We start from the raw sequence: 48,452 nt of genomic DNA on the forward strand, positions 1-48,452 counted from the left end.
CGTACGAGCACAAGCCGTGGATCGACGTCATGTGGAAGCATCGGGTCCGGCTGAGCCTGTCAGGGTCACAACACAACTACGAACGGTCGTGTCCGGTGAACAACGACGACGAATGCGTCCGGGGCGGGATGACCGCATTCCAGGTGTCCACCGGGGGTATCGATCTCCGCCCCTTCACCAGCAGCCCGTCCTACATCGAGAAGCGGTTCAGCGACACCCACGGGTTCCTCCGGCTGACACTCCGGGACGACGGGTCCTTCGACTGGAAGTTCGTTCCAACCTCCGGGCCGAGCAGGGACTCGGGTACGCGTTCCGCACCATAAGAGACTGTCTCGGCGCCGACGTCGCCCGCCGACTCCGCTAGGCCCGTGCGGCGAAGGTGCCGCCGGTCGCCAGTCTCATCAGGTCGGTGTCGAAGGCGACCTCCGGAGCGGCCGTTGCGGGGCGGGCGCTCCCGGCGAAGGTGTGCTGGTACTGGCCCCAGGCGTCGTCGGTGATCGCGGACCTGATGCCGGTAGTGACCATTGCCGCAAGTTCCGTCGCCGCACGTTCGATCCGGGTGGTGAGCGCCCTGTCTCCCCAGTCCTCCGGTGCCGCGAAGAGCGAGGTGGGCGTGGTGAGCGTGCGCATGAACGCAAAGAGCGGCCGCAGCTGATCATCGATCACCAGTGCGTGCCGGGCACTGCCGCCGGTTGCCGCGAGGACCACGGGCACGGCGATGAGGAGATCGTTGTCGAGGATGTCCATGAAGGCCTTGAACAGCCCGCTGATGCCTGCCTTGTAGATTGGGGTCGTCGCGATGACGGCGGCCGCGGCGGCGAGCCTGTCGATGGCGGCCTGGAGGTCCTCGTCAGGGAAACCGGAAACGATCGCCTGGGCGATGTTGGCGGCGAGGGGGCGCAGCTCGATGATGCTGACCGCAGCCGGGATGCCCTGCCCTTTGAGGCGGTCCAGTGCTTTCTGGGCCAGGCGGTCGGCAAGCATCCGGGAGGAGGAGGTGTCGCTCATGCCTCCGCTGATGACCACGATGCTGCGGGTCGGCTCCGGGTCCGGGCGGGAGTTCTGGGAGGAGGTGGGGTTCACGAGGGGGTCCGTTCGGTGGTGGGCTTGTTCAGGAGGTCAGGATTGATCACTGCGGTGATCTGCCGGCAGAGGTCGCGAAGCTGTTCGAGCTGGGCGTGGCTGAGGGCGCTGGTCATTCTGGCAGCGACGGCCCGCGCGTGCTTCCGCCCCACCCGTCTTTGCGCTTCGGTTCCCGCGTCGGTTAGGAGAATGCGGGCTTCCCGCCGGTCCACGTGGTTCGGACGCTTTTCAACGAGCCCGCGCTCCTCAAGCCGCGTCACGAGTTTCGACATACCCGGCTGGGAGAGCAGGATCCTCCGGCCAAGGTCGCTGATTCCCAGTCCGCCGTCGGCCTTGGACAGGGTGAAGAGGACGTCGTACTCCCGGTTTGAGAGTTCATCCCAGATCTCGTCGGCGGCGAACCGCCGGCCAAGTGCGCTCTCTGCCTGAAGCAGGGCCTCCCAGGACTCATTCGCCAGCCGGATTTCGTTTCTGTCTTCCCGGTTCATCGGATCACCCTTCTAGCCGATCAGCGGATAGCGGGCCGGTGTCGCGGCGTCGCTGTCCTGGTAGGGCGAGGTGCCGGTGACGTTGTCCCCCCGGTTGGGGTTGGGGCGCGGCTGCCGCGGTGCGGCGTCGCCGTACTTTGCCTTCGTGAGGGACTCGTGGGTGGGGGCGTCCGCCGCACCAGGGGAACGCCGTGCGGCCATCTCCTTGCGCAGCACGGGAACAACCTCCGCGCCGAGCAGTTCGAGCTGGTCAAGCACGGCGGCCAGCGGCAGGCCCGAATGGTCCATGACCCAGAGCTGGCGCTGGTAGTCGCCGAACTTCTCCTGAAATTCCAGGGTTTTGTCGATGATCTGCTGGGGGCTTCCGACGCTCAGCGGGGTCTGCTGCGCGTAGTACTCCAACGGGGCTCCGTGCCCGTAGACCGGCGCTTCGTCGAAGTACGGGCGGAACTCGCGCAGGGCGTCCTGGGAGCGCTTGGCGATGTACGCCTGCCCGCCGAGGCCCACGATCGCCTGGGCCCTGGTGCCGTGCCCGTAGTGCTCGAAGCGCTCGCGGTAGAGGTTGACCAGGGGCAGGAAGTGGAAGTTCGGGGCCAGGATGTTGTTCGCGAAGAATCCGTTGCCATAGTAGGCAGCCTGCTCGGCGATCTCCGGCGTGCGGATCGCGCCGTGCCAGACGAAGGGAGGCACGTCGTCCAGGGGCCGGGGACTGGAAGTGAATCCCTGGAGCGGGGTCCGGAAATTGCCTTCCCAGTCGACGACGTCTTCGCGCCACAGCCGGTGCAGCAGGTTGTAGTTCTCCAGCGCCAACGGCAGGCCCTGACGGATGTCCTTGCCGAACCACGGGTAGACCGGGACGGTGTTGCCGCGCCCGAGGGTCAGGTCCAGCCGGCCCTTGGCCAGATGCTGCGCCATCGCGTACTCCTCGGCGATGCGGACGGGATCGTTCGTCGTGATCAGGGTGACCGACGTCGAAAGAATGATCCGCTTGGTCAGGGCTGCGACATGGGCCAGCAGGGTTGTCGGCGAGGAGGAGAAGAACGGCGGGTTGTGGTGCTCGCCGATGGCGAAGACATCGAGGCCGACCTCCTCGGCCTTGACGGCCATCTTCACCGTTGCATCGATGCGTTCCGCCTCGCTGGGCGTGTAGCCCGTCACCGGGTTCCGTGTGATGTCGCTGACCGAGAAAATTCCGAACTGCATCGTAGGTGCCTTTCACTGGAGGAACTACATAACCAGTTATGTATCTTGCCCGTATAACGGTGCATAACCAGTGATGTATTCCTCCGCCCTCAGTGACATGCAGCACCAGGCCCTGCAGCTCCGGCCCACCGTAACGTGATCTTGGTACGGCCGAAATGTCACCGCAATGCAGGTTCGTCATGCTGAAGCCATGAAGCGGACAGTGGATCACCCGTCTACAGGGTGACATCACTGCATTCCAAGGAAGGGTTTTCATTATGCGAGTCGGTCTCATCAGGGCTCTATCCACCACTGACCGTCGGCTGCTCCACGCCCACGGGCGCCTGCTGCACCATGTCTTCGGGTACGAGGTGACCACCCGGTGCATTCCCGACCAGCCGCACGGCGTCCATGACGCGGCATCATATGAAGCGGCGGGTCCCAAGGTCGCTGAGCTGGCCCGTGAGCTGGCAGGAGGGGTCGACGCCCTGATCATCAGCTGCGCTGCGGATCCCGGACTCGAGGAAACCCGCGCCGCCGTCGGGATTCCCGTCATTGGGGCCGGTTCCGCCGCAGCAGCGGCTGCCCTCGCCTACGGCGGCCGCGTCGGCGTGCTGGGACTGAAACACCCGGTGCCCACACCGATTTCCAGCGCCCTGGGGGAGCGGATGATCCTGCCCGCTGGATCCGACGGCGTGGAGACTTCCAACGGCTTCCTGCTGCCCACCGGCATCTTCACCTCCCTGTCAGGAGCGCAGATGCTTGCCGACGCGGGGGCCGACGTCATCCTGCAGGCGAGCACGGGCCTGAGCAGCATCGGCATGGCAGGGGTGCTGCGCCGTAAGCTCGGCCTTCCGGTCATTGACGCCGTGACGGCTGCCGGCTCCATGCTGACCGCAGCCATATCGATGCGAACCCCCCAACCCGTGTAGGAAAGACCCCGGCCGGTACGCCTTCATCCTGCAACCGGACCCGGGCTCCGGCAGAGTCCACTTCAGGGGTCGCGCGGCCCACGGTCGAGTTCTGCCCGCGGGCCGCACCGCGCTAGTCACCGCGTCCGGCCTCGGTGCTGATGCACAGCCGGTTGCCTTGGGAGTCTGTGGCCACTACCCACATGGGTGCATGTTGATGATCGAGGGTTGCACCAGCGTTTGCCAGAGCATCCACAGTCGAGGCGCTTTCGCTGAAGGGGACAGTGACGTCCACGTGAAGACGATTCACGCTGGGAGTAGGGGACTCCTGAAACCAGACGGCCGGACCCCTGCCATAGGGATCGGTCAGGCTTCCGTCCTCCCGCATCTTGTAGCCCAGAGCCGTTCGCCAGACTTCCGAAATGGCTTCCGGAGCATCGGTGTCGATGGCTATCTCCACTGTGCGCAGGAGTTCCGGGAGAGGCGTGACGCCGTGGGCCTGGGCCTGCTTCGATATCTCGCGGGCCAACCTCACGTCACGCGCCGTCACCCTGTCTCCGGCATCGTGCGACGTGAGCGTGATGAACAAGGTGTCATACCGCCAGTCCACATCAGGGTGGTGGTTGGATTCCTGTGCCAGCCCACCGATGGTGGCAAGCAGATCCAATGCAGCAGCGGATGATTTACACCTAATTGCAGTCCGCAAAGCACCCAAACCGTAGCGCCATTCCGGCAGCTCGAGCAGATTTGCGTGGATTTCCTCCTGGTTCAGAACATCTCCTGCTGGCATGGTTTTCTCCTCCGGCTTTCGATCCTCGGATGTCCCGGGTCAGCCTACGTGTACCCAGGGCCTGCGGGACAGATCAGGCTCGGCCTCGCGCAGCACCTCCCGGGTGACGGGTGCGATTTCACCTTCACCCAGGATGAGGAATTTGACGAGATTGACCAGGGGGTTGCCTTCGGTCCAGCGGAAGTAGACATGCGGCATGAGCCCGGTGATGTCCCGGAGGTGGAGCATCACGGCGGCGATGGTGTTGGGCACGTTCGAGCTGTGGACCTGGAGGATGCGGAATCCATGGCGGGTCACCCCGCGAACGTGGAGGTGCGTTTCAAACTCGGACGAGTCATCGACGATGACCTCAATGAACAAGGGATCATCTGACGGGCTGAGGTGGCTAACGGTGCAGGCGTGCTGGAATTTGCGGCGGTAGGCCGCGGCGTTGAGCCGCTGGGGCTCGTGGGCGATCAGCGAGATCTGCCCGGAGTCCTGCGCCGCGACGAAGGACAACGCCCGGTCATCGAGGGTGATCGTGGCGGCACGCAGTTCAAATGCCCGGCGCGCCCTCGAGGCCAAGGACACCACGAGGATTCCGAGGATGAACAGGGCCGCGATGCCGGCGCCGTCCGGCCTTTCCCACACGTTGGTGAGGGTGGTCCAGATCAGGATCACGGAGATGATCCCGAAGCCGAGCGCGGCCGGGTGCTGGGCACGGCGGCGGGCGGACAGCGTGACGGCCACCGATGCCGAGGTGATCAGCACCAGCACCCCGGTCGCGTAGGCGCCGCTCTGGGCCTCGACGTCGGCCTCGAAGGCGAGGGTGACCACGGCGGCGATGAGAGTGAAGACCAGAACCATGGGCCGGACTGCCCGCGACCAGGCCGGGGCCATGCCGTAGCGGGGCAGGTACCGCGGGACGAGGTTGAGCAGCCCGGTCATGGCGGAGGCACCGGCGAACCAGAGAATGGCGATAGTGCTGACGTCGTAGAGGGTGCCGAAGCCCTCGCCGAGGTATTTGTGGGCGAGGTAGGCCAGAGCGCGGCCGCTGGCCTCGCCGCCCTCCTCGAACTCCTCCGCCGGGATGAGCAGGGTCGTCACGAAGCTTGAGGCGATCAGGAAGCCGCTCATGATCACGGCCGCCGAAGTCAGCAGTTTCTGCGCCCCGATGATCCGCCCCTGGGGCCTTTCGTGAGTGTCGCCCGGGGCGCCCTTGATCTGCGGCATGACCACGACGCCGGTCTCGAACCCCGAGAGCCCGAGCGCGAGCCGGGGGAAGACCAGCAGCGCGACGGCGACCACGGCGACGGGGTTGCTGTGCTGGGCGGTGAGGGTGATCCACCAGTTGCCGACGGGTGCGGGATTGGCGGTGATCTCGGCGGCGGCGGTCACGACGACGACGAGGTTCAGGGCGAGGAAGGCGGCGACCAGGGCGACGGCGATACCGATCGCCTCGTGGAACCCACGGAGGAAGACGACGGCGAGGAGCACCAGGAACACCAGGGTCAAGGCCACCTCCTGGCCGTGCAGCCAGGAGGGCGCGAACGGGTTTTCGATCAGGTGGGCGGTGGCGTCGGCGGCGGAGAGAGTGATGGTGATGATGAAGCTGGTGGCGGCGAACCCCAGCAGGGCGAGCACGAACACCTTGCCCTTCCATCTGGGCAGCAGCTTCTCCAGCATCGCGATCGAGCCCTCGCCATTGGGGCTTTCCCTTGCCACCCGCTTGTAGACAGGCAGTGCACCGAACAAGGTGACCGCCACGAGGATGAGTGTGGCGATGGGAGCCAGGGCGCCGGCCGCGGCGGCGGCGATGGCCGGCTGGTACCCGAGGGTTGAGAAGTAATCCACCCCGGTCAGGCACATCACCTTCCACCAGGGCTGCACTGCGGATTTGGGCCGGCGCTGGGGTCGGCGCTGGTTCTCGTCGTCGAGGAGCCAGTGACCGAGCCGGCGGGCCCGGCGGGACTGGATGACGTGCTCTAGGGTTGCGCTCACGGGCTCGAATCTACGCCCGGCCTGATGGGGCAAGCGCGCTTCTTGATGGATCCTTAACACCCTCACTGGGGCTTTCCGGGCTAAGGCCTTCCACGCGAACGGCCGGGCCGCGCGGATCAGGGCTCGAACCGGTATCCCATCCCGCTTTCGGTGATGAAGTAGCGCGGACGGGCCGGGTCGGGTTCGAGCTTGCGCCGCAGCTGGTTCAGGTACACCCGCAGGTACTGCACCTCCCGGGCATAGGCCGGACCCCAGACCTCCAGCAGCAGTTTCTGTTGTGTGACGAGCTGGCCTGGGTTCCGCACCAGCAGCTCGACGAGCCGCCATTCGGTGGGGGTCAGGCGTACCTGTTCGCCGCGGCGCTCGGCCTTCCTGCCCGCAAGGTCCAGCCGGAAGTCGCCGGTGGTGACCACGGGTGTCCCCGGAGCCGCGGCAGAGCGCCGCTCCGCTGCACGCAGGCGCGCCAGCAGCTCTTCGAGGCCGAAGGGTTTGGTCACATAGTCGTCGGCTCCGGCATCCAGTGCCTCGACCTTGTCCTCGGGACCGTGGCGGGCGGACAGCACGATGATCGGCACCTGGGTCCAGGCCCGCAGGCCGGCGATGACCTGCACCCCGTCCATGTCCGGCAGCCCCAGGTCAAGGAGCACCAGGTCGGGGCGGTGCTCGGAGGCGGCCGAAAGGGCGGATGCGCCGTCGACGGCGATCACCGGGTGGTAGCCGTGGGTGCGCAGGTTGATCTGCAGCGCGCGCAGCAGCTGCGGTTCGTCCTCCACTACCAGCACCGTGGTCACAGTCGAACCCCCGTTGAAAGGGGCAGTCGGATGATCATGATCAGACCGCCACCCGGTGCCGGTTCGGCAAGCAGTTCCCCGCCCATCACTTCGGTGAACCCGCGGGCGACCGCCAGGCCCAGTCCCACGCCGGCGGGGCCGGCATCGTCCAGGCGCTGGAAGGGTTGAAACATGCGCACCATCCCGTCGGCGCCGACTCCGGGTCCATGGTCGCGGATGCGCAGTTCGCCCGCCGGGAAGCCCCCGAGGGTGCCGGAAACCGCAGACGTGACCACGATGTCGGTGCTGCCCGCATGCTTCTGCGCGTTCTCGGCGAGATTGGCGATGACCCGTTCGAGCATGCCGAAGTCCGCCTGCACCGGGGGAGCGTTGGGCTCGAGCAGAATCCGCACATTCGCCGACGGCAGCCCCCGCACGGCGGCGCCGACCACGTCCGGCCAGTGCACGGGCCCCAGGTGCGCGGTTGCTGCATCGCCGCTCAGCCGCGACATGTCGAGCAGATTGTCGATCAGCGACGCCAGCCGGTCCGATGAGGCCTCGATGGTGCCAAGCAGCTCGTCCTCTTCCTCAGGGGAAAAGTCGACGCCGGGCTGCCGCAGGCTGGTGACCGCCAGCTTAATCCCGGCAAGCGGTGTTCGCAGGTCATGGGAGACCGCCCGCAGAATCGCGGTGCGCATAACGTTTCCCTCAGCCAGCCGGCGGTTCTCCTCGGCGCTGGCGGACAGCTGCTGACGCTGACGCAACGCCGCCAGCTGGGACCCGAAAGCCACAAGCAGCCGCTGCTCCCGGGACGTCAGAGGCCGGCCGTACAGCACCAGCTTCAATCCACCGGGAACCCGGATTGCAGGATCCCGGTCGCCGGCCGTCCCACGTGCCGGCAGATCCCCTCCCTCGGAAGCCGACGGCGCGCCGTCCACGGCGAGCATCGTCCAGGTGCCGGGCCCGGTAGCGCGGGCGTCGTCCCCCTCATCCCGGACAAACAGCGAGGCTCCTGCCATACCGAAATGGGTGCGTACATGGTGGAGGAAGCCCTGGAGCGTGTCCTCCGCGGCCAGCACGCCCCGGGCAAGTTCACCCAGCGTCGCGGCATCCGCCGACGCGATGGCGGCCTCCCGGGAACGACGGGACGCAAGTCCGACCACCAGGGACACCGAGACCGCAACGGCCACGAAAATCACCAGGGTGAGCAGGTTCTCGGCGTCGGCGATCTCCAGGGAACCGAACGGCTCCGTCGAGAAGTAATTAAGGATCAGGCTGCTCCACAGCGCACCCAGCAGCGCAGGCCACAGCCCGCCGACCAACGCAACCGCCACCACCCCGGCGACCTGCAGCAGGACGTCGGCGGCCAGGAAATCACCGCCCGCGGCGAACGTGCCCCACTCCAAAAGCGGCGGAAGAGCCAATGCCAAAGCAAATCCAACGAGGGTACGCACACGGCCAAGTTCCGGTGCCGCTAATCGAGCCATCCCGTAATCCTCGCAGGTCATCCGCGCTTGGCACCTATCCGAACACCCGAGGAGCAGAGGCCGCACTCCTCCTAAAACTCTTCGCTGTCGGGGGCCCTGGGTTCGGGTTGAACGGTGTCATGCCAGCGCAGGACGCGGAGTGCGCGTAGGGTGTTCCAGCGGCTCGGCCTGCCATCGCCCGCCTCCATCTCGAAGTGGACCAGCCCGGGGTGCGTATTTTCCAGCAGCCAGCTGCCATCGCGCTGCTGCTTGTCGCGGAGCAGCCCGAAGGCCTCGGACAATCTCGGGTCACAGGGACCGCCGACGGCCCGGAAGTAGTCGAGACCGCGCAGAACGTCATAGTGCCACTGCACCGGAAACGAGAACTGCAGCCAGTTCGAGTCGATGACCTGCCCGGTGCTCGCACCACGGTAGAGGCTACGCGCCAGAAGGTATTCCTCGCCACGTCGCCGGGCATCCGCGACCGGCGTCGTTCCACCGGTACGTTCGTACTCCAACAAGCCCTCCAACACGCAGATGGTGGAGTGGAACGAAGATCTGGTGGACCCCCTCTCGGCCTCGCAGTTCCATCCGCCATCATCGAGTTGCTCGGTAATCAGCCGGTTGACGATCCCGTCGACGTTCTCGCCGAAGTACGCTCCGATCGCGACGGTTCCTCCATTGATGCACGGCTCAACCTCGCCGTCGAAGAACGGTTCACCGGCGTACTCCCAGGTGGAGTGCTGTCGCACCCCGCTCAGAGCTGCCCGGACGGCGGGGTGGGTCGGGTCGATGCCGAAGTCACGGAGCAGCTTCAGGGTCGGCTGCGTTGCAGTCCAGGGCTGACCGTCCGGGTCACCAACTATCGGCTGTGGTGGACGCCAGCCGCGGTCTGGATAGTAGGCTCCGCCGGCCCATTGCCCGTTGGACTGGAGGTTGAGGAGCTTTTCCCCCCAGCCGGTCTCGGCCACCCGTGCGCGTTCTGCTGCGACATGGGCCGCAGGTGCGTCGGATAGATCACGGAGCACCTGCCACCGGATCGCTGGATCGGCATCCAGCAGCCAGGTTAGATCGTCGCTCATCGCTCGTCTCCTAATATGTGCTCACGCGTTGTTCGGCCGAGCGGGCCCTGGGCTTTGATCGGGAGAGAACGACACCGGCCAGAATGATCAGGGCACCGAGCGGCTGATGCCAGGTCAGCGACTCGCCTAAAATTACCGCACCTGCGACGACGCCGACTACCGGGGTCAGGTAGGTGACGGAGGAGCCAATGGTCGCTCCCCAGCCCGCGATGATCTGGGTGTTCCAGAGGTAGGCCATGCCTGTGCTCAGGCACCCCAGACCGAGCATGGCCACGGCAATGGGGACGCTAAGGCGAACGGCTCCGGTCGAGAAAACCGGCGCGAGGGCGAGGGTGGTCACGGCGCCGAGGCCCACCTGGACGAACGCCACCGAAGCGGCCGGGAGACGGAGGGGGCTGATGAACTTACGGATCCACACCATCGCGATGCCGTAGCACAGGGTTGCTCCGAGACAGAGCATCTGACCGCGGAGACTCGATGCTGAAGCACCAAGGCTCCACACTCCAACGACGACGGCTGCACCAAGGAAGCCGGTCAGAATGCCGAGGGCAGCCCTGGGCGTCAGCCGTTCTCCCGGAAGGGCAGCGAAAGCGATCAGCCCGGTGATGAGCGGTGTGGTCGCGTTGTAGATGCTGGCGAGACCGGAATCGATTTCGGTCTCTGCCACAGCGAACAGCGTGAAAGGAATGACGCAGAGAAACAGTGAGATGAAGAAGAGGTGCGCCCAGACGGCGAGGCCTTGAGGAAGGCGGTGTCGTCCGGCCCCGACCACGATCGCCAGCGTTATGGCGCCCAGGACCATCCGCCCGAGTACGACCTGCTGAGGGGACATACCTTCCAGCGCGACCTTGATGAACAGGAAGCTCAGACCCCACACCGCAGCCAACAGCACGAACCGCAGCGCAAGGCCTGCGTTACTCACCGGGTTCATGCAGGGGAGCCTACCGGAAGCCATCCAACCCGACTGGCGGGAATCGGACGGGTCAGTAGACGCTTGCGTCGTAGCGGCTGCGCGCCGCCTCGATGCCCGGCAGATGATCCGCCGCCCATTCAAGGATCGTATCGACCGGCGCTCGAAGGGTCTTGCCCAATGCCGTGATGCGGTACTCCACCGCTACGGGCCGGGCGTCGAGAACGACGCGTTCGACGACGCCGTTGCGTTCAAGCCGGCGCAGGGTGCCGGTCAATGATTTCTGCGTGACTGCCGGAATGGCCCGGCGCAACTCATTGAAGCGGCAGGGCCGCTCACACAACTCTCCCAGCACCTGCAGCGACCACTTATCGAGCACCTGATCAAGGAGCTCCCGGTGCGGCGCACTCAGCTCAAAGCGGTCCGTGGAATGGGGATCAGTATCCGGCATGAAACCTAGTCTCGTTGAAGTGTCCAAAACATACCAAGTACCTTAACGATACCAACTACGAGCTGAAGGAGATTTCCATGAGCGTTCGCCTGTCCTCCCCCCAGGGCATGATGCCCTCAACCCCTTACCACCACGTCGCCGTTGCGACCGGCACCCGCCACGTGTACGTTGCGGGCCAGGTTGCTACGAACCAGGACGGAGCACCGCAGACGCCAGGCGACCTCGCCGGACAGGTTGCCTCTGCCCTCCGCAACGTCCACGAAGGCCTGACCAGCACCGGCGCCACCTTCAACGACGTCGTACGCCTCACCTTCTACGTGACAGGCTGGGCCCCTGAAAAAATTGAGGCCTTCATGGCGGGCATCGACTCCGTCGCAGAGGAACTCGCGATGCCGTCGCCGATGCCTCCCGCATCATTGATCGGAGTCGAATCCCTCTTCGAACCCGGTGTTCTCGTCGAGGTCGAAGCCACCGCCATCCTCGACTGACCAGCCGATGTGAACCGCTCTCCGGCGTCGCCGTTGACACCAGTGCCAGGGCGGGTGCAGCTAGCGCATCACCGAGCTGAGGAGCAGGCTCGTCTCGCTGTTCACGACCCCTTCGATCGAGCGGATCTGCCCGAGCACCGCATCGAACCGGGCGAGGCTGTCCGTGCGCAGTTCCGCCACGAGGTCCCACCCGCCGTTGGTGGTGTGCAGGGTGGTGATCTCCGGCAGGCCCCGGAGCTGGCGGATCACCCGGTCGGTGGCCCGCCCCTCAACCGCGATCATCGACACCGCCCGGATGGCCAGCGGATCCATCTCATCACGGACCCGGACGGAAAATCCCACCACGGTGCCTGTCGCGACGAGGCGGTCGAGCCGGCTGTTCACCGTCGCCCGGGCCACGCCGAGGGTCCGTGCGAGGCTTGCCACCGAGGCCCTGCCGTCCTCACGGAGGGCCGAGAGGAGCCGGCGGTCGAGGTCATCGAGAGTTGCCATCTACAGAAGTTACATCGGCGGGCGGCAAAATGCTCAGTGGCCCAGCAAAAAGCCGGCATCCCGCTCATTGAGTGTGCAAATGGACCAGGCCTAAGCTTTTCCCAAGACCACTAAGGAGGCGCTCGTGACGCGTTTTGTCGATGTCCGCAATATGGCCCGCTGGGTGGCCAGCCGGGGGCCCGAAAGCGTGATCGGAGGCCTCGTCGACTACCTCGAGGCAGACTTCCTGCGCTGGGAAAGCTTCGACAAGTCGCCGCGCGTGGCCAGCCACACCCCGTTCGGGGTGATCGAACTGATGCCCACGAGCGACAACGAGACCTACGGCTTCAAGTACGTCAATGGGCACCCCTCCAACCCCGGGCGCGGCTTCCAGACCGTCACCGCCTTCGGCGTGCTGGCTGATGTCTCCAACGGCTATCCGACGTTCCTGACCGAGATGACGGTCCTGACGGCGCTGCGAACCGCAGCCACCTCGGCCCTGGCAGCGAGGGCGCTGGCGAGGCCCGGCGCACGGCGCATGGCCCTGATCGGTGCCGGCAGCCAGGCGGAATTCCAGGCCCTCGCCTTCCGCGGCGCCCTCGGCATCGACGAACTCAGCCTGTGGGACACCGACCCGGCGGCGATCGAGAAGGTGGTCCGCAACCTGACACCCCTGGGTTTCGAAATCACCGTGGCGTCCTCCGCCGCCGAGGCCGTCGTTGGTGCGGACATTGTCACCACCTGCACGGCGGACAAGGCCCGCGCGACCATCCTCACCGACGACATGGTCGAACCCGGCATGCACCTCAATGCCATCGGCGGGGACTGCCCGGGCAAGACGGAGCTGGACCCGGCGATCCTGCGCCGATCCGCCGTCTTCGTCGAGTTCACCCCGCAGACCCGCATCGAAGGCGAGATCCAGCAGCTGCCGGCCGACTTCCCCGTCACCGAACTCTGGCAGGTCCTCACCGGCTCCGCCCGCGGGCGCACCGCACCGCAGGAGGTCACGGTTTTCGATTCGGTCGGGTTCGCGATCGAAGATTTCTCGGCCATGCGCTTCGTCCGCGACGCCGTTGAGGGCACCCGGTTCGTCGAGGACATCGACCTTGTGGCCAATCCCGATGACCCCAAGGACCTCTTCGGGTTCGTCGGATCGTTTTCCCCAATCCTGACCTGACCCGCCGGCGCGGACGGGGCGCACAAGGTGATGGACTCCATGGCCTTTTCCCGGGCCTCGTCCTAGCTGTCGTGCTCCGCCGGCAGATCGTCGGCCAGCATCGATGACGTGTCCGGCAGGGTCCGGGCGTTATAGTCAACGATCTGCCAGCCGCGGTCGGCGTGTTCTTCCAGAACGGTCCAGGCGCAGTTGGCCATGCCGGCGAACATCTCGCGCATGTGGACAGGAGCGTCGAAAAAAGCCATCAGTCCGCTGCGCAGGGCGGCGCCGTGGCCGACCAGTACGCCGGTTCCGCCGCCCCGCAGGGCCAGGGCCGCCTCCCTCATCACGGTCTTCATCCGATCGTTCACTTCCGAGGGCAGCTCGGCACCCGGGACCCGGTAATTCTCCTCGGTGAAGAACTTCCGATGGATCTCCGGGTGCTGCTGACGGAACTCCCCGAAGGTGGTGCCCTGCCGGATGCCGACATCGTATTCGCGTAGCCGTTTGTCATGCACCGTTTCGAGGCCGGTCAGTCGAGCCAGTGCGTCGGCGGTATGCCGGGCACGTTCCAGGTCGCTCGACCAGATGAATTGTGGCTTGAGCGTCGCGAGCAGGTTCGCCGCCCGCCTCGCCTGGCGGCGGCCGGTCGCATCGAGCGGGATGTCTGCGTGGCCCTGCGCCTTCTCAAGCACATTCCATTCGGTCTGGCCATGCCGCCACAACACCAGACGGGGACGTTGGCCGTCGGCCCGTAGCTCCTGCATCAGTTACCCTCACTTCCGCTTGTTTCCAATGGCCACGACCCAGATCCCGAGGTGATCCGGTTCCGGCCGGGCGCTTTGCGGTCCCGGATCCAAAGGGTACTGAGCTATTCCCAAAGGGCCCGCGGAACCGTAGGCTTCGAGCTGATCCTATCGATAGCCGGGACGGGGACCACCGGCGCCCGTGGCGAGAAGGAATTGGCATGCGCGCAGACGTCCAGGATTGGTATTCGACCCATAGCTTTCAGGGCAGCGTGTTCGACCGGTGGGACCTCGTGGCGCGCAAGCAGGGCCAGCGCGTCAGTGTGGTGCTTCCTGCGAAGAACGAGGCAGCAACCATTGGGGCGATCGTCACGGCGCTGCGCGCCGAGTTGATGGAGGAGGTTCCGCTGCTGGATGAGCTCATCGTGATTGATTCGAACTCCAGCGACGATACGTCCGCCGTAGCGGCGAGCGCCGGAGCGCGGGTAGCGCACCAGGACCAGATCCTGCCTGGCGCCGGATGCATTCCAGGCAAGGGCGAAGCGCTGTGGAAGTCCCTGGCCATCGCCTCGGGGGACATCATCGTGTTCATCGACGCTGACCTGCACGGGTTCGACGCGCAGTTCGCCGTCGGCCTGCTCGGCCCGCTGCTGACCGATCCGCAGATCCACTTCGTCAAGAGCTACTACGACCGACCCCTCGATGATGGGCTCCGGCTCATGCCGGCAGGCGGCGGCCGGGTAACGGAGCTCGTGGCGCGCCCCCTGCTGAATCTGTTCTGGCCCCAGCTCGCCGGCGTCGTCCAGCCGTTGGCCGGAGAGTACGCCGCCCGCCGCAGCCTGCTCGAATGCATACCGTTTGTCTCCGGCTACGGCGTAGAGATCGGCATGTTGATCGACGTGCTTGAAACAGTCGGCCTGGGTGGCATGGCCCAGGTGGACCTCGGCGAACGCCGTCACCGCAACTCCACCGATGGCGAGCTGGCCAGGATGGCGATGCAGATCCAGCTCACCGTGCAGTCGCGGCTGCACCGGCGCGGGCTCGCCCCGGCTGCCCCGCCCACCGTGGAGCTGACCCAGTTCCTGCGTGACGGTGAACACTACATCGGTGACAGCACCGTCATCGGGGTATCAGAACGCCCCCCGATGCTTGAGATCGGCCAGCACTCCTTCACCACCGGCAAGTGGGCCTGAGCATGCGGATCCTCATCAACGCCGGACCCTGGCTGCCCGTCCCTCCCTCCGGCTACGGTGGCATTGAGACGGTCATCGCCACCCTGGTCCCCGAACTGCGCCGCGCCGGCCAACATGTCACCCTGGCCACCGTCGGCATCAGCACGATCGAAGCGGACAGCTACCTGCATCCGGTGGCCGAGCCGCAGTTCGCCTCGATCGCCCGGCCCTACAACCAGGTGTCGGGTATCGCGCACGCCCAGATGCAGGGGATCGTGAAGGCCATTTACGACGGCGGCAGCTGGGATCTCGTCCACGATCACCTTGAAGTCGTGGGGCCGGCGGTCTTCGCCGCCATGGGCCGGGCCGCCCCGCCGGTGCTGCAGACCCTGCACTGGGACCTGGCCAAGCACAAGGCGTTCTACGAATCATTCGACGGCCGCGGCCGGGTCCGGTTCGCCGCAGTATCGCAGTCCCAGCTGGACAGGGCACCGGAGGCACTGCGGCGTCAGACCATCGGCGTCGTCCCGTTGGCGGCTCCGCCGGGGCTCGAAATCCACGCGGACAAAGCAGACCACGCCCTGGTGCTGGCCCGCATCACCCGGGACAAGGGACAGGATGCAGCCGTTCGGATCTGTCGGCAGGCGGGCCTGCCGCTGGTGCTCGCCGGGCCGGTCGCCGGCATCAACGATCCTGAGGAGCTGGATCGCCGTCTGGCCGCCGGCGACGCCCAGTTGATGTCCCACCCGGATGTTGCCTACTTCCAGGACGAGGTCCGTCCGCTGCTCGACGGCGACCGGTACCGGTGGATCGGAGGCATCGGCGGCGAGGTGAAGGAACGCGTACTGCGTTCCGCGCGGGTGCTGCTGGCGCCCAACCAATGGGCCGAGCCCGGAGCAACCGGCGTGGTGGAAGCCCTGTCACGGGGCGTTCCCGTCGTCGGCACGCCGCTGGGAGTGCTGCCCTCTCTGGTGCAGCACGGCCGCACCGGCTTCCTTGCCGCCGACGAACAGGAGCTGGCCCGGTTCCTTTCCAAACTGGACAGTATCCGTGCCGAGGACTGTATCGAGGCGGCGTCGGTCTGGACGCCGGAGGCGATGGCTGCCAGCTACCTGCGTCTATACGACCAACTACTTTCGGAGGCCCCATGACCGTGAACGTAGCCCTCATCGGCGCCGGATCAGTGGGGCAGCGCCATGCCTCAAACCTGCGTAAACTCGGCGTCCGGATCGCGAGTGTCACCGACGCTCAGCCGGCTGCGGCCGAAAGGCTGGCCCGCGACGTGGACGCACCGGCGTTCACCGATCCCGATTCGGCGCTGGACCGGGTGGACGTCGACGCGGTCTATGTCTGCGTGCCTCCCTTCGCCCACGGTCCGGGGGAGCGTGCCGCACTCGGCAGGGGCCTGCCGCTGTTCGTTGAGAAGCCGGTCGGCCTGGGCTTGGAAGGAGCTGAGGAAATCGGCCGGCTCGTCGAGGCTGCAGGGGTCGTTACGGGCACCGGCTACCACTGGCGGTGCATGGACGTCATGGAGCACGCACGCGGCCTCCTGGCCGAGGCACCGGCCCTGCTGGCCAGCGGATACTGGCTGGACAAGCGCCCGCCGGTCGCGTGGTGGGGCCGGGTGGACCGATCCGGAGGCCAGGTGGTGGAGCAGCTGACCCACGTCCTGGACACTGCCCGCTTCCTCCTCGGTGAAGTCGTCGAGGTCTACGCCGCCGGAGTCCGGGACGCGCCGGAAGCCGGCCAGCGGGCGGCGGGCGGGGAGCCGGACGACGTCGACGACGCCACGGCGGCCACTCTGCGCTTCGCCTCCGGGGCGGTCGCGACGCTGGCGGCGACCTCCGTGCTCCCCGCCAAGCACCGGGCCGCTTTGCATACCGTGAGCCGCGGCCTGTACCTGGAGGTGTCCGAAGCAGGCCTCAGCAGCTTCGACGGCACGTCCCGAACGGATCTCGCCTGCGCGGAGGACCCGCGCGTGGTGGTGGACCGGGAATTCATCGAAGCCGTCCAAGGTCGGCGGGAAGCCACGCGCACACCCTATGCCGAGGCCCTGCGCAGTCACCGGCTCGGCTTCGCCATCGCCGAATCGGCCCGCGCCGGGCTGCCGGTCACGCTGTCCGAAGACCGGACAGCCGTCGGAGGAGCAGCGCTGTGAGGCGCCGCAACGTCGTCATCCCGGAGGCCGGCCACCTGGACATTGTCGAGGAACACCTGCCCGACGTACCCGAGGGAGGGCTGCTGCTGGAGACCCTGGTCACCGGGCTGTCCGCGGGCACGGAACTGGCCTTCGTGAAGGGGGATCACCCGGGGCTGCGGTCGCGCCTGGATCCCGATCTTGGCCTGTTCCTGCCGGATTCCGCCGACAGCGCCTACCCAATCCGCCGCCTGGGCTACATGGAGGTCGCCCGGGTGGCGGAATCGCGCACCCCCGCCTTCTCGGAGGGGGATATCCTCGCCGCCGCCTACGGTCACGCCACCGCGCACGTCGCGGATCCCCTCAGTGAGCACCTCGTGCTGCTGGAGGACAACCTTGACCCGCTGCTCGGCGTCTTCGTGGCCCACCTCGGGCCGATCTGCGCCAACGGCCTGCTGCATGCCGCAGCCGAGGCAACCGGTGGCCAGGTCCGAAGCCTCGCCGACGGTGTGGACGGACGCCAGGTGCTGGTCACCGGAGCCGGCCCCATCGGGCTTCTGACCGCCTTGTTCGCCCGCTCACTCGGCGCGCGGGAAGTCGCCGTCGCGGACTCGGACCCGCGCCGCCGCCGGCTGGCTGAAGAACTGGGATTCCTCGCCCTGGACCTTGACGACGATCCGGGCAGGCTATTGAAGACGCGGTGGCGCCACGGGCCGGCGGACCGGGGAGCCGACGTCGTGTTCCAGTGCCGCGGACGTGCCGAAGCACTCCATACGGCCCTCCGGGCCGCCCGCCCCCAGGGAACCATCATCGATCTGGCCTTCTATACCAGCGGAGCGGACGCCGTTCGGCTGGGGGAGGAGTTCCATCACAACGGGCTGAACCTGCGCTGCGCGCAGATCGGCCGGGTGCCGCGCGGGCTGGCAGGGTACTGGGACAGGGCACGGCTTTCCGCCGAGACCGTTCGACTGCTTCGCGCCCACGGCGATGTGATCCGCAAGCACCTGGTGACCGACGTCGTACCGTACGAGGACGCACCGCGGCTCATGCATGAAGTATCGCTGCGCGAACGGCACGTACTGACCGCCGTTTTTGCCGTGGCCCCCGCATACCTCTGAGTACGGATCCGCTGTCCCCACAGCTGCCCTTGGGCCCGTGAACCAAAAGGACCGTGTGCTCGGACGGGAAAGGAATTGACGATGAGGCTTCTGCTGACCTCTGGAGGCGTCACTAATGCGTCCATCCGAGGGATGCTGGTGGAGATGCTCGGCAAGCCGATCGAGGAGAGTAAGGCCCTCTTCATCCCCACCGCGCAATGGGCGCATCCCATGTGCTCACCGCAGACGGTGTGGATGACACTGGCCGAACCCGGCCGGCAGGGTCTGCTCGAGCTGGGCTGGAAGTCAGTCGGCGTGCTGGAGCTGACGGCATTACCAAGCATTGCAGAAAGCCGCTGGCTGCCCTGGGTGCTGGAAGCAGACGTTCTCCTGGTGGATGGGGGAGAGGCAACCTACCTCGCGCACTGGATGCGCCAGTCGGGTCTTGCAGATCTGCTGCCGTCCCTCCCGGACACCGTCTGGGTCGGGGTGAGCGCTGGAAGCATGGTGATGACTCCGCGAATCGGCGCGCAATTCTCGGACTGGAACCCCAGCGGGGGCGACGAAGCGCTCGGTGTGGTGGAGTTTTCGATCTTCCCTCACCTGGATTATCCGGGGTGGTCCGCGAACACGTCCGAGAGCGCGCATCGGTGGGCTAGGGATCTTGGGGGACCCGCCTATGCGATCGATGACCAAACGGCGATCTCCGTCGTGGATGGCACTGTGAAAGTCATCTCCGAAGGGCGCTGGCAGCAGTTCAATTCCGAGAGCGGGCAGAGGCGCTGAGCATCATCCGGCGGACAGTGGAGGGTGCGACGTGCGGTAGTTGCTCGAATGCCGGTTCCGCGAACCAGTACCCCTGAAACAGCCGGATACCAACCGCCTTCAGGAACAGGAACTCTGCCTCGGTTTCGACGCCCTCGGCTAGCACCGTAATGCCCAACTCCTCCGCGATGGCTACGATGCCTGTGACCACGGCGCGGCGGGCCGGGCTGGTATCGACCCCCCGGACGAGCAACATGTCGATCTTGATCAGATCCGGCTGGAACTCGACCAGGAGCCCCAGGCCGGCATGACCGGCACCGAAGTCATCGATGGCGGTGGTAAAACCGTGCCTGCGGTATTCGGTGATGATGTTTGTGAGGTGCACGGTGTCCGTGACCTCCTCGTTTTCCGTGAACTCGAACATGATGGACGATGTGGGAAAGCTGCACCGCGCGGCGGCGCGCAGCGTCGCCCGCAGACATGCTGCCGGTTCATAGACCGCGTTCGGCATGAAGTTGATCGACAGCTTGAGATCCTCGCCCGAAGGAAACAGGCGTGATGCCAGCTCGATCGCCTTGACGCGGCAGTCCTGGTCAAAGCGGTAGCGCTGTTCCGGTGAGATTTTCGACAGGATCTCAGACGCACCCTCACCAGACACACCTCGGACCAACGCCTCATAGCCCCATACGCGCTCACTCACCGCGTCATAAATGGGCTGAAAGGCCATGCTGAAATCAAAGCCGGGTTTCAAAGACGCCGCGCAACTTTCGCATGCCATGCAGGTGCTCCCTCCGAGGATTTGTCCACCATAGGACATCTACGACACCAAATCCGGGCAGAGGGCGCCTTCAGGGCCGACTGCGGGCGGCCGCCGGACGTTCCCACTCGATGGAATATCTCCGATTCTTGGAGCCCGAGCGGAAGGAGCTGTCCCTACTCGTCGTGCCCTTCCGATTCTTCGTCAACCTTATGCCGGGCCTCCTGCTGATGCTGCCTCAGTTTCGCCTCGGCGTCCCTGCGGCGGTAGACAATGGCCTTCGCCTGTTCAGCGGTTGGGTGGCGGTGTTCCCGTTCCCAGGCATGATCGTTCACCCCGGTCCGCGGAGGTGGCCCTTCATTACGTGCGCTGTCGTTTTCGCCCATACCATATGGTCCCATGAGGCGCCGGACGGTGTACGGCCAAGGCCCGTCCCAAGCTTCAGAAACCACAGGGAGGACCTCCCGCCCGAGGGATCCTTCATCCCTAAGCAGCGGCGCAGCCGGCTAACCGGTCTGAGCCGCGATGGTGGGATCCAGGGCGTTGAAGGAGGTGTCGATCAGCGTCGAGAGGTCCTCCCGCCCTTCTGATTCCCTCCAGACCGCCAACGCCGCCGCAAAGCACTCCATGGCCGCCGCTACTCGAACCTGAGTGACGATTGGCGCATCCGGTGCGGCAGAGGTTCGTTGCAGTTCGCGGACAATATTCGGCCGCCAGTCGAACTGCTTCTCCCGGAACCGGGCGCTGAGTGCCGGTGTCTCGTAGATCAAATCCAGGAATGCCAGGACTTCGCTTGTGTCCCTAATGAGGAAGTCCACGACCGGATTCAGAGCGCGCCGCAGGGCATGCCAGTCATCGTCTGACCGGGAATCGGAGGCCAAGGCTTCGACGATGGTGTCTCCGATCGGATCGAAGAGGAACAGGACGACGTCTTCCTTGTTCGTGAAGTACCGCAGGAACGTGCTTCGGGACACTCCGGTAGCACCCGCGAGGTCAGCAAAAGTGACCTGGTTGAAGCCGGTTGCGCAGAACTCGTTAAACGCAACTCGTGCGAGCTCTGCTCGGACTGCGTGCCTGCTGATGGCTCGGACACTGACAGGACTGGGAGACATGCGTTAATTCTACCCTGTGTTTCACGAATGAGCTACAGACGCTATAGTGGTACTCAGTGTCAGGTTTGACGCAGGAGTGCCCATGGTGCGGTGTCTCCACCCTTGGCTGCGTGCGGCCCCTTTGAATCGAGATATTTTGACTTACGACAATCTGCCTGGACTTCACATTTCCATCGACGCAGGAATCGCCACGGTGACGCTGGACCATCCGCCCCTGAACCTCATGGATGGTGTCCTGCTGCCCTCGTTGCGCGGATTCCTATACCGCGTGCACGATGATGCCGCTGTCCGGGTCATCGTGTTCCAGTCGGCCGATCCGGAGTTCTTCGTCGCTCATGGGGACATGGGCTATCTGACAGATCCCGAGGCCCTTCCGGCGGCCACCAACGCGGCCATCGCGGCCGCACCGGGCTGGGATGTCCCGGAGGGCCTGAACATCCTCCAGGCTTTGAGCGAGGACGTGCGGAACCTTCCCCAGGTAACGATCGGCAAGCTTGCAGGTTTCGCCCGCGGCGCGGGCAACGAGTTCCTCATGAGCCTCGACATGCGGTTCGCGGCCATCGGCAGATCCGGACAGGCCCAGCCCGAGGTTCAAATGGGCATTCTTCCCGGTGGCGGCGGCACAGTGAATATGACCCGCCTCATTGGCCGTGCCCGAAGCCTGGAACTCATCCTGGGTGCTGAACTTGTCGACGCGGAGCTGGCCGAGCGGTACGGCCTCATCAACCGGGCCCTGCCCGCCGATGAGATCGACGCACACGTTGATGCTCTTGCGCGTCGCATCGCGCGGCTTCGCCCGGAAGTCATTGATGCAGTCAAGACAACCGTCAACGCCATGGCACCGGCAGTGCCATTGGAGACCTATGCGGTGGAAAACACCTCCCTGTACGCGGCATTCGGCGACGAAGTTTTCGAGCTCGCCGACAAGCTCCTTGCCGCCGGCGTCCAGACCCGCGAAGGCGAACTGGATTACGAGCGGATCTCCAACAGCATCTAACTTCGACCGAAGCGCAGGACAGCGAGAGAAAGGCCCTGCCCACAACGGCGGGGCCTTTCTCGCGTTGCTCCGAGTACCCCCGAAGACGACTGTTCGTAGCGCCACGCACGCGCCAGGGGGCCGCCACTCCCTGCTTCTTCCGACACCGGGGTTACCCGACCGGTCCGGCAGGAGGCGTGAAGCACAGCGGAGAGCAGAGGCCAAGGGGGGCCGCTCCAGGGGCATGCAGGTGCAGCGGCTCAGCGCCGCTTCCGCTTTGCCCGCTGCACCTCCTCCCGCTCTGATCTGGCGCGCTCTGCGTAACGCTGGGATTTCCCTCCTCCGACCACTTTTTGGTGCCACTCACGCTGGTACGCCCGGGTGGCTGCGGCATCCTTGCGGCGGGCCAGCGCTGCCATTTCGCGTTGGAGCTTCAGGTAGTTGTTCCAGCGCCGGTCCTCGAGTGTGCCGTCCGTGAGGGCGGCCTGCACGGCGCAGCCGGGTTCCTGCTGATGGGCGCAATCGGAAAACCGGCAGAGGCTTGCGAGTTCCTCCACATCCCCGAACATCTGCTCCATGCCGTCGTCGGCGTCGAAAAGCCCGAATCCGCGGACGCCGGGAGTGTCCATGAGGACAGTGCCGTCCGCCAGTGGTACAAGCTCCCGGGAGGTTGTGGTGTGCTTGCCCCTGAAGTCGCCGGAGCGGACGTCGCCTGTGTGCTGCACGTTGTGGCCAACCAGGGCGTTGATCAGTGTGGATTTACCTGCGCCGGAGGGCCCCAGGAGGACAAGCGTGCTGCGCGGCGGAAGATGTGCCAGCAGGTCCTCGATCCCGTTCCCGTTCTCCGCGGAGGTGGTGACCACGTCGACACCTGCCGCCTGCAGCATGACCTGCCCGACGACGTCATCCGCTACGTGCGCCAGGTCCGCTTTGGTGACAATCACCAGGGGAACGGCGCCTGAGTCCCAGGCGGCGACGAGCGTCCGTTCGAGACGGTTGTGCGTGAGCGGCCGGTCAACCGGAACCACCACGCCGATCACGTCCATGTTGGCAGCCAGGACCTGGGCGGCGGAGGAGTCCTCGAAGGCGCGCTTCCGGCTGAGCTCCGAACGCCGGGGCAGCACTCCAAGAATCTGGCGATCACCTGCGCGGTTGGGTCCTATCCAAACCCAGTCGCCCGTGACCGGCACGCCGGCGTCAAGCGGGTAGGAAAGGTGCAGGAGGTCCACGCCCACCGCGACCAGGACCAGACTGCGGTCAACCCGCACCACACGGCCCGGCTCGCAGGGATTATCCGCGCTGGAATCAAGCGGCGGGTTTTCGTCGAAGGAACGCGCGACGACGGGGTTATAGCCGTAAAGGGTTGGCCCGGTGCGACCTGATCTGGATGCACTAACACTGTTTAGGCCGTGGCCTGAAAAATTATTCACTGGAATACCTCGGGAAAAGTCCCCGAGCACCGGCCACTACCGGGCAAAGGCCCAAGGTGGTGTGGCGTTCCGCGGGCAGTGCCCTACGCGGTACGGAAGCTGGAGACGGGGGCGGTTGTTTTGATGGTTTCAAGGCGCCGGGGGCGCACGGCAATGACAGTCATCAAAAAACACCTCCGCTCTCTGCTGTGGTCCATCGAAATGATGCCGGACCGGTTCCCAACTCTAGCTTCCGCCCGAGGCTTTCGCCATGGCCTTCGCGATCCGGGACCAGAAATTGCAGCGGTATTCATCAGGCCACTGACTCGGGGGGCTTCTGCACCAACTCAGAGGCTCCTTGTTCGTTGCCCTTCGCTTATTCGCTTTCCATCGCGCCGCGTCAACGCGGGCAGTTCGAACAACAGAATGACCGAGGCGTGCTCGCGGGTTGAATAGATCCAGGCGAGCCCGAGCGGGACGCCGATGCCAACCAGCAGCAGCAGCGGCAGAACGTACAACGCCCCGGCAGAGCCGATCGCGTCGGCCAGGGCGAGGGTGATCATGATCGGTCCGAGATGGGCGACGTAGAACACGATCGAGTAGCGTCCGACGAACCCAAGTGCGGTGGTCACCGGTCCGGCGGGAACTCGGGGAAAGAACCAGCACACGACCACGAGCGCCCCCACCACTCCCCACGCGAACTCCCCCTGGTACAGCACCTGCCAACCCGCCACGTTCATTCCACCAATGGTCACCGCGCTCACACCGGCAACAGCCAGGACCCACGGCTTCCCGGTGATTCCCGTGATCCCCTGCGGGTGCTGGGCGTACCAGGCCCCGAGGAAGAAGAACGCTGAGAGAAAGGCCATGGCCTCCGGGCGGCTGCTGTCGGTGAGCAGAAACGACACGCCCCCGGCAGTGCAGGCGATCAGCAGCGGCGGGACGCGTCGCAGCGGATAGGCAAGGGCGTAGAACACGAGGATGAACCAGAGGTACCAGAGGTACGTCGGCGAATTGTGGAAGAGCTGGATCACCGCCGCAGGGCTGAGGTCGCCGCTTGCAGCGAGAATGATCAGCGACCAGAGAACGTACGGCCAGGCCACCTTGGACACCTTGCCGGCGAAGTACTTCCTCCCGGTCTTGGCCACCGACTGCGGCAGCAGGGTCCCGGAGAGGAACATCAGCACGGGCATGCGGAACGGCTCGAGGAAGAGGTTGAACTGGTCGACGCCCGGAGTCGGGCCGACGCTTATGCGAAGGGCCTCGCCCGCATGGAGTACGACGACCAGCAGGATGGCAACCCCACGGCAGCTGTCCAGCCACAATATCCGGGTGTCCGTGGAAGTAGTCATGGCGTCCTCCGCGTCGAGTCTCGTTAGTCGAACCCGTGTACCGCCCCTGGGTTCGCTTAGGTGAGGTTCGCTGTCGGGATGAGTCCGGATGGTTCGACCGGGCTGGTTCTCGATCGGTGATGCCCGGGCATCGGTGGAACCACGCCCGGGCACGGCGCAGGCGTGTCACTATCCTTGCGGATATTGGCATTGGCGCCACTGGAGGCTGGAGATCGTGTGCGTAAAGCTGAGAGGGAACCGCCCGTCCCGGCGCTTTGCAATCCCAGAACCACGATGAGGAACACCCCTATGACTGATCAGATGAAGGCCGTTGTGCTCGCCCGTTTCGGAGGTGCCGATGCTTTCGAGCTGCGCGACGTCCCCGTCCCGAAAGTCGGACCCCGGCAGGTGCGCGTGCGCGTCCATGCGACCGCCCTCAATCCCCTCGATTACCAGGTGCGCCGCGGAGACTACGCAGATTACGTCCCCCTCCCTGCGATCACCGGACACGACATCTCCGGGGTGATTGAGGAAGTCGGCTCCCACGTGACCGAGTTCCGTGTCGGCGATGAGGTCTCCTACACGCCCCAGATCTTCGGCGGCCCCGGCTCCTACGCCGAGCAGCACGTCGCCGACGTCGGCCTCGTCGGCCGGAAGCCGGAAAATCTCACCCACCTGGAAGCGGCCAGCCTGACCCTCGTTGGTGGAACGGTGTGGGAGGCCCTCGTGACGCGGGCTCAGCTTACCGTGGGGGAGACGATCCTCATTCACGGCGGCACGGGCGGTGTCGGCACCATCGCGATCCAGGTTGCGAAGGCGATGGGTGCACGGGTGATCACCACCGCGAAAGCCGGCGACCATGAGTTCGTGCGCTCCCTCGGAGCAGATGCGGTCATTGACTACACCTCCACCGACTACGTGGACGCCGTGGCCGAGCTGACGCGGGGCAAGGGAGTGGACGTTGTCTTCGACACGATCGGCGGAGACACCCTCACGAAAAGCCCGCTGACACTCGCCGACTTCGGCCGCGTCGTCACCATCGTCGACATCGCGCAGCCGCAGAACCTCATCGAGGCATGGGGCAGGAACGCCGCCTATCACTTCGTCTTCACCCGTCAGAACCGCGGCAAGCTGGACGCGCTCACCGGCCTGGTCGAGCGCGGCCTCGTGAAGCCGGTCCTCGGCGCGATTCTTCCGCTGGCGCGGATGGGCGAGGCTCATGAACTCCTGGAGAACAGGCGGTCATACGCACTCCGCGGCAAGGTCGCGATCGACGTTGCAGGCGACACTGTCGCGCTTCCCCCTCGCATCTCCTAGCCGAACGCTCCCGGCACTCGGGCGAGGATCGCCGTGGTCAGCCCCGCCCGGCGAAGGTGGCGCGGTACTCCGAGGGGGACACATCAAGGAGCCGGCGGAAATGCAGTCGGAGGTTCGATCCGGTTCCCAGTCCGACCTGGTCTGCGATGCGGTCGACCGACAGCCTCGTGCTCTCCAGGAGTTCGCGGGCGGTGTCGACCCGCGCCCGGAGGATCCATTGCACCGGCGTGGTGCCGGTCTCTTCGGCGAAGCGGCGCAGGAACGTGCGGGGCGACATCCTGGCGTGTGCGGCCAGTCCGGCGATCGTCAGCTGCTGGTCGAGCCGCGTCAGGGCCCATTCGCGCGTCCCGGCGAGGGACTCACCATGGGCTGCCGAGCTGGTCTTCGGCAGGTACTGGGCCTGACCTCCGGTCCGGTAGGGCGCGGTGACGAGTCCTCGTGCGATCTCGTTCGCCGCGCTCACGCCGAGATCGCGCCGAACGATGTGCAGGCAGAGGTCGAGACCGGCGGCGGCCCCGGCCGAGGTGAGGATTGATCCCTCGTCGACGAAGAGCACGTTCGGTTCGACCGTGATCTGCGGATGCCGCTCCGCGAGCTTCTCCGCCGCATCCCAGTGTGTCGTCGCCCGCAGGCCGTCGAGCAGCCCGGCATCGGCGAGGGCGAACGCGCCGTAGCAGATCGACGCGACGCGTGCCCCGCGGGATGCTGCGCTCCGGAGGGCTTCGCGCACCTCCACCGGTATCGGCCGACCCGCCGGAGCGTACCCCGGGACGATGATCGTATCCGCGTCGGCCAGTGCGTCAAGGCCCCGCGGGACCGCGTAGCCGAATCCGCCGTGGGACGGCACGGTTCCGGCGGTGACCCCGCAGGCCGACACCTCGTAGGGGAACCCCGACTCCGGATGGAACACCTCCGCCGGGATCCCGACGTCCAGCGGGAGTGCTCCGTCGAGTACGAGGACCACCACCTGATGAGGTCGCTGCATTCTTCGACTCCGATCCGGTCGACGCGTGCCGACCGCGTCATCATTTTCGCACGGTGGCCCATGGCCGGGCCGGCGTCGTTGGCCGCCCCCTCAGGGCCTGTATTTGTCCACACGGTCAAGAACGGCTAGTCTTGAGCCCTGAAAGGCACAAACAGAATGGAAACGTCCGACGTGAAAAGCCGTGCAACGAAGACCGCGTTCATCTTTAACTCCTACTACCGGGTGCATCCCGAGGACCGCCAGAAATTTGTGGACGCGGTAGCAGAGCACATCCCGCCCACCGCCCAGATGCCCGGGTGCGTGTACTACGTGTTCGCTGCTGACATCCTCGATCCCAACACATTCCACCTCTCCGAGGGGTGGGAGGATGCGGACACGATCGAGCGCCATCACAGGTCTGATCTGTTCCAAGAGGCCCTCAAGAAGGCCACGACGTCGGTGCGCATCCTCGAGAACCAGGGACAGCGATACGAAATCGCCGCGCAGACCGATGGGCGCCCTCCTCGGCTGAGCTGAGGGCAGCAGTTCCACTCCATGTCCGACGATCAGTAGAGAAGCGGGCAAGGCAGCGGGCCCTGTGTTGTTGGGATGCGTGGAAAGGTTCACGGCCAGGACGACGCTACGATGAAGACCCCGGCACTTGCCTCACGAGAAGGAGCGGATGTGGAAGCCTCACCCGCCCCCGATAACGCGTTCTTCGTGCGATCCGCCGGTACCGGGCAGGAAGGGCTGATCGCCCAGGAGCTCATCGGTTCAGGGGCCGCAGCCCTCGGCGTCGGACTGGTTCTCGCGGCCTTGCTGATCCGGCTGCTCCACGGCTCCATGATGAGAACCACCGCCGTCCTCGCCGGAACCGCACCCGATCTGGTCCTTCGATGGCACGACCGGTTCAACACCGTGCACGAGGCACCCTGGTTGGGTCAGGTGCCGGACGACGGCGTCCGCGACCTTACCGTGTTCTATTCGGCCTCCGACCCCGACCGGTGGCAGTTGCACCGCCCCCACCGGGGAGCCGGCCTGCTGGCTTTGGTCGGTATTGGACTCCTGCTCGCGGGGGTGGCGTCGGCTGTGCTGCCGCTGTAAGGACCGGCGGCGACAGGGACCGCTTCTTCGCCCGGACCTGGGTCAGCGTCGGGGGAGCCGTTCACCGGTCTCGTCGGCGAGGGCCGAGAGGAGGTCGTCCTGGAAGGCCGTGTCGTGAACGGAGGGGTCAGGCTCTTGGCGGTGCTGGTGATACCAGTACCCGCCGCTGGTGTGCGCGTCGGGGTCGTCGCTGGTGGCGAGCCACTCCTGCGTGCGGTGGCCCAGTTCGAGGCTGTCCGGGGCTCCGGCTCCGCCCATCCGGGTGGGCACCCATCCCGGGTCGACGGAGTTGGACAGCACATCCGGGAACAGGCGCGCCATCGCCGCGGCCAGAGTGGTGACGTAGAGCTTGCTGTCGCCGTAGGAGCCGGCCTCCCTGCCTTGCCAGTCGACGCCGCCTACGCGCGGTCGGCCGCCGAAGTGGGACCCGCTGCTGAGGTAGACCAGCCGTCGCGGGAGCGGAAGAAGGGCGGTCAAGAGGTACGGGGCGATGATGTTGACGGGCATGACCTTTCGCCCGCTCCACACGCCGACGTTGTGGATGACGGCGTCCAGCGGTGCCTGTCCGGCCAGTTCGGCGGCGATGCGACGTACGGCGTCGCGATCGGCGAAGTCCCCGATGACGATGCCGGCACCCTGGTCGGTGAGAGGGCGCAGGTGCGCTGCGCGGTCGGCGTTACGGGCGTGCACGATGACGTCGTGCCCCTGGGCGTGCAGGGCTTCGGCGGTGAGGCGGCCCAGTCCGTCAACCGACCCGGTGATGAGAATGCGACTCATGATCAGCCGGCGGCCTTCCTGACCAGAGTGCGGAGCTTCTTTTCAGCTGCTTCGGTGATCTCCAGCACCGCGAATGCGGTGGGCCACAACTCACCGTCATCGAGTGCGGCGTCGTCATTGAAGCCAATCGACCCGTACCGGGATTTGAACTTGGCAGCCGGTTGGAAGAACACGATGACCTTGTCGTCCCTGGCATAGGACGGAAAGCCGTACCAGGTTTTGGGGTGGAGGCCAGGGGCCTCCTCCGACACAATGACGTGCAGTCTTTCCGCGATCCGCCGGTCGGTGCCTTCAAGTCCCTCAATCGCTGAGAGGCAGTCCTCGTATTCTTTTGCGCGCTTGGCGGCGCCCTTCACTCCCTTCATCGCCTTTAGTTCGGCGGCTCGCTGTTTCATGGCATCGCGCTCGGCGCTCGAAAATCCGCTGGTGTCACTCATGATCGGCATCCCTCAATTCCCCATCCAGAGATCACTCCTGCCCGCGGGGGCACGGAGTGCGGCATCACTTACCGTAAGCCCGACGGCGCAGGTGACGACAGCCGCGCCGGATCCAACCATTGCAGACTCCACTCTTACCCTGCAGCAGGCGCGTCATTTGCTGAAAGTGCACTGTGCGACCGTATTCTCGACGGCAGTGCACTTCTTTTAGGGAGGCGCACCGCCGTCGCTTGGCGGGCTGGCGAGGAGCGGTCCTGCCTCAAACTCCTCGGGACGGACGGTCAGGGGCCACTGAACCGCATGATCTCCGTTGTGAGGATTGGCGGGGGGACAAGCAGCGTCGAGATAAGCGTGGAGGACGCGCGCCCGCTTCATGAAGAAGTCCTCGCCATAGCCAAGGATGCGTCTGCAGACATGGCCCCGTTGCTGAGAGAGCTGTCTTCGCCCACTGGGAACGTCATGATGCGGGCCGAAAAGCCCTCAAGCGCCTGGACGTTTGATGCCGAGACCTGGACCACGGCCGCCAAGGAACTCCAGACCCGGTGCGAGCCCTAGGGGACCGTCAGCTAGCCGGATCGGTGCCGGCTTGATCCGTCACCCCACCACGCAGAACTCGTTACCCCCGGGGTCGGCCATGCCGATGCCGTCGGCGCAGCCAACGTCGACGTGAGTAGCCCCCAGTGCCAGCAGGCTCTCGAGTTCGGCGTCGATGGTTGATACGGCGGCTGGCGCGAGGTCGAGATGGAGCCGATTCCTGCCCAGCTTGGGCGCCACAGGCCCGCCACCCCACGTGATCTTGGGGCCGCCGGTGGGCGCCTGAACCGCGGTCTCACCGGCCTGGTCCCATACCAGGTTCCAGGCCAGTGCATCCCGCCAAAAGTAACCGACCTCCGCGAGACCGGCGCCGGCCAGCGAGCTGAAGAACGGGCAGCCGGCGAGGAAGCTGCCCCCCGGCTGCAGGATGCACAGTTCGTTTCCGTCGGGATCGGCAAGGACGACGTGCTCGGCGTCCGGTCCCTGCCCGACATCCAAGTGTTGTGCACCCAACGCCAGCGCTCGGTCCACCGCGGAGGCCTGCTCGATGATGGACGTCGGTTTGAGGTCGGGATGCATCTGGTTGGGACCCCACTTCTCACCGGCACCGGCGACGAATCGGAGACTGAAGCCCACCCCGGGCAGTGCCTTGAGCGAGGGTGCGCCCCGTTGGACCGTGACGTCCCGGCCGAGCAGGCCGCCCCAGAATCCTGCGAGACGCTCAGGATCGGGTGAACTGAAGGTCAGGGCAATCAACTCGCACACCATGGCGGCTATTCTTTCGGTGCGCCAGTGGCGCGTCAATCGAATAGGCGGCCGGCCCAAACCCCGCTGGAATGCTTAGACCTGGGTTTCTCCGCCGTCTGCGAACAGTTCGGTGCCGGTGACGAAGCTCGCCTGATCCGAGGCGAGGAACAGTACGACGTTGGCGATTTCGGCCGGCTGGGCGACGCGGCCGAGTGGCACGTTGCCAGCCATTGCGTCGAGCATGCCCTGTGTTTGGCTCGGGTCGGAGGCGAGTCCGGTGAGGCCGGGCGTCTCAGTGGGTCCCGGGGCGATCGTGTTCACCCGGATGTGGCGGCCGGCGAGCTCGGCCGCCCACGTCCGCGTGAATGAACGCAATGCTGCCTTCGTGGCGGCCTAAACGCCGAACGGAGGGTTCCCCTTGCTTGACGCGTTCGATCCCGTAATGATCACGGAGGCGTGATCCGCGAGCATGGGCAGGGCCTTCTGCACGGTGAAGACTGTGCCCCTGCCGGGCGTACCGGTGCAGTGGTATCAGTTCGCCCTCGGGGAGCGCGAGGGCGGCGTACTCATTGGCGACCTCGCATTAGAGGTGAATGATGCCAAACCGAGTATGGCCGAATTGGGGTTCACCCTCGCGCCCGAGTATCAGGGGAACGGCTATGGCCTTGAGGCAGTGCGGGGTTTGCTCGGCTACGCCTTCGGGACACTGCACCTCCGCCGCCTCACCGCGGTTACCGACGCCCTGAACTATTCCGCGGCCCTGCTTCTCGACCGGGTGGGAATGCGGAGGGAGGCGTATTTCCAGGAGAACATCTTCTTCAAAGGAGCGTGGGGGGAGCGAGTGTGCTTTCGCGATACTGGATCGGGAATGGGCAGCTGGGTGCGGGGTCGAACCGGATCCGCTGATGACCCGATCCGGGCTTGGGACACCTAGCGATCAGCGACGCTAGGGCCTGGGCCCCAGAGTCTGATGCTGGTGTCCGCCTCAGAGGCAAGAGGGCCGTTGAACGTCAGCACCTCGACGACCTGTCCCCACGGAGTCTCGAAGAAAAGATTGGTTAGACCGGCGAGCTCAGGTGGTCCGCCTGGACTCAGGGGGCGGACCACGACACCTTCCTGGCCGCGCAGGTGCGCTCCTGCCGAGGTGGCTAGCGAGGCGCTCGTCGAGAAGCTAGGCAGCACCGGTAAAACGGCCGAGCGACTGGGGGTATCCCGGTAGACGATGTGGTGAACAACGTCCCCGTGTTCACGGTCCCGGGCTGCCTTCACGGCAAGGTACGTCACAGGCCTGAAGGCGAGTCGCCGGCAGCGGCTTAGCTTGGGCGCGCCGCTTATCGTTCTTCCTTCGTGAGTACGGCGAAGACCGCACCGACGACGGTGCCATACACCAGGTGCGCGGACAGATCGTCGCGAAGCGTCCGTGCGTCGTAGGCCCAGATCGGCTTGTACACCTTCGCCAGCGGGAGCACGACATAGCCGAGCAGCCACACCACAGGACCGTACCCAACCGCCCGCACCCACGGGTGTATGGACGCGACACTTGCCACCGCACCGTATTGTCCGCCCCATCCCACACCTGTCGCCCAGTGCATGATGTTGGTCGTAGCGCGGGCCCACCCGGGTGGCGGTTCGTGCCCCGTGGCGACTTTTAGGGCTTTCCGCCCGAGCTGCCCCGGAGCAGAGGCGTTCTCCCAACTCGAGACGTCGCTGGCAAACTCCCAGCGCCAGATCCCGGACTTGCCGCCGCTGCGGCGGTAACGATCATAAAGCACCAAATCCATTGCTGCGGTGCCGAGAGTGCCGGCCAGCAAGCCGACAGCCGCGTTTCTCACCAATCCCATGGTTCTTCCTCCCTCACCGCCTGCACCATGAAGGCCGGGCACCAATCGGGGCAACTCTCGACCGCATCGCCGCTCCGAGAGCCAAGCATGCAGTACGCGACGGCCGCCCGTCGACCGCGGTCGCGAGGTGGCCGCGGACGCGTACGACGTCGTGTGGTCGTCGACGACGGACGTCGCCATGCGACTCCGACTTTATCCCCGGCCGCCCCTCGAACACTAGGCGTAGTTCCGGGCCAGTGCATCACGCAAGAAGTAGCCGGCCTAGGCAGGACCGGCGCCGGCGAGCGAGCTGAAGAACGGGCAGCCGGCGTCATCGCCGCTCATAGGGTTCGCCAGTTTGTTCACTGCTCACGCCATCAAAGTCATGCTTCCTCGGACTGACCCCTTCAGATGTGTGCCGAGGGATTATCCGACGGACTCTTTTGCTGGCGAGCAGATACGACAGTCGCCACTTGGCCGTGCGGCAACGGAGCGTCGACACCATCGCCCGAAAATCGTCGGCTTACAGTCTCCGCTGTTTTGGGATCAAAGGGGACATATGCGAGTGATACAGAGTATTCGAAGCATCATAAACAGGTAGAGAATGGTCCCTTTGATGATTGACGGAAATCCTGCGGGATCCCAGAGTTACCCCATGCAAGTCCGTTTCGATGTTGATGGGGGCCGTGATTAGATTGAGAATTCGGCAAAGAATCGCCGCCATAGCCGTCGCGGCGTTGTTCATCGGCACGTTCTTTGTTCCTCCGGCCTCCGCGGCGCCTCCTCCGATCGTCCCCGGACGACTCGCCTACCCGGCTGGGGGGACGACCGCCGTGGGCGTCGGCATCAACGCCGCCAATCAGAACGCGCAACTCGCCGAGAGGATACCGGCCCAGATTAAACCGGGATGGAAGGCACAGCCGCCGCGCTGCCCGAGCGCTGCGACAAGTGAAGCCAGCTCCATCAGCGTCGCCGGCGCGCGGACCGTTGTGGTGGACAGGCAGTACCAGTGCACCTGGCTTTCGGCCTACAACACATCGACCGGGGCCCTCTTGTGGCGCCACAAGTTCCATTTCGGGCAGATGGCAAGAACCGAAGGGTCGCGGGTGTACTTCAGCCACGACGACCCGAACGGCGGCACCCTCCTGGATGCGTACGATATCGCGACCGGCAAACTGCTTTGGTCTTCGGGTCACTGGTACGGCTTCGATAAGATGTCGGTCGGATCCGGGGTCCTCGTGAATGACCACTTCGTGATCGATGCCAATACGGGCGCCCTGAAGTTCAAACTGCCGGTCTCGCAGAATCATGGGAATACCATGGTCGCCGGCGGCAAGATCTTCAGCAACCAATCCGACTTCGTGGAAGCTTTCTCGCCGACCACCGGCCAGCGGCTCTGGTCATACAAGAAACCCGCGCGCACTGCCGGATCGGGAAACAGCACCCCGGCCCTCCATAACGGGCGTCTTTACCTCTCCAGTCAGTACGGAGTGGGAACGCTGGTGCTTGACCCGGCCACCGGGAAATACATCCGCACCCTGCCGCGCAGCGAGATGGACATTGCCTTTGACGGTCCGATCGGTATTTTCACCCGGAGGGACCATAACGAACCCGATGTGATCTCAGCGGTGCGGCTCGATACCGGAGAGGTCTACTGGTCCAGGAAGCTAGGCATGCTGGACGTTCATCCGTTCAGAATGTACTCCTCCGGGCCTGTTATCGAGAACGGTCTTGTCTGGATTCTTGCCGCTCCCCACGACGGCGTGGGCGGGCACCTGATCGCTCTGGACGAGGTGACCGGCGCCGTGCGCAGCACCACGATACAAACCTGTGCGGCACCCCTGGGCCACATTGCCATCGCCCAGCGCCGCATCTTCACCTCAAGTAACTGCGGTGTGCTCACCTATGTCTCGCGCGAGCTGCTGCCCGATCCTGGCTTCGAACTGGGGACGGGTGGATGGAAGGCATACTCCACCGGAAGCCTGACCCCGGTAACCAGCCCGAAACACGAGGGCGCTAAGGCCCTGCGCGTGACGGCCACCTCCAGCAGTCCGGGGAAAACCGGCCTTGCCCACCACTCCGTCATCACGAACAGCAGACAGGGCAAGCCCTACAGCGCCTCATGCTGGGTGTACTCAACAGGAACGAACCTAAACCTCACCATCCGGTTGCTCGAACAACCCCAGGACTATTCCACCAGGATCCAGCTGGCCTCCAAGACAATAACCAGTCTCCCGGCCAAAAGCTGGACCAAAATCAGCATCACCGGGACGGCGGCGAGATCAGGAGAACGAGTAATCCCTCAAATCTATTCGACGAATCAAACGACGCTTACAGGACATATCGTCTACGACAACTGCTCGGTAACCGGCGGGTAGGGCCGTGTCCGGGTTCCGGCATACCAGCGTCTACGAAGGCATGTCCGAGAGGGTTGATGTCGGACATGCCTTCGTAGACGTCGAAGACGATCACCGATGGCGTGAGGGTCATGGGTTGTCGTTCCCTGCGCTAGTCAGGAGCGCATTGATTGCGTCAGCGATCGAGTGAGGGTGATCTTCAGGTGTGAAGTGCTTCCCTTCTGGGATACGGGCGAGTTCTACCCGAGGTTAGCTGTGAGGCGCCGGCCGTACTCGAGTTTATGGAAGCTATCAACGTCGCCCCACACTACTCGCACAGTCAGTTTCAGCGCGGGGAGGGGTACGCTGAGCGAAGCGCGGGCGGGGAGCTCTACCTCGTGTGTTCGCTTATGTCGGTGGAGGACAACAATGACGATTGCGGATTTTTTAGGAAATTTCGAACTTTCGACCCGCCCTGTCCACCCCGAATCGCGTGCTGCCCTGGCGTCCCGATGGGCCGCACTGCCGGAGCATGTGAAGACACAGAACCAGGTGCTGGGCCGTTGTGCTATCGGGTGTGAAGGTACCCACGGTGTTTTCCCCAAGTGCAATCTCACCTGCAGCCCGTGCTATCACTCAGCAGAAGCTAATCAGGTGCGGGTGGACGGAGACCATACGGTCCGTGAAGTGCAGCGGCAGATGGAATATCTGCGTGCGGTGCGGGGCCCGAGCGCCCATGCCCAACTCATCGGGGGAGAGGTGAGCCTGCTTGCTCCGGAGGACCATGCTGCCGCGTTGACGGTGATGCGCGCCAATGGACGCGAGCCGATGTCGATGACTCACGGGGATTTCGACTATGAGTACCTGTTGGCCGTCGTTCTTGGAGCTGACGGTGAGCCTCGGTTCGACCGGGTGTCCTTCGCGGCGCACTTCGATTCACTGATGCGTGGCCGGCGCGGTGCAGTGCGGCCACGGAATGAATCCGAACTCGACCCATTCCGGTTGAAGTTCGCGCGGATGTTTCAGGACCTGCGTCGTGATCACGGTGTGAGCTCGTATCTCGCTCACAACATGACAGTGACACCGTCGAACTTCGGTGAAGTCGCAGAGGTAACTCGATCTGTGTTGTCCATGCCCTACGACATGCTGTCCTTCCAGCCGGCGGCATACATCGGAGACGGGCGTCGGTGGAAAGAAGACTTCACGGAGGTCGGGATCGACGACGTCTGGCAGAAGATCGAGGAGGGCGCCGGCCAGAAAGTGCCCTGGGAGGGGATCCAGGTCGGGGATCCGCGGTGCAACCGGTACAGCACAGGAGTCTTTGCAGGGGAGAAGTTCTCGGTCCTCGTTGATCCTCAGGACGCTGCCGACATCGCCGCCCGTGACACCCTCCTGGCCCATCATGGCGGGATCGTCTTCATCGGTCAGAACAGGTGGATTCTCGTGGCGAAGATTGTACGGGCCGTCCTTCGCCACCCCGCAGATGTCGGGGTTCTTCTCGGACACGCCCGACGCATGGTGCGCCGCGCCGGCGGGCTGCGCTCACTCTGGGACGCTTGGCGAACCAAGTCCTTGAGCATTAAATCGTTTGTCGTCCATAACTTTATGGATGCCGCTGTTGTGGCACCGGCATGGGACATGATGCAGCAGGGACAGATCAGTGATGAGCCGAAGATACGAGAAGCTCAGGAACGCCTCGGGGCGTGCATGTACACGATGAGCCACCCAGAGACAGGGCAGCTGGTACCGGCGTGCACGCAACACTCGGTATTGGATCCCGCCGCCAACATTGAACTGCGCCGGTTGCTGCCTTTGCGGGTGAAGAGCACCGTGGACTGATCTGTACCAGGGACCCGATCGGGGCCGGGGTGTGCCCGCGTGCTCGGACCGGAGGAATGAATGGGTAGGGGCGTGCCCGTACCGGGACGGGTCGGCACGGGCACGCGGCTCTTTAGAGTCCCGGGGCTGCCGGGATGTCGAGGTCGGTCTCGACGAGGTGGTTGAAGTAGTTGGTGAACAGGTTCAGGGCGATGTGCGCTGAGAGTTCCGTTAGTTCGCTGTCGGTCCACCCCGCATCGAGGCCGGCCTGCCAGGCGGCGTCCTTTACGGCGCCCTTATTGGCGGTGCTCTGGCGTGTCAGCTCGAGCAGGGCTGTGAGCTTGGGATCGAAGTCGATCGAGCCCTTGCGGATGGCAATGGTCTGGTCCTCGCTGAGCCCTGCGGCTTTGGCTCCCATGGTGTGCGCGGACTGGCAGTAGCTGCACTCATCGACGTTTCCGACGACCAGGGCGATCGCTTCCCGGGTGCGGCTGTCGAAGGTGCCGTAATCACCGATGACCTGCTGGAGAGCGACGTAGCTTTGCAGGACGGCAGGTGAGTGTGCCATCGCTCCGTGGATGTTCAGGACCTTCCCGAACTTCTGGGCAAGAGCGCCGAGTTCGGTCTGTACGGCCTCGGGCGCGTTGTCGGTGGTGTGCACAGTGATGCGCGACATAAATACTCCTTCTTAGGGGGGGGTTCCGGGGAAACTGGTGTCAGCGGCCAGCCCTCAGGCCACCTCCGACGCCGGTCCTGAGACCAGTCATGAGACCGATATGAAGTCAGTCATCAGGTCAGTCACGAGGTCATGGTCCGCCTGTGGGGTGCGCCGCGACGGGTAAGTGTGGGGTCAGAAAGTGCTGCGGGAAACCCGTCGAAGCCCGTCGGTGTCGTCGATTGTGATGCGTCCGCGTCCCTGGCGGATGAGTCCGCGCGCAGCGAAGTCGGACATGGTCTTACTGGTGGCTTCCCGTGTGGCACCGAGCAGTCCGGCGAGTTGCTCGTGGGTGAGCTTCACGGACCTGGTGTGCGTGAACCTGCTCACGGGTGCGGCCTCGTCGAGTTTGAGCAGCGTGGAGGCGGTTCTGGCGCTCAAGGGGCGCAACGCCATGTCGGTCAGGCGCTCCTCCAGGCGTGCGACCTGTTCACCAAGGAGCCGGGAAATCTTCACGGCGATTTTCGGGTTCGACAGGAAGTGCTCCTCAACCTGTGCTGCGCTGAGCTGGCAGACGACCGAGTTCTCGATCGCTTCGGCGTAGTTGCCGTACATCCGCTGGCCGACGAGCAGCATCTCGCCGAAGACCGCGCCCGCCTCCAGGATCGCGATCGTGAGGGTCTTGCCGTCCTCGGCCACCCGGAAGATCCTGATCCTGCCTTCCTTAAGGATGAACAGGGCCGTAACGGGTTCACTCTGGCTGAAGACGAGCTCTCCACTGGAGAACAGTTTCGGAGGTGACACCCGGTCCAGAGCAGCCATGTCCTGTGTGGTGAGGTCGGCGAAGATCTCCACAGCGTTGAGGCAGCTGAAGTGCTCCCCGGTCTCGGCCAAGAGCTCTACCTCCCGTTCGTGGGGTGCCCAGCCTTTGGCAGCAGGGCCGGCGGCTGAGAGGACAGTTGTCGAGCAGGCATCGTTCATACGCTGAAGCTTCATCGACGGCGTAGGACCAGTGCTGCCACCAGTCCCAGAATAAGCCCGTAGATCATGTGTCCCATCAGCGATGCCAGGGAGGCCCCGTCGATCATGAAGACGGGCATTCCCATCATGGCCGGCATGATCAGCAGCGGACCGAGGACCCACCACAGCGCACCGTACACCAGCCCGATCAGTGCGCTCTTCACCAACGTCCCGGTCAGCAGACCGGCGACGAGAAGGGTCAGCGCCAGGCCGATGAGGACGGAAATCATCAGGTGCACCAGGATCCCGACGCCGGCCGACGTCGAGCCGACCATGGAGGCGACCATCGGCAGCATGCCCATCATGGCCATGAGGACGCCGAACACGATTCCGCCGCTGAGCCCGCCGATGACACCGGCGAGAACCCGCTTGCTCACCGGTGTCGCCGCAGATCCGGAAGCCGGGGTACCTGCAGCACTGACCGGTGCTTCGTGTGAAGCGCTCATGATGTGGCCTTCCTTGCCCTGGTGATCGTCGAAACCCCTGCCGGTCCGTTAATCACGCTGATCTGCTGGTACCGGTTCTGCTCGCGGTGCTGGTCATGCATCTGACCGCGGTCCTGATCGTGGTTCTGATCGTTGGGGTTCCTCGACGGTAGGCCTGCGCCGCTCAGGGGTTCTGTAATCTGGGACACACTCAGGCACGGGCGTTCCATCCGCGGAGCTGCGCCTCGCCTGACCGACTAAACCGGAGCGAGACAGGGACCGGGAAGCCAACCGGTGAGCTGCCGGCGTTTTACTCTGTCGGGACCGCCCAGGCGCGCTGGTCCTGCAGGCTCAGAGTGATGACCTGACCAGATAGCAGTGGAGGGTGGCCGGGAACATCAACAGTGAGCGTGACCCCTGACGCCTCAGTGTTGCCGAGGTTTAGTGGACCTCCTGCAATCAATGACCTCTCGGAAACCTCCGGGGGAGGGTCGGCGGAGGAACCGTGGCGGGTACCGGTGGGATTTTCGGAGCTGACGAGTACGCGCACCAAGGTCCTCGCGCCGAGCGAGGTCAGACCGGACACGCACCCCTTGATGGTCGGAGGTTCACCACCAGCAGATCCGCTGGTGAGTCTGCTGGTGGGTCCCCTGGCGGGTACGAGGGTGAGGGCTTCCTGGCGGATCATAAGATCCGACGGTCCGTCCGTGGCACCGGTTTGTACGGGCAGGGATCCCAGGACGGAGTGGTGGTGGCCGTCGCTGACCATGCCGGGGACGGTGTTGAGTCCTCCGAGGAGTTCGTTCACGGTGCGGGTCGCCGGCTGATAGTGGACCTGGTGCACGGTGCCGTGCTGCAGGATACGGCCGTCATCAAGGACCGCGATCGTGTCGGCGAGGATCGAAGCTTCCTGCCTGTCATGGGTCACCACCACGATTGTGGGGGCCAGCTGGGCGCGGATGTCGCCGATCAGGTCATACATGGTGTGGCGCAACTGCACATCAAGGGACGCGAAGGGCTCGTCCAGGAGCAGGATGCGGGGGTTGCGGGCCAGGGCGCGGGCGAGGGCGACGCGTTGCTCCTGTCCACCGGAGAGACTGCCGACGGGGCGACGGGCATAGTCGGCCAGGTGTACGAGCTCGAGGTAGTCCATTGCCTCCGCGCGGGCTTCTTTCCGGCGCGTTCCGGCCATGCGCGCTGCGAAGGCGACGTTGTCGATGACATTCAGATGCGGAAAAAGCAGAGCCTTCTGAAAGACCAGCGCCATGCCGCGCCGCTCGACGGGAACCATGGCCAGGTCCTCGCCATCGACGAGGACGTGCCCACCCGAAGGTGCGTCGAGTCCGGCGATGATGCGCAGCAGCGTCGACTTGCCGCTGCCCGATGCTCCCAGCAACGCGACGCATTCAGAGGGCGGGACGGTCAGCGACACGGCGTGCAGAACCTCTGTGGACCCGAAGGATCGGGAGATGCTCCGGGCTTCAAGTTTCGAACTCATAGTCCAGCCTTTCGGGTCAGCGCCCTCACCCATGTTCCGGCCGGTGTTCTGGCAGGTTTTCTGGCTCGCGTCCTGATGGTGGCCGGCAGCGCGACGGCAGCCAGGATGAGCACCGGCGGGATGATGACGGCGAGGGACAGGACGGCGACAAGTTGTTCATTGCCCGTTGATGCGGCCGCGGATCCCAGCAGCATCGGTAAGGTCGTCAGTTGCCCTCCACCGACCAGCAACGTGGTGATGTAGTCGCCCCACCCGACGAGGAATGCGAGGAAGAACGCCCGGACCGTTGCTGCGGACAGCAACGGGGCCCGTACGTGGCGAAGGACCTGTCGCGGATCCGCGCCCAGGGTGAGGGCGACGTCCTCGAAACGCTGTTCGTAGGTGGCCAGGGCGCTGCGGAACATGAAGGTGGTGTACGGCAGTGCGACCACCACCAGGAGCAGGACGACACCGGCGAAGGCCGGGACGTGCAGGCGTAGCAGCGTGATGTTCGCGCCCATCACGAGGGCAAAAGGAGGCACCGCCAGAGGCAGCAGCAGAATGAGGTCGACGGCCCGGCCGCACCGCCCGGGCAGTGCCTGGGCGGCCAGTGCCCCCATCAGCCCCAGCGGGGTCGCGATGACCGCGACAGTGCCGCCGAGCAGCAACGAGGACAAGGCAGCGGCCAGCGTTCCCGGGACTGCGAGCACCGCGAACGCGTCAAGGGAGTAGGTGCCCGGCAGGACGGCGGGCACCTGCCACAAGCCGGCCACGGACCACAGGACCAGCGGAACCAGCGGAACCAGGATCCAGAACACGAGCAGGACACCGAAAGCCGTGCGCAGCACCGGCCTGCCGCGCACACCGATACCTACCGGCATGCTTGGTGAGGGACGGCCCCCGGGTCGGAGCGCGGTCATCGCAGCCCCCTGGAGCGGCGCATCATGGCAAGCCCAGCAAGGATCGCCACGATACCGGCTCCAAGAGAGACCAGGGCTGTGGCCATCGCCTCGGGCCTGGCAGCCAGGTCTACGGAACCGAACAACCGCACAGCACGCACCGACACGGGTTCCGGTGATGTCGGCCCGAGCAGCCAGGCCGCCTCATAAGACCCGAACGTGTAGACGAACACGATGAGTGCGGACACAGCCAGCGCCGGACGCGAAAGTGGCAGCACGACGTGGATGATCCGCTGCCACGCCGTCGCCCCGAGCGTCGCCGCAGCATCACACATGCCCGAGACCGACCTCGACATGCTGCCGATGAGCACGAGTGCGACGAACGCTGATTCTTTCCACGCATACTCGAAGATGACCGCCCCGAACCAGGAACCGCCGACAAGGGTAGGGAAGGCCGGCGGCAGACCAAGGGTCCGGTCGAGGAACCCGCTGTCGGACAGCAACAGGCCGATGGCACCGGCCCCGATAAGGTGCGGAATAGGAATGGTCGCCGCACTGAGGCCCGCAATGATCCTTCCCATCCGTGGTGTGGCCAGAACGTACAGGGCGATCACGAATCCCACGATCACCGACGCCACCGTGGACGCCACCGCGATGTACGCAGAGACCAGCACCGACCTGCCGAGGTCACCCGCGGACCCCGCCCAGGCGTCCGTGCTGAGAACAGGCTCACCAATGAACGGCATCAATCCCAGACTCTGTGCCAACGCCCCCACGACGGAAACGCCGATGACCAGCGCGACAGGAACAACCGCGGGTACCGCCAGGACGACGCCCCGCAGGGTCACAGCTCCCGGGGCACCCCTGGCCGCGTACCGGTCGGGCGTCAGGTCCTGCCGGCTGGAGGGCGCAGGGCTGTGCGGGTCTGCCTGGTGTGGGCGACTGCCCGTGATCGGGATGTTCATCGTGAGGCCGCGATTTCCTGCCGCCACGCCTCGTCAAGGGCCGGCACCCACTCGGCGGAAAGTTCGCCGTGCGCCTTACGGGACAGCTCGTCATAGGTCGGGACGACAGGGGAGGCCGGAAGCTGGTCGAAAAGGGTCTCATCCTCGGGATCCAGGCGACCGAGGTCAAGGACCGGGAACTGACCCCACGTATCCGGGTCGGCTTTGGCCGCCTGCTGCTCGGGTGACAGGGCCAGATTCGCGACGACCATCGCACCGGCAGGGTCGGCGGCGTTCGCCGGTATCGCCAGGAAACTCGCGTTGCCCACGGTCCCCTCCTCAAGGGTGAGGACCTTCGTGGTGTCCGGCAGCGCCCCGGAAGCGACGAGGTCGGTCAGGGTGGCAGGCCCGTAGGTCATGGCGATATCAACCTCGCCATCGGCGAAGAGCGTGTTCAGTGCCTGCTCGTCGCGCGGATAGGTAGCCCCTTCACGCCACAGGGACGGCGCCACGCCGGTCAGGGCGTCAAGGGCCGCCGGGGAGTGCTCGTCGAACGCCTCGTCGCTGAAGTCAAGTGGCACCGCCTCGGCTCCACCAGCGGCGGCGAGCATCACCTCGCGCAGGAACACGCTACCGGTGAAGTCCGGCGGGGCAGGGTAGGTGAAACGCCCAGGATGGTCCTTCGCCCACTGAAGGATGCCCTCGAGGGTGGTCGGCGGGTCGTTCACCGTCGCGGAGTTGTAGAAGAACGTGAACTGGGCTTTGTGCCAGGGCGCTTCACAGCCGTCCACCGGTGTCCCGAAATCATTCAGGAGCAGGGGATCCTCCGGGTCGGTGAGGTCCATGTTCGGCAGCAACCCGGTCCAGTCACACCGCCACGCCTCAGCCTGCCGGCCGGTACTGAAGTTGGCGCCATTGACCCAGACAAGGTCCACGGACCCGTCCGAACGCCCTGCCTGGCGTTCGGACAGGACCCGGTTGACGGCATCGGCCGTATCGGTGATCGGCACCCGGCGCAGCGTCACTCCCTCAGCCGCCGCAGCCGGAGCCAGAACGTCGTCGACGTACGCATTTCCCTGCTCATCCCCGCCGTACATCCACAGGTCGACCGTTTGCCCGTCAGCCTCAGCACGAACGTCATCGAACGACGCGAAAGCCGACGGCGTCTCCGGTGACGGTGCGGCGCAGGAACTCAATGCCAGCCCGGCCACAGCAGTCACAGCCGCAGTCATCGGGGCCGCGGACCTCCGCAGTCGGGCATGATGCCGAGTGCCCGGCAGGGAAGGGAATGTACGTGCGTGATTCATAAGTCCTTCTGGGGTGGTAAGAGCTGGTTCCAGTATGCTTCGAAGCGGCACCGATCCTTGACGGGCCATATCAGGCCGTATTAGGTCATTTCGGGCCGTATTAGGTCATTTCGGGCGACATCAGGCAATTACGGCGGGAGACCATGCAGCGCGACGCCGGGAACCATGCGCCGTTGATGACCCCGACCCGACGGGTCCTGCTGCTGGGTGTCATCGTCATTGCGGCGACCGTGATCGTGCTGGTGGTTCCGCTTCCCGACGTCGACGAGCTGCGCGCCCTGGTCGACCGGGCCGGCTGGTGGGGGCCCTTCGGGTTCGTCCTCGGGTACGCGGCCATGACCCTGGCCCCTGTGCCCAAGAACGTCCTCTCCATCGGGGCAGGGGTCCTGTTCGGGTTCCTCCCGGGCCTGGGGCTGGTGTACGTGGCGGCGCTGCTCGGCGCGACCGCCGCGTTCTGGCTCGGGCGCCTGCTCGGCCGCGACGCGGTCGAGAAGTTCACCGGGACCCGGGTGGAGAAAGTCGACGCCGTCCTCAGCCAGCGCGGATTCATCGCCGTCGTCGGCGTACGCCTGATCCCGGTCCTGCCCTTCACCGCCATCAACTACTCGGCCGGCCTGACCGCGCTGGGATGGTGGCCCTACCTGCTGGGCACCATGGTCGGGATACTGCCCGGCACCGTAAGCTTCCTCGCCCTGGGTGCCTACGGCATGGACTTCGGCTGGCCCGCCACACTCGCAGCGGCCGCCCTCGGCGCCCTCACCCTCGCGGGCCTGATCTACACGCTGCGGGTCCGGCGCAGGAACCGGACCTCCGATGTTTGACAGCCGATTACGGCCCCTGCTGGCGCCGGCACTGAACCGGACCGCCGCCGTGCTGGATGTACCGTGGGTCAGTCCCAACCGGCTCACAGGGGCCAACCTCGTCCTCGGACTCGCCAGCGCAGGCCTGGCCGCAGCCCAACTGTGGGCACCGGCACTCATCGCATGGCTCCTGTGCCGGCTGGCAGACGGGATCGACGGCCCGCTGGCCCGACGCCGGGCAGCACAAGCAACACGGGCAGCGCAAGCAGTCCGTGTGGGACAGGCCCCAGCACCGGATGGCGGTCGAGGGGGATTCTGGGATATTGCTGCTGACTTCATCGTCTATGGGGCGACCGTCGTGGGAGTCGCCGTGGGAGCGACAGCTGCCTTCGGTGCCCCATGGTTACCCTTCCTCCTCGTCCTGTTCGCTTACTACATCAACGGCAGTGTTTTCCTCGCCTTTTCCTCCATCGCCGAGAAAACAGGGCGGACCATTGACGACGGCCGGTCCCTGTCCTTCCTCGGAGGTCTCGCCGAAGGAACTGAAACAGTCATCGTGCACAGCCTGTGGCTGCTCCTGCCCTTCCTGTCCTGGCAGATCGCGCTCGTCTGGGCTTTTCTCGTCTCGGTCAGCGCCACCCAAAGGATCATCACCGGCTACCGCAGGCTCGGCTGACCGACAGGCGCTCATCGTCAAGACAGGCGTTCACCGTCGATCTCGCCAAGCACCTCCAGCCACCCCGAGCAGCGGCCTGAGCATGCCTCATGCTTCGCAGGAGGAGCTGCGAACCGGTTCTTGGGCTGCGTGTCGGTCTTCTGGGTGGCGCCTGCGCACGGCCCGCCAACGGGTAAGACGGATCAGCAGCGACGTGAGGGCGCGGACGAGAGGCTTCTTAAGAGACGCACGGGCATCGGCAATGGCTGCGTTCCACAGGGCGTCGTTGTATGTCGGGTAGGGGTGGGTGACCCCCGCGAGGTCTCGGGTGGTGAGCTTCTGATGGACCGCGAGAGTCAACTCGCCCAGACTCTCTCCTGCCCTCGGTCCGACGATGGTGCCCCCGAGAATACGGCCACGCCTGTCGATGATCAGGCGGGTGAAGCCTGTGTCCTGGCTCTCGGTGATCGCCCGGTCCGTGTGGGCGTGCTCGATCGTTGAAACGCGGTGTCGCCGGCCATCGGGTCTGGTGACGCCTACCGCCGCGACCTCGGGGGAGGTGTAGGTCACCCGGGGCACGACCGTGCTCACTGCCCTGCGCACCCCCAACACAGCGTTTGATGCCGCGGTGCTCGCATGAACCCCGGCAAGGTGGGTGAAGTCAGGGTTTTGGGTGACGTCTCCGGCTGCCCACACGAGCGGATTCGACGTCCGCATATTCGAACCGACCAGTACCTGGCCCTTGTCATCGGTGTCCACGCCGATGAGCTCCAAGCCGAGACCTCTGCTGCGTGGTTGCCGGCCCGCTGCGACCAGGATCATGTCGGCGGGGAAGGTCCGTCCGTCACCGAGCCGCACGCGACTGACTGGCTCCTGCCCGCCCCCGGCCGAGGTGATGACCTCCTCCACCTCACTGTCCTCGATGACGTGCACGCCGTCCCGGGTAAGACTGGAGCGGATGATCGTTGCCGCATCGGGATCTTCCCTGGGCAGGATCCGGGACCGGGCGATCATCGTCACATTCGAGCCGAGCCGGGCGAAAGCCTGTCCCAGCTCACAGGCAATGGGCCCTCCACCGATGATCACCAGACGCGCGGGTAGCTCACGCAAGTCCCATACCGTCTCCGACGTCACCACCGGTGCCTGATCCAATCCTGTAATAGGAGGAAGCGCCGGTTCGCTGCCGGTCGCGATGAGGGCCTGCCGGAAATACACCGTCTCCCCACCGATCTCGGCACGGCCCTGTCCCTTGAAGCGGGCCGCCCCCTGACGGACCGTTACGCCCGTCTCCTCGAGAGACGCCGGAGAGTCATTGGGCTCAATGGTCCTGATCGCTGCTGCGATCCGCTCTCTGATCTCAGCAAACATCACCGGACCGCTTGTTCCGTGCCGAGCATCGACTGCGCCCGCCGCCGCGGACAGAAGCGTCTTGGACGGAACGCACCCTGTCCACAGACAGTCCCCGCCCGTGCGTGAGCGCTCCACCAGCTCGACGCGGGCTCCCAGACGCGCGGCCGTCTTTGCCCCTACAATCCCTGCCGTTCCACCGCCGATGACCAGAAGGTCAAACACATTTGTACTCGATCTCATTCGTGCCTCATCTGTTCGCTCAATTCATCGCTGGTCACCGGCAGTCCCTTCGGAGGAGGACCGATTAGGGTGTGAGCCTAACTGGTCGTCCCAGCGCCAGACCGTGGCGCCTACATTCGTGGAGTGATTCTGATCGCCGAGAAATACAGCAGCTTCGCACCCCTCTACGACCTCATGTCAGCAGAAATTCCCATCTACCGCGCTGGCCGGAAGCTCGGCGTCCAATCCCTTGATCTTCGAGCCGGCGCGCAAGTGATCGACGTCGGGTGCGGTACAGGACTGAACTTCCGGCACCTCAAAGAACGTATCGGATTGGCCGGGACCATCGTTGGGATCGACCGGAGCGCTGAGATGCTCGCGCAAGCCCGACGAAAAGCCACCCGACATGGGTGGACCAACATCATCCTCATCCAGGCCGATGCCACCACGACACCCTCCGAATCCATTATCGAATCAATTACGTCCCAAGGGGGCCGGCCACTCTCCGACGCGGCCCTGGCAACCTACGCCCTGTCCCTCATGAACCCTTGGGAGGCGGGATGGAACATGATGCGCAAGCTCACCGCACCGGGCGGGCGCCTTTGCATCGTCGACATGCAGGAACCCACCAGCCGCATCCCGGGAACGCGCGCCCTGGCACGCCTGGCCTGCAGCCTTGGCGGAGCCGACATCACCGCCCACCCCTGGAAGGCAGTCGAAGCAGACTGCGTCGACGTGACGGACGGAACTGCACGCGCAGGACACCTGCAAATCCGGACCGGGCGTCAAACCGCGACCTGACGAGTCAGATAAGGGATCCGCTGAAGTGAATCGCGTCGACGGACTGCACATACTTCTGCAGCTCACTCAGCACAGAGCGACCGGGTTCACTCTCGGGAAACACCTCCGTGTGGTCCTCGAGCCGGTGCCACGTCACCTGCTCCCGATCAACCCTCGGATACAGATCCGCCGAACGGGACGCGCACCACCAGCACGAGCCATCGACTCCTGCCAGCGCGGTGCGAGCCTTACTACCGCTACCGAGACTATGAGCCCCACCCCCAGCTCTGTAATTCAAGACACCAAGCCAGCACTTCGTGAGGCACCCGACGCGGGGCTCACTCGGTGGCGAGACCTTATCGCGGTTGGAATGGGCCGTCTTCAAGACAGTGATGTCGTGCACAATGACCGGTCGGCAGATGAGCCCGCTGAGATTCTGCTCTGTTCCTACGAGGGGGGACGCTGCAGCGTCCACGCCCACCGGCGCGATCCTGGAGGGGCGGGGCAGGCACGTTAGATCCGCATACCCTTGTAGGTGGAAGCGCCTGCGGATCAGCCGCCGAGGTGAGTGCCGTTGTCGGTCGGCAGGTTTGTGTCAGTTGGGCGGGTAGGCGTCGTTCGGGAAGCCGGGTTCCTCGGGCTCGGTCGGGTCGCGCGGCTGTCCGGGCTGGGCCGGGTATTCCGCCAGTTCGATCGGCTGATCTGATTCCGGCTGCGCCTGCGCATCTTCCCGATTCTGCTCCCGGCCGTCAGCGTCGTCCACCCCGGCGTGTTGGGAGCTGCCCGTCCCGGAAACGGCCGATCTGGACGAGCCTCGACGGGCCCGCCGGTGGCTTCAATACCCATGAACAGGCCCTGATGCGTCCCGGTCAGGGTGTCGGCAAGGGCAACATCATCCTCGGTCTCGGTGAGGTGGTTGACGTCGACCCTGAGGTCGGGAAAGGCACTGCGCAGTTCCGTGAACAGGTCCCGGAAGCCGCCGAGGCCGGTCCCCTGCACGGGGGCGGGGTCGTGGTCCACGCAGTCCGGTGCGACTACCTGATCGAACGCCGCGTGATCGCCGCTGTTGATGGCCTCACCCAAGCGCTCCAGCGCCGCAATGTTCTGATCCCTGCCCATCCAAAGTCCTTCCGCTGTGTTGGCCGGAGCCACTGCGGGGGCGGAGGAGGATCTCGGCGGTGGCCGTTGTGGCGGTGCCGGATCAGGAGAACCTGATCCGGCACCGGTTCGTGCTGGTACTGCTTCACGTCTGGTACTGCTTCATGCCTGGTGGTGCTTAGGTGTGATGGTGCTTAGGCGTGATGGTGCTTAGGCGTGATGGTGCTTAGGCCTGGTCG

General features: G+C 65.3%; 50 protein-coding genes and 2 pseudogenes. 20 read left to right on the forward strand and 32 right to left on the reverse strand.

Annotation, left to right across the window (positions count from 1 at the left end; all coding sequences use genetic code 11):
* Positions 1 to 323, forward strand: a pseudogene (locus tag QZX79_RS06090) (hypothetical protein); the annotation flags it as partial.
* A gap of 37 nt (positions 324 to 360) precedes the next feature.
* Here the strand turns inward: QZX79_RS06090 and QZX79_RS06095 are convergent.
* Genes QZX79_RS06095 through QZX79_RS06105 form a run of 3 tightly spaced genes read right to left on the reverse strand, consistent with a single transcriptional unit; the run spans position 361 to position 2,774 of the window.
* Positions 361 to 1,083 carry a CE1759 family FMN reductase gene (locus tag QZX79_RS06095; protein WP_294566074.1) on the reverse strand — a complete coding sequence of 241 codons (723 nt, stop codon included), beginning with the start codon at positions 1,081 to 1,083 and terminating at the stop codon, positions 361 to 363.
* Entirely contained in the window at positions 1,080 to 1,571 is a 492-nt protein-coding gene (locus QZX79_RS06100; protein WP_294566075.1) for a MarR family winged helix-turn-helix transcriptional regulator, read from the reverse strand. Before QZX79_RS06100 ends, QZX79_RS06095 begins: the two co-directional genes overlap by 4 nt.
* Positions 1,572 to 1,583: 12 nt before the next feature.
* Positions 1,584 to 2,774 carry an LLM class flavin-dependent oxidoreductase gene (locus QZX79_RS06105; protein WP_294566077.1) on the reverse strand — a complete coding sequence of 397 codons (1,191 nt, stop codon included), beginning with the start codon at positions 2,772 to 2,774 and terminating at the stop codon, positions 1,584 to 1,586.
* 257 nt (positions 2,775 to 3,031) lie between these two features.
* Between QZX79_RS06105 and QZX79_RS06110 the strand changes: the two genes are divergently transcribed.
* The gene (locus QZX79_RS06110) at positions 3,032 to 3,685 is read left to right on the forward strand and encodes an aspartate/glutamate racemase family protein (RefSeq protein WP_294566080.1); all 654 of its coding nucleotides are present in this window, start codon (positions 3,032 to 3,034) and stop codon (positions 3,683 to 3,685) included.
* Positions 3,686 to 3,797: 112 nt separating this feature from the next.
* On the opposite strand, the gene QZX79_RS06115 is transcribed toward QZX79_RS06110, so the two are convergent.
* From QZX79_RS06115 to QZX79_RS06145, 7 genes are all read right to left on the reverse strand, one after another.
* Positions 3,798 to 4,454, reverse strand: a complete 657-nt coding sequence (locus tag QZX79_RS06115; protein ID WP_294566083.1) for a 4a-hydroxytetrahydrobiopterin dehydratase — start codon at positions 4,452 to 4,454, stop codon at positions 3,798 to 3,800.
* A gap of 39 nt (positions 4,455 to 4,493) precedes the next feature.
* The gene (locus tag QZX79_RS06120) at positions 4,494 to 6,302 is read right to left on the reverse strand and encodes an amino acid transporter (protein ID WP_294566212.1); all 1,809 of its coding nucleotides are present in this window, start codon (positions 6,300 to 6,302) and stop codon (positions 4,494 to 4,496) included.
* A gap of 248 nt (positions 6,303 to 6,550) precedes the next feature.
* Positions 6,551 to 7,225: a response regulator gene (locus tag QZX79_RS06125; protein ID WP_294566085.1), complete on the reverse strand. Its 675-nt coding sequence runs from the start codon at positions 7,223 to 7,225 to the stop codon at positions 6,551 to 6,553.
* A complete protein-coding gene (locus tag QZX79_RS06130; protein WP_294566088.1) occupies positions 7,222 to 8,634 on the reverse strand; it encodes a DUF4118 domain-containing protein in 1,413 nt (470 codons plus the stop codon). The genes QZX79_RS06125 and QZX79_RS06130 overlap by 4 nt, the downstream gene beginning before the upstream one ends.
* A gap of 128 nt (positions 8,635 to 8,762) precedes the next feature.
* Positions 8,763 to 9,752 carry a hypothetical protein gene (locus QZX79_RS06135; RefSeq protein WP_294566091.1) on the reverse strand — a complete coding sequence of 330 codons (990 nt, stop codon included), beginning with the start codon at positions 9,750 to 9,752 and terminating at the stop codon, positions 8,763 to 8,765.
* 10 nt (positions 9,753 to 9,762) lie between these two features.
* The gene (locus tag QZX79_RS06140; RefSeq protein WP_294566094.1) at positions 9,763 to 10,683 is read right to left on the reverse strand and encodes a DMT family transporter; all 921 of its coding nucleotides are present in this window, start codon (positions 10,681 to 10,683) and stop codon (positions 9,763 to 9,765) included.
* Positions 10,684 to 10,735: 52 nt separating this feature from the next.
* Positions 10,736 to 11,113, reverse strand: coding sequence for a helix-turn-helix domain-containing protein (locus QZX79_RS06145; protein WP_294566097.1), 378 nt, complete (start codon positions 11,111 to 11,113; stop codon positions 10,736 to 10,738).
* Positions 11,114 to 11,190: 77 nt separating this feature from the next.
* Here QZX79_RS06145 and QZX79_RS06150 point away from each other — a divergent pair, with 77 nt between their 5' ends.
* Complete coding sequence (locus QZX79_RS06150; protein ID WP_294566099.1) at positions 11,191 to 11,601, forward strand: RidA family protein; 411 nt, start codon at positions 11,191 to 11,193, stop codon at positions 11,599 to 11,601.
* A 60-nt stretch (positions 11,602 to 11,661) separates the two neighbouring features.
* Here the strand turns inward: QZX79_RS06150 and QZX79_RS06155 are convergent, their stop codons facing one another.
* Positions 11,662 to 12,093, reverse strand: coding sequence for an Lrp/AsnC family transcriptional regulator (locus QZX79_RS06155; RefSeq protein WP_120168416.1), 432 nt, complete (start codon positions 12,091 to 12,093; stop codon positions 11,662 to 11,664).
* 124 nt (positions 12,094 to 12,217) lie between these two features.
* Here QZX79_RS06155 and QZX79_RS06160 point away from each other — a divergent pair, with 124 nt between their 5' ends.
* Positions 12,218 to 13,249: an ornithine cyclodeaminase gene (locus QZX79_RS06160; RefSeq protein WP_294566104.1), complete on the forward strand. Its 1,032-nt coding sequence runs from the start codon at positions 12,218 to 12,220 to the stop codon at positions 13,247 to 13,249.
* Between the two features lie 62 nt (positions 13,250 to 13,311).
* Here QZX79_RS06160 and QZX79_RS06165 read toward each other — a convergent pair whose 3' ends face one another.
* Positions 13,312 to 13,995, reverse strand: a complete 684-nt coding sequence (locus QZX79_RS06165) for a histidine phosphatase family protein (RefSeq protein ID WP_294566107.1) — start codon at positions 13,993 to 13,995, stop codon at positions 13,312 to 13,314.
* A gap of 200 nt (positions 13,996 to 14,195) precedes the next feature.
* On the opposite strand from QZX79_RS06165, the gene QZX79_RS06170 reads away from it, so the two are divergent.
* From QZX79_RS06170 to QZX79_RS06190, 5 genes are all read left to right on the forward strand, one after another.
* Positions 14,196 to 15,167: a glucosyl-3-phosphoglycerate synthase gene (locus QZX79_RS06170; protein ID WP_294566110.1), complete on the forward strand. Its 972-nt coding sequence runs from the start codon at positions 14,196 to 14,198 to the stop codon at positions 15,165 to 15,167.
* Between the two features lie 2 nt (positions 15,168 to 15,169).
* Complete coding sequence (locus tag QZX79_RS06175) at positions 15,170 to 16,297, forward strand: glycosyltransferase (RefSeq protein WP_294566112.1); 1,128 nt, start codon at positions 15,170 to 15,172, stop codon at positions 16,295 to 16,297.
* Positions 16,294 to 17,304 carry a Gfo/Idh/MocA family protein gene (locus tag QZX79_RS06180; protein WP_294566115.1) on the forward strand — a complete coding sequence of 337 codons (1,011 nt, stop codon included), beginning with the start codon at positions 16,294 to 16,296 and terminating at the stop codon, positions 17,302 to 17,304. The genes QZX79_RS06175 and QZX79_RS06180 overlap by 4 nt, the downstream gene beginning before the upstream one ends.
* Complete coding sequence (locus QZX79_RS06185; RefSeq protein ID WP_294566119.1) at positions 17,301 to 18,401, forward strand: zinc-binding dehydrogenase; 1,101 nt, start codon at positions 17,301 to 17,303, stop codon at positions 18,399 to 18,401. Before QZX79_RS06180 ends, QZX79_RS06185 begins: the two co-directional genes overlap by 4 nt.
* Positions 18,402 to 18,482: 81 nt before the next feature.
* Positions 18,483 to 19,166, forward strand: coding sequence for a Type 1 glutamine amidotransferase-like domain-containing protein (locus QZX79_RS06190; protein ID WP_294566122.1), 684 nt, complete (start codon positions 18,483 to 18,485; stop codon positions 19,164 to 19,166).
* Here QZX79_RS06190 and QZX79_RS06195 read toward each other — a convergent pair.
* From QZX79_RS06195 to QZX79_RS06205, 3 genes are all read right to left on the reverse strand, one after another.
* Positions 19,138 to 19,923: an EAL domain-containing protein gene (locus tag QZX79_RS06195; protein ID WP_294566126.1), complete on the reverse strand. Its 786-nt coding sequence runs from the start codon at positions 19,921 to 19,923 to the stop codon at positions 19,138 to 19,140. The two genes, QZX79_RS06190 and QZX79_RS06195, sit on opposite strands and share 29 nt — an antisense overlap.
* A 155-nt stretch (positions 19,924 to 20,078) precedes the next feature.
* Positions 20,079 to 20,288 carry a hypothetical protein gene (locus tag QZX79_RS06200; RefSeq protein ID WP_294566129.1) on the reverse strand — a complete coding sequence of 70 codons (210 nt, stop codon included), beginning with the start codon at positions 20,286 to 20,288 and terminating at the stop codon, positions 20,079 to 20,081.
* 120 nt (positions 20,289 to 20,408) lie between these two features.
* The gene (locus QZX79_RS06205; RefSeq protein WP_294566132.1) at positions 20,409 to 21,014 is read right to left on the reverse strand and encodes a TetR/AcrR family transcriptional regulator; all 606 of its coding nucleotides are present in this window, start codon (positions 21,012 to 21,014) and stop codon (positions 20,409 to 20,411) included.
* A gap of 136 nt (positions 21,015 to 21,150) precedes the next feature.
* Here QZX79_RS06205 and QZX79_RS06210 point away from each other — a divergent pair, with 136 nt between their 5' ends.
* A complete protein-coding gene (locus QZX79_RS06210; protein ID WP_294566134.1) occupies positions 21,151 to 22,011 on the forward strand; it encodes an enoyl-CoA hydratase/isomerase family protein in 861 nt (286 codons plus the stop codon).
* Positions 22,012 to 22,250: 239 nt separating this feature from the next.
* On the opposite strand, the gene rsgA is transcribed toward QZX79_RS06210, so the two are convergent.
* Positions 22,251 to 23,420 carry a ribosome small subunit-dependent GTPase A gene (gene rsgA / locus QZX79_RS06215; protein ID WP_294566136.1) on the reverse strand — a complete coding sequence of 390 codons (1,170 nt, stop codon included), beginning with the start codon at positions 23,418 to 23,420 and terminating at the stop codon, positions 22,251 to 22,253.
* Positions 23,421 to 23,746: 326 nt separating this feature from the next.
* Positions 23,747 to 24,751 carry an acyltransferase gene (locus tag QZX79_RS06220; protein ID WP_294566138.1) on the reverse strand — a complete coding sequence of 335 codons (1,005 nt, stop codon included), beginning with the start codon at positions 24,749 to 24,751 and terminating at the stop codon, positions 23,747 to 23,749.
* Positions 24,752 to 25,039: 288 nt separating this feature from the next.
* On the opposite strand from QZX79_RS06220, the gene QZX79_RS06225 reads away from it, so the two are divergent.
* Positions 25,040 to 26,047 carry a zinc-dependent alcohol dehydrogenase family protein gene (locus QZX79_RS06225; RefSeq protein ID WP_294566141.1) on the forward strand — a complete coding sequence of 336 codons (1,008 nt, stop codon included), beginning with the start codon at positions 25,040 to 25,042 and terminating at the stop codon, positions 26,045 to 26,047.
* A gap of 37 nt (positions 26,048 to 26,084) precedes the next feature.
* On the opposite strand, the gene QZX79_RS06230 is transcribed toward QZX79_RS06225, so the two are convergent.
* Entirely contained in the window at positions 26,085 to 27,032 is a 948-nt protein-coding gene (locus tag QZX79_RS06230) for a GlxA family transcriptional regulator (RefSeq protein WP_294566144.1), read from the reverse strand.
* A 171-nt stretch (positions 27,033 to 27,203) separates the two neighbouring features.
* Here QZX79_RS06230 and QZX79_RS06235 point away from each other — a divergent pair, with 171 nt between their 5' ends.
* Complete coding sequence (locus QZX79_RS06235; protein WP_294566147.1) at positions 27,204 to 27,548, forward strand: putative quinol monooxygenase; 345 nt, start codon at positions 27,204 to 27,206, stop codon at positions 27,546 to 27,548.
* Between the two features lie 147 nt (positions 27,549 to 27,695).
* Positions 27,696 to 28,115 (forward strand): hypothetical protein, encoded by a 420-nt coding sequence (locus tag QZX79_RS06240; RefSeq protein ID WP_294566150.1) that lies wholly within the window; start codon positions 27,696 to 27,698, stop codon positions 28,113 to 28,115.
* A 42-nt stretch (positions 28,116 to 28,157) separates the two neighbouring features.
* Here QZX79_RS06240 and QZX79_RS06245 read toward each other — a convergent pair whose 3' ends face one another.
* The gene (locus QZX79_RS06245) at positions 28,158 to 28,892 is read right to left on the reverse strand and encodes an SDR family NAD(P)-dependent oxidoreductase (protein ID WP_294566153.1); all 735 of its coding nucleotides are present in this window, start codon (positions 28,890 to 28,892) and stop codon (positions 28,158 to 28,160) included.
* Between the two features lie 2 nt (positions 28,893 to 28,894).
* Positions 28,895 to 29,329: a hypothetical protein gene (locus QZX79_RS06250; protein WP_294566155.1), complete on the reverse strand. Its 435-nt coding sequence runs from the start codon at positions 29,327 to 29,329 to the stop codon at positions 28,895 to 28,897.
* Between the two features lie 300 nt (positions 29,330 to 29,629).
* Here QZX79_RS06250 and QZX79_RS06255 point away from each other — a divergent pair, with 300 nt between their 5' ends.
* Entirely contained in the window at positions 29,630 to 29,884 is a 255-nt protein-coding gene (locus QZX79_RS06255; protein ID WP_294566158.1) for a hypothetical protein, read from the forward strand.
* A gap of 39 nt (positions 29,885 to 29,923) precedes the next feature.
* Here QZX79_RS06255 and QZX79_RS06260 read toward each other — a convergent pair whose 3' ends face one another.
* Complete coding sequence (locus QZX79_RS06260; RefSeq protein WP_294566162.1) at positions 29,924 to 30,631, reverse strand: VOC family protein; 708 nt, start codon at positions 30,629 to 30,631, stop codon at positions 29,924 to 29,926.
* Between the two features lie 72 nt (positions 30,632 to 30,703).
* Positions 30,704 to 30,991: pseudogene (locus QZX79_RS06265) on the reverse strand (SDR family oxidoreductase); the annotation flags it as partial.
* 88 nt (positions 30,992 to 31,079) lie between these two features.
* On the opposite strand from QZX79_RS06265, the gene QZX79_RS06270 reads away from it, so the two are divergent.
* The gene (locus QZX79_RS06270; protein ID WP_294566164.1) at positions 31,080 to 31,544 is read left to right on the forward strand and encodes a GNAT family N-acetyltransferase; all 465 of its coding nucleotides are present in this window, start codon (positions 31,080 to 31,082) and stop codon (positions 31,542 to 31,544) included.
* Between the two features lie 397 nt (positions 31,545 to 31,941).
* Here QZX79_RS06270 and QZX79_RS06275 read toward each other — a convergent pair whose 3' ends face one another.
* Positions 31,942 to 32,451 carry a hypothetical protein gene (locus tag QZX79_RS06275; RefSeq protein ID WP_294566167.1) on the reverse strand — a complete coding sequence of 170 codons (510 nt, stop codon included), beginning with the start codon at positions 32,449 to 32,451 and terminating at the stop codon, positions 31,942 to 31,944.
* A 650-nt stretch (positions 32,452 to 33,101) separates the two neighbouring features.
* Between QZX79_RS06275 and QZX79_RS06280 the strand changes: the two genes are divergently transcribed.
* Both QZX79_RS06280 and QZX79_RS06285 read left to right on the forward strand, forming a co-directional pair.
* Positions 33,102 to 34,808 (forward strand): PQQ-binding-like beta-propeller repeat protein, encoded by a 1,707-nt coding sequence (locus tag QZX79_RS06280; RefSeq protein ID WP_294566170.1) that lies wholly within the window; start codon positions 33,102 to 33,104, stop codon positions 34,806 to 34,808.
* Between the two features lie 387 nt (positions 34,809 to 35,195).
* Complete coding sequence (locus QZX79_RS06285) at positions 35,196 to 36,605, forward strand: hypothetical protein (protein WP_294566173.1); 1,410 nt, start codon at positions 35,196 to 35,198, stop codon at positions 36,603 to 36,605.
* A gap of 112 nt (positions 36,606 to 36,717) precedes the next feature.
* Here QZX79_RS06285 and QZX79_RS06290 read toward each other — a convergent pair whose 3' ends face one another.
* The 7 genes from QZX79_RS06290 to QZX79_RS06320 all read right to left on the reverse strand — a co-directional run bounded on the left by QZX79_RS06290 (position 36,718) and on the right by QZX79_RS06320 (position 43,224).
* Positions 36,718 to 37,260 carry a carboxymuconolactone decarboxylase family protein gene (locus QZX79_RS06290; protein ID WP_294566176.1) on the reverse strand — a complete coding sequence of 181 codons (543 nt, stop codon included), beginning with the start codon at positions 37,258 to 37,260 and terminating at the stop codon, positions 36,718 to 36,720.
* A gap of 174 nt (positions 37,261 to 37,434) precedes the next feature.
* Positions 37,435 to 38,133: a Crp/Fnr family transcriptional regulator gene (locus QZX79_RS06295; protein WP_294566179.1), complete on the reverse strand. Its 699-nt coding sequence runs from the start codon at positions 38,131 to 38,133 to the stop codon at positions 37,435 to 37,437.
* Between the two features lie 98 nt (positions 38,134 to 38,231).
* Positions 38,232 to 38,705, reverse strand: a complete 474-nt coding sequence (locus QZX79_RS06300) for a hypothetical protein (RefSeq protein WP_294566182.1) — start codon at positions 38,703 to 38,705, stop codon at positions 38,232 to 38,234.
* Between the two features lie 289 nt (positions 38,706 to 38,994).
* Complete coding sequence (locus tag QZX79_RS06305) at positions 38,995 to 40,182, reverse strand: ABC transporter ATP-binding protein (protein ID WP_294566185.1); 1,188 nt, start codon at positions 40,180 to 40,182, stop codon at positions 38,995 to 38,997.
* Positions 40,179 to 41,024, reverse strand: coding sequence for an ABC transporter permease (locus QZX79_RS06310; protein WP_294566188.1), 846 nt, complete (start codon positions 41,022 to 41,024; stop codon positions 40,179 to 40,181). The genes QZX79_RS06305 and QZX79_RS06310 overlap by 4 nt, the downstream gene beginning before the upstream one ends.
* Positions 41,025 to 41,077: 53 nt before the next feature.
* A complete protein-coding gene (locus QZX79_RS06315; protein WP_294566192.1) occupies positions 41,078 to 41,908 on the reverse strand; it encodes an ABC transporter in 831 nt (276 codons plus the stop codon).
* A gap of 113 nt (positions 41,909 to 42,021) precedes the next feature.
* On the reverse strand, positions 42,022 to 43,224 hold the full coding sequence (locus QZX79_RS06320) for an ABC transporter substrate-binding protein (RefSeq protein WP_294566194.1): 1,203 nt from the start codon (positions 43,222 to 43,224) through the stop codon (positions 42,022 to 42,024).
* 230 nt (positions 43,225 to 43,454) lie between these two features.
* Between QZX79_RS06320 and QZX79_RS06325 the strand changes: the two genes are divergently transcribed.
* Together QZX79_RS06325 and QZX79_RS06330 are read left to right on the forward strand one after the other, a co-directional pair.
* Positions 43,455 to 44,132, forward strand: coding sequence for a TVP38/TMEM64 family protein (locus tag QZX79_RS06325; RefSeq protein ID WP_294566198.1), 678 nt, complete (start codon positions 43,455 to 43,457; stop codon positions 44,130 to 44,132).
* Positions 44,125 to 44,787 carry a CDP-alcohol phosphatidyltransferase family protein gene (locus QZX79_RS06330; protein ID WP_294566201.1) on the forward strand — a complete coding sequence of 221 codons (663 nt, stop codon included), beginning with the start codon at positions 44,125 to 44,127 and terminating at the stop codon, positions 44,785 to 44,787. Before QZX79_RS06325 ends, QZX79_RS06330 begins: the two co-directional genes overlap by 8 nt.
* 87 nt (positions 44,788 to 44,874) lie before the next feature.
* Here QZX79_RS06330 and QZX79_RS06335 read toward each other — a convergent pair whose 3' ends face one another.
* A complete protein-coding gene (locus QZX79_RS06335) occupies positions 44,875 to 46,338 on the reverse strand; it encodes an NAD(P)/FAD-dependent oxidoreductase (protein WP_294566204.1) in 1,464 nt (487 codons plus the stop codon).
* 141 nt (positions 46,339 to 46,479) lie between these two features.
* Between QZX79_RS06335 and QZX79_RS06340 the strand changes: the two genes are divergently transcribed.
* Positions 46,480 to 47,136, forward strand: a complete 657-nt coding sequence (locus QZX79_RS06340) for a class I SAM-dependent methyltransferase (protein ID WP_294566206.1) — start codon at positions 46,480 to 46,482, stop codon at positions 47,134 to 47,136.
* 531 nt (positions 47,137 to 47,667) lie between these two features.
* On the opposite strand, the gene QZX79_RS06345 is transcribed toward QZX79_RS06340, so the two are convergent.
* Positions 47,668 to 48,234: an ester cyclase gene (locus QZX79_RS06345; RefSeq protein WP_294566209.1), complete on the reverse strand. Its 567-nt coding sequence runs from the start codon at positions 48,232 to 48,234 to the stop codon at positions 47,668 to 47,670.
* Positions 48,235 to 48,452 lie beyond the last annotated feature (218 nt).

This window comes from uncultured Arthrobacter sp., assembly GCF_902805515.1.
Lineage (GTDB): Bacteria > Actinomycetota > Actinomycetes > Actinomycetales > Micrococcaceae > Arthrobacter_D.

What these genes read in the sequence shown, in the direction of transcription:
- QZX79_RS06100 (WP_294566075.1), bottom strand. Translation starts at nt 1,571, where the DNA reads ATGAACCGGGAAGACAGAAACGAAATCCGGCTGGCGAATGAGTCCTGG.
- QZX79_RS06105 (WP_294566077.1), bottom strand. Translation starts at nt 2,774, where the DNA reads ATGCAGTTCGGAATTTTCTCGGTCAGCGACATCACACGGAACCCGGTG.
- QZX79_RS06110 (WP_294566080.1), top strand. Translation starts at nt 3,032, where the DNA reads ATGCGAGTCGGTCTCATCAGGGCTCTATCCACCACTGACCGTCGGCTG.
- QZX79_RS06115 (WP_294566083.1), bottom strand. Translation starts at nt 4,454, where the DNA reads ATGCCAGCAGGAGATGTTCTGAACCAGGAGGAAATCCACGCAAATCTG.
- QZX79_RS06120 (WP_294566212.1), bottom strand. Translation starts at nt 6,302, where the DNA reads ATGTGCCTGACCGGGGTGGATTACTTCTCAACCCTCGGGTACCAGCCG.
- QZX79_RS06135 (WP_294566091.1), bottom strand. Translation starts at nt 9,752, where the DNA reads ATGAGCGACGATCTAACCTGGCTGCTGGATGCCGATCCAGCGATCCGG.
- QZX79_RS06140 (WP_294566094.1), bottom strand. Translation starts at nt 10,683, where the DNA reads ATGAACCCGGTGAGTAACGCAGGCCTTGCGCTGCGGTTCGTGCTGTTG.
- QZX79_RS06145 (WP_294566097.1), bottom strand. Translation starts at nt 11,113, where the DNA reads ATGCCGGATACTGATCCCCATTCCACGGACCGCTTTGAGCTGAGTGCG.
- QZX79_RS06150 (WP_294566099.1), top strand. Translation starts at nt 11,191, where the DNA reads ATGAGCGTTCGCCTGTCCTCCCCCCAGGGCATGATGCCCTCAACCCCT.
- QZX79_RS06155 (WP_120168416.1), bottom strand. Translation starts at nt 12,093, where the DNA reads ATGGCAACTCTCGATGACCTCGACCGCCGGCTCCTCTCGGCCCTCCGT.
- QZX79_RS06165 (WP_294566107.1), bottom strand. Translation starts at nt 13,995, where the DNA reads ATGCAGGAGCTACGGGCCGACGGCCAACGTCCCCGTCTGGTGTTGTGG.
- QZX79_RS06170 (WP_294566110.1), top strand. Translation starts at nt 14,196, where the DNA reads ATGCGCGCAGACGTCCAGGATTGGTATTCGACCCATAGCTTTCAGGGC.
- QZX79_RS06175 (WP_294566112.1), top strand. Translation starts at nt 15,170, where the DNA reads ATGCGGATCCTCATCAACGCCGGACCCTGGCTGCCCGTCCCTCCCTCC.
- QZX79_RS06180 (WP_294566115.1), top strand. Translation starts at nt 16,294, where the DNA reads ATGACCGTGAACGTAGCCCTCATCGGCGCCGGATCAGTGGGGCAGCGC.
- QZX79_RS06190 (WP_294566122.1), top strand. Translation starts at nt 18,483, where the DNA reads ATGAGGCTTCTGCTGACCTCTGGAGGCGTCACTAATGCGTCCATCCGA.
- QZX79_RS06195 (WP_294566126.1), bottom strand. Translation starts at nt 19,923, where the DNA reads ATGGCATGCGAAAGTTGCGCGGCGTCTTTGAAACCCGGCTTTGATTTC.
- QZX79_RS06200 (WP_294566129.1), bottom strand. Translation starts at nt 20,288, where the DNA reads ATGGGCGAAAACGACAGCGCACGTAATGAAGGGCCACCTCCGCGGACC.
- QZX79_RS06205 (WP_294566132.1), bottom strand. Translation starts at nt 21,014, where the DNA reads ATGTCTCCCAGTCCTGTCAGTGTCCGAGCCATCAGCAGGCACGCAGTC.
- QZX79_RS06220 (WP_294566138.1), bottom strand. Translation starts at nt 24,751, where the DNA reads ATGACTACTTCCACGGACACCCGGATATTGTGGCTGGACAGCTGCCGT.
- QZX79_RS06225 (WP_294566141.1), top strand. Translation starts at nt 25,040, where the DNA reads ATGACTGATCAGATGAAGGCCGTTGTGCTCGCCCGTTTCGGAGGTGCC.
- QZX79_RS06230 (WP_294566144.1), bottom strand. Translation starts at nt 27,032, where the DNA reads ATGCAGCGACCTCATCAGGTGGTGGTCCTCGTACTCGACGGAGCACTC.
- QZX79_RS06245 (WP_294566153.1), bottom strand. Translation starts at nt 28,892, where the DNA reads ATGAGTCGCATTCTCATCACCGGGTCGGTTGACGGACTGGGCCGCCTC.
- QZX79_RS06250 (WP_294566155.1), bottom strand. Translation starts at nt 29,329, where the DNA reads ATGAGTGACACCAGCGGATTTTCGAGCGCCGAGCGCGATGCCATGAAA.
- QZX79_RS06255 (WP_294566158.1), top strand. Translation starts at nt 29,630, where the DNA reads ATGATCTCCGTTGTGAGGATTGGCGGGGGGACAAGCAGCGTCGAGATA.
- QZX79_RS06260 (WP_294566162.1), bottom strand. Translation starts at nt 30,631, where the DNA reads ATGGTGTGCGAGTTGATTGCCCTGACCTTCAGTTCACCCGATCCTGAG.
- QZX79_RS06270 (WP_294566164.1), top strand. Translation starts at nt 31,080, where the DNA reads ATGGGCAGGGCCTTCTGCACGGTGAAGACTGTGCCCCTGCCGGGCGTA.
- QZX79_RS06275 (WP_294566167.1), bottom strand. Translation starts at nt 32,451, where the DNA reads ATGGGATTGGTGAGAAACGCGGCTGTCGGCTTGCTGGCCGGCACTCTC.
- QZX79_RS06280 (WP_294566170.1), top strand. Translation starts at nt 33,102, where the DNA reads ATGTTGATGGGGGCCGTGATTAGATTGAGAATTCGGCAAAGAATCGCC.
- QZX79_RS06285 (WP_294566173.1), top strand. Translation starts at nt 35,196, where the DNA reads ATGACGATTGCGGATTTTTTAGGAAATTTCGAACTTTCGACCCGCCCT.
- QZX79_RS06290 (WP_294566176.1), bottom strand. Translation starts at nt 37,260, where the DNA reads ATGTCGCGCATCACTGTGCACACCACCGACAACGCGCCCGAGGCCGTA.
- QZX79_RS06300 (WP_294566182.1), bottom strand. Translation starts at nt 38,705, where the DNA reads ATGAGCGCTTCACACGAAGCACCGGTCAGTGCTGCAGGTACCCCGGCT.
- QZX79_RS06305 (WP_294566185.1), bottom strand. Translation starts at nt 40,182, where the DNA reads ATGAGTTCGAAACTTGAAGCCCGGAGCATCTCCCGATCCTTCGGGTCC.
- QZX79_RS06325 (WP_294566198.1), top strand. Translation starts at nt 43,455, where the DNA reads ATGCAGCGCGACGCCGGGAACCATGCGCCGTTGATGACCCCGACCCGA.
- QZX79_RS06330 (WP_294566201.1), top strand. Translation starts at nt 44,125, where the DNA reads ATGTTTGACAGCCGATTACGGCCCCTGCTGGCGCCGGCACTGAACCGG.
- QZX79_RS06345 (WP_294566209.1), bottom strand. Translation starts at nt 48,234, where the DNA reads ATGGGCAGGGATCAGAACATTGCGGCGCTGGAGCGCTTGGGTGAGGCC.